This window comes from Methanosphaera sp. BMS, from assembly GCF_003268005.1.
In the GTDB taxonomy this organism is placed as follows: Archaea; Methanobacteriota; Methanobacteria; order Methanobacteriales; family Methanobacteriaceae; genus Methanosphaera.
On record NZ_CP014213.1, the window covers coordinates 576,712 to 634,382 of the forward strand.

56 protein-coding genes (2 of these 56 only partly in view) are annotated in these 57,671 nt (G+C 31.1%); 26 read left to right on the forward strand and 30 right to left on the reverse strand.

Annotated features, from left to right (window positions below):
• On the forward strand, positions 1–232 hold the 3' portion of the coding sequence (gene idsA, locus AW729_RS01850; RefSeq protein WP_112123486.1) for a short chain isoprenyl diphosphate synthase IdsA. 755 nt of this gene lie to the left of the window's left edge; only the last 232 of its 987 coding nucleotides appear in the window; its start codon lies beyond the left edge, outside the window; its stop codon occupies positions 230–232.
• Positions 233–376: 144 nt separating this feature from the next.
• On the opposite strand, the gene AW729_RS01855 is transcribed toward idsA, so the two are convergent.
• Complete coding sequence (locus AW729_RS01855; protein ID WP_112123487.1) at positions 377–898, reverse strand: transposase; 522 nt, start codon at positions 896–898, stop codon at positions 377–379.
• Entirely contained in the window at positions 876–1,457 is a 582-nt protein-coding gene (locus tag AW729_RS01860) for a transposase (protein WP_162685730.1), read from the reverse strand. The genes AW729_RS01855 and AW729_RS01860 overlap by 23 nt, the downstream gene beginning before the upstream one ends.
• A 997-nt stretch (positions 1,458–2,454) precedes the next feature.
• On the opposite strand from AW729_RS01860, the gene AW729_RS01865 reads away from it, so the two are divergent.
• The 6 genes from AW729_RS01865 to AW729_RS01890 all read left to right on the forward strand — a co-directional run bounded on the left by AW729_RS01865 (position 2,455) and on the right by AW729_RS01890 (position 10,080).
• Positions 2,455–3,774, forward strand: a complete 1,320-nt coding sequence (locus AW729_RS01865) for an RNA-guided endonuclease TnpB family protein (protein WP_112123489.1) — start codon at positions 2,455–2,457, stop codon at positions 3,772–3,774.
• Positions 3,775–4,172: 398 nt separating this feature from the next.
• Entirely contained in the window at positions 4,173–4,679 is a 507-nt protein-coding gene (locus AW729_RS01870; RefSeq protein WP_112123490.1) for a ferritin, read from the forward strand.
• 146 nt (positions 4,680–4,825) lie between these two features.
• Positions 4,826–8,230 (forward strand): Ig-like domain-containing protein, encoded by a 3,405-nt coding sequence (locus tag AW729_RS01875; RefSeq protein ID WP_112123491.1) that lies wholly within the window; start codon positions 4,826–4,828, stop codon positions 8,228–8,230.
• 163 nt (positions 8,231–8,393) lie between these two features.
• Entirely contained in the window at positions 8,394–9,155 is a 762-nt protein-coding gene (locus tag AW729_RS01880; RefSeq protein WP_112123492.1) for a carboxymuconolactone decarboxylase family protein, read from the forward strand.
• Positions 9,152–9,667 carry a flavodoxin gene (locus tag AW729_RS01885; protein WP_112123493.1) on the forward strand — a complete coding sequence of 172 codons (516 nt, stop codon included), beginning with the start codon at positions 9,152–9,154 and terminating at the stop codon, positions 9,665–9,667. The genes AW729_RS01880 and AW729_RS01885 overlap by 4 nt, the downstream gene beginning before the upstream one ends.
• Positions 9,668–9,675: 8 nt before the next feature.
• Positions 9,676–10,080 carry a cupin domain-containing protein gene (locus AW729_RS01890; protein WP_236951247.1) on the forward strand — a complete coding sequence of 135 codons (405 nt, stop codon included), beginning with the start codon at positions 9,676–9,678 and terminating at the stop codon, positions 10,078–10,080.
• A gap of 285 nt (positions 10,081–10,365) precedes the next feature.
• On the opposite strand, the gene AW729_RS01895 is transcribed toward AW729_RS01890, so the two are convergent.
• Both AW729_RS01895 and AW729_RS01900 read right to left on the reverse strand, forming a co-directional pair.
• A complete protein-coding gene (locus tag AW729_RS01895) occupies positions 10,366–10,635 on the reverse strand; it encodes a hypothetical protein (RefSeq protein WP_112123494.1) in 270 nt (89 codons plus the stop codon).
• 151 nt (positions 10,636–10,786) lie between these two features.
• Positions 10,787–12,079, reverse strand: coding sequence for a nucleotide sugar dehydrogenase (locus AW729_RS01900; protein WP_112123495.1), 1,293 nt, complete (start codon positions 12,077–12,079; stop codon positions 10,787–10,789).
• Between the two features lie 258 nt (positions 12,080–12,337).
• Here AW729_RS01900 and AW729_RS01905 point away from each other — a divergent pair, with 258 nt between their 5' ends.
• Entirely contained in the window at positions 12,338–12,730 is a 393-nt protein-coding gene (locus AW729_RS01905; RefSeq protein ID WP_112123496.1) for a CrcB family protein, read from the forward strand.
• An 81-nt stretch (positions 12,731–12,811) separates the two neighbouring features.
• On the opposite strand, the gene AW729_RS01910 is transcribed toward AW729_RS01905, so the two are convergent.
• Together AW729_RS01910 and AW729_RS01915 are read right to left on the reverse strand one after the other, a co-directional pair.
• The gene (locus AW729_RS01910) at positions 12,812–13,066 is read right to left on the reverse strand and encodes a hypothetical protein (protein ID WP_112123497.1); all 255 of its coding nucleotides are present in this window, start codon (positions 13,064–13,066) and stop codon (positions 12,812–12,814) included.
• Entirely contained in the window at positions 13,059–13,592 is a 534-nt protein-coding gene (locus tag AW729_RS01915) for a hypothetical protein (protein WP_112123498.1), read from the reverse strand. The genes AW729_RS01910 and AW729_RS01915 overlap by 8 nt, the downstream gene beginning before the upstream one ends.
• A 99-nt stretch (positions 13,593–13,691) precedes the next feature.
• Between AW729_RS01915 and AW729_RS01920 the strand changes: the two genes are divergently transcribed.
• The 3 genes from AW729_RS01920 to AW729_RS01930 all read left to right on the forward strand — a co-directional run bounded on the left by AW729_RS01920 (position 13,692) and on the right by AW729_RS01930 (position 14,992).
• Positions 13,692–13,949 (forward strand): hypothetical protein, encoded by a 258-nt coding sequence (locus AW729_RS01920; protein WP_112123499.1) that lies wholly within the window; start codon positions 13,692–13,694, stop codon positions 13,947–13,949.
• Between the two features lie 492 nt (positions 13,950–14,441).
• Complete coding sequence (locus AW729_RS01925; protein WP_112123500.1) at positions 14,442–14,711, forward strand: hypothetical protein; 270 nt, start codon at positions 14,442–14,444, stop codon at positions 14,709–14,711.
• An 11-nt stretch (positions 14,712–14,722) separates the two neighbouring features.
• Positions 14,723–14,992: a hypothetical protein gene (locus AW729_RS01930; RefSeq protein ID WP_112123501.1), complete on the forward strand. Its 270-nt coding sequence runs from the start codon at positions 14,723–14,725 to the stop codon at positions 14,990–14,992.
• 79 nt (positions 14,993–15,071) lie between these two features.
• Here the strand turns inward: AW729_RS01930 and AW729_RS01935 are convergent, their stop codons facing one another.
• From AW729_RS01935 to AW729_RS01960, 6 genes are all read right to left on the reverse strand, one after another.
• Complete coding sequence (locus AW729_RS01935; protein WP_112123502.1) at positions 15,072–15,593, reverse strand: hypothetical protein; 522 nt, start codon at positions 15,591–15,593, stop codon at positions 15,072–15,074.
• Between the two features lie 720 nt (positions 15,594–16,313).
• Entirely contained in the window at positions 16,314–17,915 is a 1,602-nt protein-coding gene (locus tag AW729_RS01940) for a helicase HerA-like domain-containing protein (RefSeq protein WP_112123503.1), read from the reverse strand.
• Positions 17,916–17,990: 75 nt separating this feature from the next.
• On the reverse strand, positions 17,991–18,599 hold the full coding sequence (locus AW729_RS01945) for a flavodoxin family protein (protein WP_112123504.1): 609 nt from the start codon (positions 18,597–18,599) through the stop codon (positions 17,991–17,993).
• Between the two features lie 58 nt (positions 18,600–18,657).
• On the reverse strand, positions 18,658–19,815 hold the full coding sequence (locus AW729_RS01950; RefSeq protein WP_112123505.1) for a MalY/PatB family protein: 1,158 nt from the start codon (positions 19,813–19,815) through the stop codon (positions 18,658–18,660).
• 192 nt (positions 19,816–20,007) lie between these two features.
• Entirely contained in the window at positions 20,008–20,229 is a 222-nt protein-coding gene (locus AW729_RS01955) for a hypothetical protein (RefSeq protein ID WP_112123506.1), read from the reverse strand.
• A 12-nt stretch (positions 20,230–20,241) separates the two neighbouring features.
• The gene (locus AW729_RS01960; RefSeq protein WP_112123507.1) at positions 20,242–20,889 is read right to left on the reverse strand and encodes an energy-coupling factor ABC transporter permease; all 648 of its coding nucleotides are present in this window, start codon (positions 20,887–20,889) and stop codon (positions 20,242–20,244) included.
• Positions 20,890–21,131: 242 nt separating this feature from the next.
• On the opposite strand from AW729_RS01960, the gene AW729_RS01965 reads away from it, so the two are divergent.
• Both AW729_RS01965 and AW729_RS01970 read left to right on the forward strand, forming a co-directional pair.
• Positions 21,132–21,740, forward strand: coding sequence for a stage II sporulation protein M (locus AW729_RS01965; RefSeq protein WP_162685731.1), 609 nt, complete (start codon positions 21,132–21,134; stop codon positions 21,738–21,740).
• Positions 21,741–21,804: 64 nt separating this feature from the next.
• Complete coding sequence (locus tag AW729_RS01970; protein WP_112123509.1) at positions 21,805–22,020, forward strand: hypothetical protein; 216 nt, start codon at positions 21,805–21,807, stop codon at positions 22,018–22,020.
• A 14-nt stretch (positions 22,021–22,034) separates the two neighbouring features.
• Here the strand turns inward: AW729_RS01970 and AW729_RS01975 are convergent, their stop codons facing one another.
• From AW729_RS01975 to AW729_RS01990, 4 genes are all read right to left on the reverse strand, one after another.
• Positions 22,035–22,607 (reverse strand): DUF2284 domain-containing protein, encoded by a 573-nt coding sequence (locus tag AW729_RS01975; RefSeq protein WP_112123510.1) that lies wholly within the window; start codon positions 22,605–22,607, stop codon positions 22,035–22,037.
• Positions 22,608–22,814: 207 nt separating this feature from the next.
• On the reverse strand, positions 22,815–23,498 hold the full coding sequence (locus AW729_RS01980; RefSeq protein WP_112123511.1) for an amino acid ABC transporter ATP-binding protein: 684 nt from the start codon (positions 23,496–23,498) through the stop codon (positions 22,815–22,817).
• A gap of 10 nt (positions 23,499–23,508) precedes the next feature.
• Positions 23,509–24,159: an amino acid ABC transporter permease gene (locus tag AW729_RS01985; protein ID WP_112123512.1), complete on the reverse strand. Its 651-nt coding sequence runs from the start codon at positions 24,157–24,159 to the stop codon at positions 23,509–23,511.
• Positions 24,160–24,189: 30 nt separating this feature from the next.
• Entirely contained in the window at positions 24,190–24,990 is an 801-nt protein-coding gene (locus tag AW729_RS01990; RefSeq protein WP_112123513.1) for an amino acid ABC transporter substrate-binding protein, read from the reverse strand.
• Positions 24,991–25,253: 263 nt separating this feature from the next.
• Here AW729_RS01990 and AW729_RS01995 point away from each other — a divergent pair, with 263 nt between their 5' ends.
• The 3 genes from AW729_RS01995 (at position 25,254) to AW729_RS02005 (ending at position 29,388) form a co-directional block, all read left to right on the forward strand.
• Entirely contained in the window at positions 25,254–25,898 is a 645-nt protein-coding gene (locus AW729_RS01995) for an HAD family hydrolase (RefSeq protein ID WP_162685732.1), read from the forward strand.
• A gap of 16 nt (positions 25,899–25,914) precedes the next feature.
• Positions 25,915–28,374 (forward strand): excinuclease ABC subunit UvrA, encoded by a 2,460-nt coding sequence (locus AW729_RS02000; RefSeq protein ID WP_112123515.1) that lies wholly within the window; start codon positions 25,915–25,917, stop codon positions 28,372–28,374.
• 186 nt (positions 28,375–28,560) lie between these two features.
• The gene (locus AW729_RS02005) at positions 28,561–29,388 is read left to right on the forward strand and encodes a TDT family transporter (RefSeq protein ID WP_162685733.1); all 828 of its coding nucleotides are present in this window, start codon (positions 28,561–28,563) and stop codon (positions 29,386–29,388) included.
• Positions 29,389–29,420: 32 nt separating this feature from the next.
• On the opposite strand, the gene ung is transcribed toward AW729_RS02005, so the two are convergent.
• Both ung and AW729_RS02015 read right to left on the reverse strand, forming a co-directional pair.
• Positions 29,421–30,092, reverse strand: coding sequence for a uracil-DNA glycosylase (gene ung, locus AW729_RS02010; protein ID WP_112123517.1), 672 nt, complete (start codon positions 30,090–30,092; stop codon positions 29,421–29,423).
• Between the two features lie 34 nt (positions 30,093–30,126).
• Positions 30,127–30,804: a flavodoxin family protein gene (locus AW729_RS02015; protein WP_112123518.1), complete on the reverse strand. Its 678-nt coding sequence runs from the start codon at positions 30,802–30,804 to the stop codon at positions 30,127–30,129.
• Between the two features lie 311 nt (positions 30,805–31,115).
• Between AW729_RS02015 and AW729_RS02020 the strand changes: the two genes are divergently transcribed.
• Positions 31,116–32,528 carry a hypothetical protein gene (locus tag AW729_RS02020; RefSeq protein ID WP_112123519.1) on the forward strand — a complete coding sequence of 471 codons (1,413 nt, stop codon included), beginning with the start codon at positions 31,116–31,118 and terminating at the stop codon, positions 32,526–32,528.
• Between the two features lie 54 nt (positions 32,529–32,582).
• On the opposite strand, the gene AW729_RS02025 is transcribed toward AW729_RS02020, so the two are convergent.
• The 6 genes from AW729_RS02025 to AW729_RS02050 form a co-directional block, all read right to left on the reverse strand.
• The gene (locus AW729_RS02025) at positions 32,583–33,287 is read right to left on the reverse strand and encodes a (Fe-S)-binding protein (protein WP_112123520.1); all 705 of its coding nucleotides are present in this window, start codon (positions 33,285–33,287) and stop codon (positions 32,583–32,585) included.
• 3 nt (positions 33,288–33,290) lie between these two features.
• A complete protein-coding gene (locus AW729_RS02030) occupies positions 33,291–33,854 on the reverse strand; it encodes a DNA-3-methyladenine glycosylase I (RefSeq protein ID WP_112123521.1) in 564 nt (187 codons plus the stop codon).
• 118 nt (positions 33,855–33,972) lie between these two features.
• A complete protein-coding gene (locus AW729_RS02035; RefSeq protein ID WP_112123522.1) occupies positions 33,973–34,440 on the reverse strand; it encodes a flavodoxin in 468 nt (155 codons plus the stop codon).
• A 176-nt stretch (positions 34,441–34,616) separates the two neighbouring features.
• On the reverse strand, positions 34,617–35,330 hold the full coding sequence (locus AW729_RS02040; protein ID WP_112123523.1) for a DUF4013 domain-containing protein: 714 nt from the start codon (positions 35,328–35,330) through the stop codon (positions 34,617–34,619).
• Positions 35,331–35,445: 115 nt separating this feature from the next.
• Entirely contained in the window at positions 35,446–35,760 is a 315-nt protein-coding gene (locus AW729_RS02045) for an AzlD domain-containing protein (RefSeq protein WP_112123524.1), read from the reverse strand.
• Complete coding sequence (locus AW729_RS02050) at positions 35,760–36,410, reverse strand: AzlC family ABC transporter permease (RefSeq protein WP_112123525.1); 651 nt, start codon at positions 36,408–36,410, stop codon at positions 35,760–35,762. Before AW729_RS02050 ends, AW729_RS02045 begins: the two co-directional genes overlap by 1 nt.
• A gap of 326 nt (positions 36,411–36,736) precedes the next feature.
• On the opposite strand from AW729_RS02050, the gene AW729_RS02055 reads away from it, so the two are divergent.
• Positions 36,737–40,360, forward strand: a complete 3,624-nt coding sequence (locus AW729_RS02055; RefSeq protein ID WP_112123526.1) for a DEAD/DEAH box helicase — start codon at positions 36,737–36,739, stop codon at positions 40,358–40,360.
• 107 nt (positions 40,361–40,467) lie between these two features.
• Here AW729_RS02055 and AW729_RS02060 read toward each other — a convergent pair whose 3' ends face one another.
• The gene (locus tag AW729_RS02060; protein ID WP_112123527.1) at positions 40,468–40,641 is read right to left on the reverse strand and encodes a 4Fe-4S binding protein; all 174 of its coding nucleotides are present in this window, start codon (positions 40,639–40,641) and stop codon (positions 40,468–40,470) included.
• 830 nt (positions 40,642–41,471) lie between these two features.
• On the opposite strand from AW729_RS02060, the gene AW729_RS02065 reads away from it, so the two are divergent.
• The 3 genes from AW729_RS02065 to AW729_RS02075 all read left to right on the forward strand — a co-directional run bounded on the left by AW729_RS02065 (position 41,472) and on the right by AW729_RS02075 (position 46,756).
• Positions 41,472–43,409, forward strand: a complete 1,938-nt coding sequence (locus tag AW729_RS02065) for a hypothetical protein (RefSeq protein ID WP_162685734.1) — start codon at positions 41,472–41,474, stop codon at positions 43,407–43,409.
• 458 nt (positions 43,410–43,867) lie between these two features.
• Positions 43,868–44,842 carry a hypothetical protein gene (locus AW729_RS02070; RefSeq protein WP_112123529.1) on the forward strand — a complete coding sequence of 325 codons (975 nt, stop codon included), beginning with the start codon at positions 43,868–43,870 and terminating at the stop codon, positions 44,840–44,842.
• A 723-nt stretch (positions 44,843–45,565) separates the two neighbouring features.
• Positions 45,566–46,756 (forward strand): ATP-binding protein, encoded by a 1,191-nt coding sequence (locus tag AW729_RS02075; RefSeq protein ID WP_112123530.1) that lies wholly within the window; start codon positions 45,566–45,568, stop codon positions 46,754–46,756.
• A 431-nt stretch (positions 46,757–47,187) separates the two neighbouring features.
• On the opposite strand, the gene AW729_RS02080 is transcribed toward AW729_RS02075, so the two are convergent.
• The 4 genes from AW729_RS02080 to AW729_RS02090 form a co-directional block, all read right to left on the reverse strand.
• The gene (locus AW729_RS02080; RefSeq protein WP_204355189.1) at positions 47,188–47,688 is read right to left on the reverse strand and encodes an MBL fold metallo-hydrolase; all 501 of its coding nucleotides are present in this window, start codon (positions 47,686–47,688) and stop codon (positions 47,188–47,190) included.
• On the reverse strand, positions 47,678–47,905 hold the full coding sequence (locus tag AW729_RS11390) for a hypothetical protein (protein ID WP_204355190.1): 228 nt from the start codon (positions 47,903–47,905) through the stop codon (positions 47,678–47,680). Before AW729_RS11390 ends, AW729_RS02080 begins: the two co-directional genes overlap by 11 nt.
• Positions 47,906–47,961: 56 nt before the next feature.
• The gene (locus AW729_RS02085) at positions 47,962–48,420 is read right to left on the reverse strand and encodes a bacterioferritin (RefSeq protein ID WP_112123531.1); all 459 of its coding nucleotides are present in this window, start codon (positions 48,418–48,420) and stop codon (positions 47,962–47,964) included.
• Between the two features lie 80 nt (positions 48,421–48,500).
• Entirely contained in the window at positions 48,501–48,950 is a 450-nt protein-coding gene (locus tag AW729_RS02090; protein ID WP_112123532.1) for a MarR family winged helix-turn-helix transcriptional regulator, read from the reverse strand.
• Between the two features lie 1,021 nt (positions 48,951–49,971).
• Between AW729_RS02090 and AW729_RS02095 the strand changes: the two genes are divergently transcribed.
• Genes AW729_RS02095 through AW729_RS02110 form a run of 4 tightly spaced genes read left to right on the forward strand, consistent with a single transcriptional unit; the run spans position 49,972 to position 54,151 of the window.
• On the forward strand, positions 49,972–50,889 hold the full coding sequence (locus tag AW729_RS02095; RefSeq protein WP_112123533.1) for a glutamine amidotransferase: 918 nt from the start codon (positions 49,972–49,974) through the stop codon (positions 50,887–50,889).
• 17 nt (positions 50,890–50,906) lie between these two features.
• Positions 50,907–51,578 carry a tributyrin esterase gene (locus AW729_RS02100; protein WP_112123534.1) on the forward strand — a complete coding sequence of 224 codons (672 nt, stop codon included), beginning with the start codon at positions 50,907–50,909 and terminating at the stop codon, positions 51,576–51,578.
• Between the two features lie 5 nt (positions 51,579–51,583).
• Positions 51,584–52,660: a Coenzyme F420 hydrogenase/dehydrogenase, beta subunit C-terminal domain gene (locus tag AW729_RS02105; protein WP_112123535.1), complete on the forward strand. Its 1,077-nt coding sequence runs from the start codon at positions 51,584–51,586 to the stop codon at positions 52,658–52,660.
• Positions 52,661–54,151: a glutamate synthase-related protein gene (locus AW729_RS02110; RefSeq protein WP_112123536.1), complete on the forward strand. Its 1,491-nt coding sequence runs from the start codon at positions 52,661–52,663 to the stop codon at positions 54,149–54,151.
• A gap of 313 nt (positions 54,152–54,464) precedes the next feature.
• On the opposite strand, the gene glnA is transcribed toward AW729_RS02110, so the two are convergent.
• Positions 54,465–55,802: a type I glutamate--ammonia ligase gene (gene glnA, locus AW729_RS02115; RefSeq protein ID WP_112123537.1), complete on the reverse strand. Its 1,338-nt coding sequence runs from the start codon at positions 55,800–55,802 to the stop codon at positions 54,465–54,467.
• Between the two features lie 939 nt (positions 55,803–56,741).
• Between glnA and AW729_RS02120 the strand changes: the two genes are divergently transcribed.
• A protein-coding gene (locus AW729_RS02120; RefSeq protein ID WP_112123538.1) for a tocopherol cyclase family protein crosses the window boundary here: on the forward strand, positions 56,742–57,671 show its 5' portion. 186 nt of this gene lie beyond the right edge of the window; only the first 930 of its 1,116 coding nucleotides appear in the window; its start codon is at positions 56,742–56,744; its stop codon lies off the right edge, out of view.

Consider the following 57,671-nt stretch of genomic DNA (forward strand, 5'->3'; position numbering starts at 1 on the left):
AGCAAATCAGGAAGACCATGACAGATTAATTGAATTACTTGAAGCTAACGATGAAAGCATTATCCCGGAAGCTATGTCAATACTTGAAAAATATGATGCAATCAACTATGCTCGTAGCGTAGCATATGATTGTGTAATTGAAGCTAAGGAAGCATTAATGTTCTTACCTGACACTGATGCCAAGGATGCACTCAACAAGTTAGCAGACTTTGTATTTACAAGAAATGCATAAACTTCTATTATCCCCTCCTCTTCTTTTAAATATTTTTTTATGAAATTTCTCACAATATTGCAATTACTACAATATTTTATCTATTTATTTATTGACAGAGTACTTGACATAATTATATTTTTTTATGGTTTGTTAATACTTTTTTTATTTTATTGTAGCTATGAGTTCTGTTTCGAATAATGTTGATAGTTTTTCTAGGAAGTTGTCTATTTCTGTTATTTCGTTGAGTATGTTGTGTTTTATGTTGTATAATCTTTTTATGTTGTGTGATAGTGCACATAAGTTCATTATGTTTTCTGTTTGTTGTATTCCATGTGTTCTTAGGTTGTTGTAGTTGTAGAATATTTTTAATATTCCAAATGGTGCTTCGACTGTGTTTCCTCTTTTTTTGTATTCGTTTTGTGCTTCTTTTGTGTCCATGTATTGTTTTATTTTTAGTGTATTTTCGTTTGTGAATTCGGATATTATTTTGTGGCTGCTTTTGGTGCATTTTTGTAGTGATGGGCAGTTTTTACATGCTTTGTAGTTTATGTATTTGTGTTCTATTCTGTTGGGTTTGCCTTCTTTTTGGGTTGGTCGTTCATATTGGTATTTGAAGTATAATGTTTGTTTTTCTGGGTAGGTGTATGTGTCTTCTTTGTAATTATATTGGAAAAGGGTCTTTATGGTAAGGGTTGGTGCTTATTTTGCCTTGTTCTTTTCGTGTTTGTTTTTTATCTGGTATTATTGGTGTTATTCCTTTTTTATGTAAATATTCAATTGATGTGGCGTTATGGTATCCTGTATCTGCACTTATCATATTGGGGTCTTGTTTTATGTTTTTTATTGTTTTTTTTACTATTTCTGGTAGTTTATCATGGTTTGTGGGGTTTTGTGTGATGTTAACAGTGCATATTAGCTTTGTGGTGGTGTCTACGGTTGATTGTATGTTGTATGATATTTGACTTTGTCCATCCTTATTTTGCATCCAATGGGCTTCTATATCATTAACAGGTATTGTATCTTGTCCAGACATTGTTAATTGTGTATTCATTTCATATAATAATTCTATTTTTTCTTCGCATCCTATATCTTCTTTTTCAATGAATCTTTTTGCTGGTTTTCTAAGTTTATTTAACTCTTCAGCCGATAAAAAGTCTCCTTCATAATATTTAATTAATATTTCTATATTATCTTTATGTATAACATTGAAACGATTGTTATCTGCTTTTTTTAATACTTCCATTAACTGATACATGATTAAAATCTGTTAAATTAATCTTATTAGCAAAAATAAGCGAACATCCTAATAATATTTTAAAATAGGCTCCATATTTTTGAATTAATCTTCGAATGGTTCTACTAGGTGGTTTAATATCTCTTGAAACATAACGATAGATTTGATGAAACTTGGCCATTTCAGTTAACATTTCAATACTAGTTACGCCCCTATAAAAACCATAATATTACTAATTTAAATATTTCACGAGGAGGATATGAAGGACAATCAGGCAATCCTTCCACTTCATCAAGATTCAAAACATGATAAAACATATCAACAAACTGTACAAGAAAACGAGAATAATCCTCCTCTGGAATTCTTTCATCTAATCTAGTATAGACAAAACGAGTCTGAATATTATCAATAACTTTCTTAACTATAAATAAACACTAAAATATTTTTAAAACTCTATATAAATTTATATAATAACTAGTTTTTAAATATTACGGATAATAGAAGAATAATAAAGCCTATAAAAAATAAATAATGAATTTTAATAAAAATAAAGTTAAATGAATGAAAAAATAAAATAGAAAATCAAAAAGAAATTAAAAAGGATCTTAAAAAAAAGTAATACTAAAAAATTCAAAAAAAAATAGTTTTGTCAAATTCTCGTTTTATAAAAAAAGAAAATTATAACTGGAGTGTTGGCATAAATTATGTTTTTTCACTTTTGAGTAATACTTTTATACACTTACTAATTTATTAGCATCTGTTTTAGTTAAAATTTAAAATAATTATATTATTATTACTTATCATGACTCCCCTTTGAATACTTATCAGATGCTCGCATTTTATTTATATAGTATCTATGAATAATATAATAATATAATCATGTAATATGTTATGTCTTTATAATGGGGGACTGTTATGAATGTTTATCATTAAACATTTAATTGTTAGATATTATGTGATTATGTTTATTCAGTGATTATAGGGGAGGTGAACTAAGATAGGTATTATGTCAGATGAAAATGTTTTATTAACTCAAAGTATTCTTATTCGTGGTCTTACCATGAAACAATATAATGTTTTGGTGGATATTTCCTTGAAACTTAACTTTTTGAGAAATTGTGCGGTGGAAAAGACGCCATTTGTTAAATCTACTGATAAAAAGCATTTTAAGAAAATAAATTTTAAATCAATAATTAGCAAGGTCAAAGAGGAATTTAAGATGGATTATTCTTTTGTTCAGGCTCATTTAGCTAATGCTGCTGTAAAGAAGCATGTTGAATCATTCAATGGTTATGTTGAGTTGAAAAATAAAAAAATTGATGGTGAATATGATCGAAAGGTTAATCCGCCTAAAAAACATGAGAATTATCGATTACATAACATTATAATTCCGAAAGAATCTATTACTTCTTCTAAAAAGAAGCTAAGGGAGGGTTTTATAGAATTACCCTTAAGTAGGGAGTATAAGAAACTTTTGGAATCAAAGAATTGTAGACCTAGAATAAAAATTCCTGAGAATATACGAGATAAAAAGATTATTCAAGTGGAAATTATTCCTATAAATAATGGAAAGATGTTTAAGGCAAATTTCACTTATGAAGCTGAAAAAGAGCCATTGGATTTGGATAAGGATAAGATTATGGGTATTGATCCTGGTGTAAATAATTTTGCAACAATTGTTACAACCGAAGGGCCTCCATGTATCGTGGACGGGAGAAAATTAAAAAATCAAATATACTTCAAATGTAAGAAAACAGCACACTACCAATCAATACTTAATAAACAAGGACGTAAAACATCCAATAGAATCCAAAAAATAAACCAAAAATTCAAAAACATACAAGACAACTTCCTCAACCAAACAGTAAACTTCATCATAAAAAAATGCAAAGAACAAGATGTAGGTACAATTGTGCTTGGATACAACAATAATTTCCAGCACAAGACCAATATGGGAAAAAAACAAAACCAAATATTTTCACACATAGCATTCAAACAATTCAAACAAAAACTAGAAACACGATGCCAAATACACGAAATAGACCTTATAATACAGGAAGAATCATACACAAGCCAAAGCAGCTTCCTAGATGAAGATATACTACCAGAATACCAAGAAAAAGATGATGAAAAAGAGGAGGATAAAGTTAAATATGAATTTAAGGGCAATAGAACAAAACGTGGATTATACGAAACACAAAAAGGAAAAATTATTAACGCAGATGTAAACGCTGCAGCCAATATTATAAGAAAATGTAAGCATAGGTTCAATTTTGAGCTATTGTGTAAGTGGGTCCAGACTACTCCAAGTAAAATCAAATTATAACCAAGACATCCAGATATATAATAGATGCGGTATAAAAAAAATGTTTATCCCTTATTGTCATTATTGTTATTATCATATGTTTGTCGTTATTTGATTTGAACAAAGGCAAAAGAGAGTTCTCCATGCAGTATGATTATTTCTGGGTTTTAAATCTTTTATAATAAAAGAAAGAAAGGTTGTACTGTTTATTGTTTACTTGCTTTAAGGTGAAAAAATGGTTGTATTATAAAATATATGTTTATGGAAGTTTTTTTTTTCTTCTTGACTTATATGAGTAATACTTTTTTTTGTTTTAAAATACTTTTGGCCAAGTCTCTGACATTATAAATAACATAAAAGTATTTTACCAACTTACACTATACTTATATTAACAATAAAATATAGGAGAAAAGATAAATATGTTAGATGCAAAAATGGAACAAGCATTAAATGATCAATTAAACGCTGAAATGGCTTCAGGATACTTATACCTATCCATGGCAACTTACTTTGAAGATAAAGACTTACCTGGTTTTGGACATTCTCTAAGACTCCACGCCGAAGAAGAATTGGAACATGCAATGAGATTCTATGATTACATTTTAAGAAAAGGTGGAAGTGTAAAATTACAGGCAATCGAACAACCACAATATGAATGGGACTCTGTAGTAGCTGTATATGAACATATCCAGGAACATGAAGAACTCGTTACATCATTAATCCACAACCTTGTAGATTTAAGTTATGAACTTAAGGATCATGCAACCAACCAATTCCTCTTATGGTTTGTAGAAGAACAGGTTGAAGAAGAAGAACTGGCTGCCGAAGATTTAAGAAAAGTCAGAATGTCTGCTAATTCAACAGAATTACTATACTTACTAGATAAGGAATATGGTGAAGAAACTGATGAGGAAGAAGAAGAATAACTCTTCATCAATACCTTTTTATTAATCTCCAAATTACTTTACTTTTACAAAATTTTATTAACGATAAACGCCAATGTATTAGTGTTATGTATTTTATTTTTAAATTGATTTTTTTTAAATATTAAATATTATACTTATTTATTTTGATGATTAAATTAAATGGAGGAAAGAGCATTAATAATAAGTCAATCTTCGTTATAACATCTGTCGTATTATTACTGCTATTAGTTGTAGGTGCAGTATCCGCCCAGTCGGATAACGCTACAGATAGCTATGATACTAGTGATGTTATGACATCAGATTCAAATGCACAATCAACCGACTCGACAGATAGTGTAGTTGAAAAAGCTAAATCAAATGATATCAAAAAAGATACGGGCAAAGTAACACCCGAGGTAATAGTTAAAAATAAAACAGCCAAGACCAATACATCAGTAACATTGGAGGCACAACTGCCTGAGGATGCAAGCGGACAGGTTTTATTTAAAATAAATGGATTAACCATAGGGGATGCATTCAGGACAAATGGTGGACTGGTAAAATATGATTACAATATACCAATCTATTCGAGCAAAAATTATACCATAAACTTTGTATATGGTGGAAACAGCAAATATGAAGCAACAAGAAGTGAGGGTATATTGTCATTGACAAAACTGAACACACACGCCACAATCAAACTAAACAGGACAAGCCTTGCTCAAGGTGAAAGTGTACTCTTTAGTGTAAACATTAAAAATGAGTTAAAAAATGGCATTCAGGATGCATTTGTTATTAAGATAAACGGTCAAAGTATCGGCTCAAACAAGACGGGAAGCGATGGAAACGGATATCTGTACTATACTATTCCAAGTACGTATAAGATAAATAACTATACCGTCCAACTTGTCTACGGCGATACGAATACTGCCCTGGGAAAGAGAGTTAACACTACATTAAGAGTAAACAATCCGACGAGAATTACCTTAAACGGCATAGCAAAAACCCAGACATCTGGAGTGTTAAAGCTTAAATCTAAGGTAGTCGACAAGTTAAGAAACAACGTCACATCAGGTGAGGTGGTATATAAAATCAATGGAATAACCATGGGTGGTTCAAACGTTACAAACGGTATAAGCGAATTTGAATATCAGCTACCATTATACAGTCCAAGAAACTATACTATAACTGCATTATATGGTGGAAACAGGTACTATAAGCCAAGCAGTACAAATAAGACACTGAATTTGATAAAGATGGATAGCAGATTATCAGCCAAGAACAATACAATTGTTATTTCAGCAGACAACAAATTAAACATCAGCCTAAACGATAAGTTCAACAAATCCATAGACAACGTAAACGTAAGCTTAGTGGTAAATGGAGAGGAAGTTGCCAAATATCCCGTGATAAATGGAGTGGCAATAATAAACAACACCCTAAGGGATGTCAATTCAACCCAGAAAGTAAATGCTTCAGTGGTATTTGAGGCCAACAGGTTCTATGAAAAATCAACGTTGACCTTAAAGGTTGTAAATCCTACAAAGATTACCGTAAACGCTCAAGATACAAAGACGACAAAACTATTATACATAAATGCCACGGTTCTTGACTCATTAAATAGCAACGTAACAAACGGAAAGGTCTACTTCTATCTGGACAATAAATTAATCGCAAACACAACAGTTAATAATGGTGCTGCATCAACAACATACAGGCTTGGTTTAATAAGCGGCAAAAACCATAACCTCACGGCTAAATATATTGGAGATACATATTATCAGTCATCTAACAGTACAAAAAGTGTGAATATTCTTAAATTAAACACTAGAATCACACCAGTAAACGTTAACATTACAGCAGGATCATATAATAAGACAGCCGTCAAGGTATTGGATGAATTGAACAATCCTGTCTTAACGGGTATTCTAAGTTTATCTGTTAACAATAAGCATATAGGAAATTTCTCCGTCAGAAACGGTACTTCCAATGTAACGTTCATATCATCAAACAATGATTCAAACTGTGTGCAAAACTATAGCCTGCAATACGTTGAAAATAATTACTACAATGCATCAACGGCTACGGGCATATTGAACATTGCACCATTGGCCACTGTATATGTAAGTCCTAACGGTAATGACAACAGCTTAGGTACCAGTAAAAACCCATACAGGACGATAGCATATGCAACCAGGCACGTAAAGGAGGCTGGTATTGTATACGTTAATCCCGGCCAGTATAGTGAGTCAAACATTAACATCAATAAATCCATAAACATCTTTGGAGTAAATTCATCTAATGTAATCATAACCCCAAGCCAAAGTGGATTTGTATTTAACAATAGCAATTCAACCGCCAATATGACAATAGTAAACATGACTATCACAAATGCCAGAATCAATACAGCAAACACTTCGGCAATTGTATCCAGGGGTCCACTGATAGTTCTAAACTGTAACTTTGAAAATAACCAGGCAAACGTTAACTCTTCATCAAGTTCAATATATGCAACCGGTTATCTTGCAGTCTCATCCAGTACATTCAATAAGAATACCGCCAAATCCAATGGTGGTGCAATAACAGCACTGGGTCATAGGGTTATTATAATAAACTCCAAATTTACAAACAACACGGTAAATGCCAATGATGTTGGTGGAGGTGCAATATACTTAAACAGTGCAAACACGACCATTGAATCAACGATATTTACAAATAACAATGTACATGGTATCAATGTCACGGGTGGAGCTATCAAGAAGGTATCAGGTAACCTGACATTGAATCGCGTGAATCTTGCTTACAACACTCTGACAGGTTCAGGTTATAATGTCGGTGGTGCTTTAATAAATCTCAACGGATATTTGTATATCGTTAACTCAACTGTCAATGCCAATAACGTTTCAAGTAGTGATAACTGTGGAGCCGGAGCATTATACTCTCAAAACAGTGCAACAACCATAGCATCATCAACCATTACAAACAATTACGCTGTAGGAAAAAACGTATTCGGTGGAGCTTTACAGAACTTCAATTCATATCTGTCTGTATCAAACACTAACTTTACCTATAACAATGCATTAGCAACCAGGGGCCAAGCGGTTGGTGGGGTGATAAACCAGAACAATGGAAGCATTAAAATCATAAACAGCAGATTCCATAAGAATAGCATTAAGGGTAATGAGTCATACGCGGCAGCCATATACTTTATCGGTTCAAACATTACGGTTAACCATACACAGTTTAATCAGAACGTTGCCAATGCAACGGCTATCGGTGGTGCAGGAGCGTTGTTTGTCAATGCCAACTCAAGCATTACAGGATGTAACTTTACTTCAAACCAGGCACTCGGTAAAAGCAATGGTGGAGGAGCTATAATCAATGCAGCTAACATGACTGCCAATGAAAATAACTTCATATCCAATGTTGCAACTGCCAGTGCTAGTGCCATATCAAATACTGGCAAAACTGTTAACATAAACAACAACTATTGGGGAAGTAGTAGTCCTACATGGACTAAGTTAATAAGGGGTGTGACAAAGCCTTCAAAATATTATACCAAGGCATTATGAGTAATAATTTAACTTATTATTCATATATTTCTCTTTTTTTTAAGCTTTTTTATAAATTTTTCAAAAAATCAATTTTCAAAGACTCATTAATTTAACACCTAATAATTTTTAAATAATTTGATAAACATAAATCTAATCATAACATATTAAATGGTGTAAATTTATGAAGTATAACCCCGAGGCACAAAAGAATATTGAAGATTTGCTTGTTAACTACAAATCCATTTTCACGGATACAGACTGTGAGTTTGATGAGATATTCCATAACTTCACGTTTGATGAATGTATCAACAGCTCAGGCTTAACTAAAGAAAGAATATATTTGGTAATTCTTTCCTCATTAATCTCAAACCAGTCATTAAGTCAGTTCAAGGTATACCTGGAGTGTGCCATCAGTTATGGCATCAGTCCGGTCAAGATTAAGGAACTGATTTATCAATCGGTACCATATATCGGTATGGCCAAAGCCTATGACTTCATCGAAGAATCAAATTATGTCTTTGATGAAATGGGTATAAGCCTACCACTTGCCGGTCAATCAACCACAACCAGTAAAAACAGGCATGATGAGGGACTAAGTAAGCAGATTGAATATTTTGGCAGTGACATGATTAATCAGATGCATGAATCAACACCTGATAATCAGAAGCATTTCAATGATTTTCTGGCAGGCTATTGTTTTGGAGACTTCTATACGCGTGGCGGACTAAACGATCAGGATAGGGAACTTATCACATTTTGTTTTATTGCATCCCTTCGTGGTTGTGAAAATCAGTTGCGTGGTCATATCATTGGTAACGTGAATGTCGGTAACACATTTGATGACTTGATTAGTGCTTTGACTATACTTCTACCATTCAATGGTTTTCCAAGAACATTAAATGCATTAAATATTATAAATGAAGTAAGTGAGATGATGGAATGAGTGATGAAAAAAGTTTAATCATATATTATTCAAGACGTGGACAAAACTATGTAAACGGAGAGATAGTGGATTTGAAAGTTGGAAATACAGAGGTAATAGTGGATTATATCAGGGAATTTACAGGTGCAGATACATTTAAGGTCGAAACTGTCAATGATTATCCTGTAGATTACATGGAAACAACGGAAGTGGCACAGAAGGAATTGGATGATAATTATAGGCCTGAATTAAAAGAAGAGTTGGATAATATCGATGACTATGATACTGTTTATATAGCAAGTCCTAATTGGTGGGGTACACTGCCGATGGCAATGTTTACACAACTTGAAAAGCTTGACTTTAGCCAAAAAACAGTCAAGGTTGTAATTACTCATGAAGGCTCCGGATTGGGCGATACCATGAGGGATGTTAAGAAGTTATGTAAAAATGCCAATATCAAGCAGGGCTTGGCCATTCATGGTGCCGAGGTCAAGGATAAAAAATCCAATGTTGAAAGATGGGTTAATCAGTAGGTGTTAATGTGAGCGTTGATGAGGTATTATTCGGAAAGGGTGTTGAAAACCCATATGGTGAATTCTTTATTGGTAAAAGTTATTTGAATATGCTTACAACCGAAAGCATTGTTGTTGCTAACGTTACCTTTGAGCCTGGCTGCAGAAATAATTGGCACGTTCATCATGCCGATAATGGTGGTGGCCAGATATTGCTTGCCACTAGTGGTACGGGTTGGTATCAGGAAGAGGGAAAGAAAGCCGTTAAGCTGACACCGGGTAGTGTTGTTGAAATACCTGCGGGTGTTAAGCATTGGCATGGCGCAAGTAGGGACAGTGAGTTTACACATATTGCTATTGAAGTGCCCGGTGAGAATACGTCTAACGAATGGCTTGAACCTGTCAGTGATGAAGAATATGATAAGCTTGAATAATTTTCTTCATAATTTTTCTCTTTTTTTATTTACATATATGCTTAATTAAATAAAAGAATTGACATATATGTTAAAAATTATGTTATCTAATTTTCTTTAAAATACTTATTGTTATAAATTTTTATTTTTATCAACACATCATGTATATTCGCAGGGTAATATTTGATTAGTTTGATAAAAATTATTGTCATAATTATTAAATGAATTTATTAATGGGAATAAAAAATAGCATAAAAAAATGTGGAATAAAAAGAGTATAATATCCTGAAAATAAAAAGGATATGGTTACATGCGTTTTGAATGTATTTCTACCTGATTAGTTTTTTCATCATAAGCTTCTTTAATAAATGTCCAATCATCATATTCTTCTATTGTTTCTTTTACTTTTTCGCATGCATATTTAACGTTATCGTCATATTCTTCAAAATCTTTAATTATAATATCAAAGAAGTCTTCTTTCCATCCACCTGGATATATCAGTAAATTGTTTTCTTTAATTTTTTCATCTGTGTTAACTTTATCACAAATGTCAAATGCTGTTTCATAACCTTTCATATATTATTATTTATCCGATATATTTTAAATAATTTTTATTTGGCAGAATAATTTAATGAAAAACCATCACAAAAAACAAAGTAAAAAAAGAGGTTAATAAGGGTAGGGTAAGTATAATCTAGTTCAAATTAACTAACAAGTAAAGCGATTGCTATAGGGACCAGTAACAAACGTCATCCTTGTCAATGACTTTGTTCTTGAATTTTTCCTTCAAATCAACCAATATTACTTTATCTTTAGAAAGTTCTTTGAAGAATTCATAATCCCAGCTTTCATATTCGCTATGACAGGAGGATATGATTATGGCGTCAAACTTATCATGAAGGTCATTATTGATGTCAAGGTCATAGACAGCCTTAACCTCATTTTCCATGGCACATGGATCATTTGTTGTAATCTTGACTCCTGAATCCTTTAATTTATTTATTACCTCGATGATTTTGCTGTTTCTAATGTCATTGCAGTTTTCCTTAAATGTTATTCCACATACCAATATTTCAGCATTCTTAACTGGAATGTCATTTGATTCAAGCAATCCGATTACGTTTTCATATATGTAATCAACCATTGACTCATTAACTGTCCTTGCAGTACTAATCAGTTGTGTAGGATATTCCAAATCCTGTGACCTGTGGATTAGATAGTATGGATCAACTCCTATGCAGTGTCCGCCGACAAGGCCCGGCTCATATTTTACGAAGTTCCACTTGGTACTGGCCGCATCAAGAACATCCTGAACATTTATGCCCATCTGATTATATATCTTGGATAATTCATTGACAAGTGCAATGTTAACGTCCCTTTGAATGTTTTCAGTTATTTTAGCTGCCTCAGCTACCTTAATAGTCTGGGCCTTGTATATTCCCTTGTCAATTATGCTGTCATATACCCTGCTTACAATATCCAATGATTCATCATCTATTGCCGAGACTATCTTGGTAATGTCTGATATCTTCTTGTTGTTTTTTCCCGAGCTAACTCTTTCAGGTGAATATCCTACCTTGAAGTCAGTGTATAGCTTTAGGCCGGAATATTCTTCAAGTATGGGTACGCAGACATCCTCGGTTACACCGGGATATACCGTGGATTCATATACGACTATTGAATCCTTTGGCATGTTTTTTGCAACTATTTGTGTTGATGATTTGATATATGTTAAATCAGGCGTGTTATCTTCTTTAATAGGTGTTGGAACTGTTATGATGATGAAATTTGCCTCTTTCAGTAACTTTTCATCTTCTGTAAATACAATGTCGTATTCGTTTAAATTATCTTCTTGGTCGATTAAATCAATACCCTTATTGTACATGTCAATTTTATATGAATTTACATCAAAGCCTATTACATCATACTTGCAGGACAATAATTTGGCAAGCGGTAAACCCACATAGCCCAATCCAACTACAGCTATTTTCTTTTTTCTATTTATCAAATCATCAAACATTATTAATCTAACCTATAATTGAGTTCTCTAAAAAAAATTATCAGAGTATATTTAAATAATTATATAACTATTTATAGTTAATATTTTATTTAAATTTATTTATATGAAATCAATCGGGGGACAATGCTTTAATTTAATATCGAATAATAGATTTATCATATGTTCTAATGTTGAATTCTTTCCATAATTTTCTGGCTGTGGTAATGAAAATATATTTAAAACCGTATTAATAAACACATATATAAAGAGGCTATAGAAATGTTATTTGAATGTTTGATGGTAGGTTTGGGTGGATTTGTAGGTAGCGTGTTGCGTTATCTGATGGGTTTTATAAAGGTTCATGAGTCAACTACATTTCCCGTTAACACCTTTTTTATTAATATGCTTGGTGTACTGTTAATCTCATTTATAGCTTATTATATCACCAATTCCACCAGTGCAAATGTCGATTCGTCTACTTTGAAATACATAATACTGTTTTTAAAGGTGGGAGTGTGTGGCGGTTTTACAACATTTTCCACATTTGCTCTTGAAACCGGTGATCTCTTGAAGACGGGTAACGTGGAAGTTGCATTTGTCTATGTTTTATTGAGTGTAGTAGTTGGGGTAAGTTTAATTTTCCTGCCTGATTTGCTCATCAAGTCAGTATAATCATTAAAATCACCATTTTAAAAAAAAAGTGGATAAAAAAGAGTAGTTTAAATGTAGTAGTTTGAAAATAGTTTGAATTATTTAATAATTGTTTTGAGCAAGGTTATCCTGCATTACCTGAATGATGTTTCTGGCAATCTCAGGAGTCATGACTATTTGTGTTGAAACTTCCTGAATTATTTCCACATCCCCAAATTCATTGTTTGCAAGTTTTTCTTCTATAAATGCTACTCGTATCTGGTTGTTTGAGCCTACACATACGGCTCCGGATACAGGTTGCGTTTTACTTTCTTTTATTACAATTTTTGGCATTTGGTTGTTGTTTAATTCATCCATAATTGATCATCCTTTTATTTGATTTTACCGGATAACATCCATTTATTATAAAATCTGTACATAGATTCTGTGAAGAGTTTATTGATTGTTGTTTATTTTTTAAGATTTCATATTCTTCTTTTGTAATAGTAATATGTTCATTATTCTCCAGTTTATCCAATTCTTCCTCTAGATTTACATCATATTCTATGCTGTTCATGAATTCTTCAAATTCATCATCGCTTAATGCTTCACCATAGACAATCTCGGACTTTTCAATTTGATTTGTCATTATTAATTCTGCTATGTTGACCTGTGCGTCAATTAATATTTTTACTATTTTAGAGTTCAAATTAAGTTTATATTTTGAATTTTCTTTTTCAAGAATATCCAATTTAATCAAATCTGTTATAAATGAATCTAAGGTTACTCTAGATATTTTTGCTCCAACCGCTATCTGTTTTTTTGTATAATAACGTTTTGGATTAATTAGTATATAATTTATTACTTTTACTTGAGGATAATTTCCAAATATTTTTTCATACATACTATCACCACAAATATGTTTAAAAAATATACTTACACAAATTATGATGTACATTTTTTATACATATAATTATATATGAGGGAGGTTATATTTATATATATGCAAAGTACAGAAGAAATTGAAAAGGACATATTGGCTACACTATTTAAACATGGATGTATTGGAAAGCACCATACTCCCATAATTAACCTATGCAGAAATTTAAACCAATATTCATGCAAGGAAATTAAAAAGGGAATAAAAGCACTGAGAAAACAGAAATACATAAATTTATACAAGACATACCATGGAATGGATGTAAGGATAGTCCCATCAAAATTACAGGAAATAAAGAAAATAATAGCATTAGACCAATAACAGTCATTTCAATAACCAATAATGATATAAGTAGTTAAATATTATCTGTTAATCGTTTATCAAATACAATAGAATTTATTGTCATTAAGCAACTAAAAATCAATCATTGATGCTTGATATATTCTATCATATACTATTGTAATTTATTAATACTCACTTAATAATCATTCAATTAATTGAATCGATAGCGATACACAACTCTTTTAAATTATGAATTGTTACTATTTTTCTTTTATTCAATTAAGAAGTCATGACATTTAATAGGCCTCATACTCCATTATCAATAATTAATATTTTTTCTATAAATAATATTAGGTTTATATAATAGATTGAATAATATAATAATGTAAACATGAAATATAGCCTAATAAAGACTACTATGTTTACATAATTAGTTATTTTTTATATAATTATGTACGTTTATTTTATAAAAATACTTAAATTTAATCATTTATTTAAAAAAAATAGGTAATAAAATAATTAGGTGATAAAATGTTTTTAGATCCATATATACCCTTTATAGGTTTAATAGTATTTGGTAATATAGAAAACTTAATCCTATCTTCACATGGGGTAGTTAAAGGTGCAAATCCTATAATATTAGGTATACTGAGTATTATATGTGTTGTATTCTGGTTATTCATTGGTACTGCTGGAACGAATATATTGATTGACTATGCGGATATTATAGAATTAATTGGTGCTATTGCAATAATAATCTTGGGATTACAGTCAATGATTCAATCCATTAAATATGAATAGCTGGTGAAACGATGTCATTAAGTGATTATAAAGAATTTTTAGGGTTACTGATATTCGGTAACATAGAAAACTTAGTATTGGCTTGTCAAGGAGCGGTTGCATGTGTTGATCCAATTATGTTGGGTATTTTAAGTTTAACTGCCGTGATATTATGGTTTATCATAGGTACATATGGAACAAAGGTAGCTATCAAATATTCCAGGGTTATTGAATTTATAGGTGGATTTGTAATATTTGTATTAGGTGTACAATCAGTACTTACTGTATTTCATATAATTTAAAGGGGATTCATAATTAGATTTAATTATGGATATTTACTATTTTTTTTTAAAATAAAAAAAGATGAAGAAGAAAAATTATCTACTCGAATTTTTCTTTAAATATTTGTTTGTTTTCTTCTAGTTTACTTTTAAATTCAGCATAAGCGTCATTGTATTCTTCTTCACTCATGTTTCCGGTAGCATATGCTATTGTGCTGACAACTATGTAGAAGAGGTTGTTTATTAACACTCCTATAAATTCCAGGTAATTTTTAAGCATTCCCGTGTCTATTTTTCCATCTTTTGTTAGGTGAGCTTCAGCATCTATTATTGACTTTTCGATGTTGTCGATGAGTTGGCCTAACATTACCTTTATGTCGTTAATCTCCAGGCTTGTTTTTTCTTCAAATTCTTGGTTGTTTTTTGAGAAAGTGGTCAAGAATGGGAATACGATTCTTCTGATAAATCCTATTAGCTCATATATTCTTTTTGTTGCCCTACTAAAGTCTTCTGGGGTTAAATCTCCTTTTGCAATTGCGTTTATTATTTTATCTAGGATCATGTTGAATTTTTCTATTATTATTTCTGTTGATTTAAAACTGTTTTTGTTATTTAGAGCCATTTTTATTTCTCCTTTTTATATTGTATTTACTTTTTTGAACTATAATAATATTTAATTTTTATTCTTTACGATAATCATCAGATAAGCTTAAATTCTTGGAAAGCTTCAAACTTCATGCTTTCCAAAGATACTATTATAACAAGTTACTTAAATACTTATCTGATGCATAAGCATACTTCATAAAAATAAGTTATTTACCGTTTACTTACATAAAACTAATTATTTATTCATTTTTTGCTCTGTAAAATTTTTAAAAAAATAATTGAATCAAATAATAATCTAAATTATTCCAAATTGTCAATTTTCAAGCCTTTTTTTAACAGGATAACTCCAATGGAAATATCATTATAGGCCGGTTATATTCTTGTATCCTCTTTTATGAATATTTAATAATTCTATATGTAATATGGATAATGAAAAATAAGTCTTTAAGCTATGATAAATTATAATTAATTTTTTTATTGATTTTAAAACTCTTAAAAATGTCATCCATTAAATAGTTCTCCGTTTGGCTTTTATAGTTATAAGGCTGACAATAAAAACTAACAGGACACTTAAAAAATTACTAATGTCCATTGATACAAAAACAGTAATCATAAAAAAATTTAAAGGTGGATATTAACCCCAATATGTGCTTGGGTCATAAATCTACCCTTATTACATTCGCTTAATAATGGGAAGTATGTGGAAAATACTATCTAATATCGTCAAAAATCCTGATTATTTTCCAAACTTCATGTTTCCGAATATTCCTCTAACAATCTGCTTGGATACTTCTCTTGCAATGGTGCTGGTGGCTGTGGTTACGACCTTATCCAATGGACTGCTGGCATTAGACCTTCTTTTAGTACCTGTTTGGGTAGGTATGTTATTTAGTATATCACCCATTGATGGTAATTTCATACCCGCCTGATTATTGCCGTTATCTGTTGGCTGATTGTTCTGTGGGATGTTTTGCTGGTTAGCCTGAGGATTGTTTTGCGGATTATAATCCATACCTGATTGCTGCTGGATTACCTCTGTTGCATTAATGTTCATCTTATCCAATAATGATTCATATGCAGATACCCTGTCAAAGCTTTCAGCATATTTTTGCTTATACACGGAATACATTATTATCTGACTTCTATATTCATCGTCAATTGAACCCAAATAGCTCTGTGGAGGTAGAATGTAAACCTTCTGAACTATTTCCGGCACTCCCTTTTCATCAAGTAATGATACTAATGCTTCCCCTATTTCCAGATTGGATATGGCATCTATAGTGGAAAATTCGGGATTTTCCCTGAATGATTCTGCGGCCACTTTTACTCCTTTCTGATCTTTAGGTGTGTATGCCCTCAGGGAATGCTGTATTCTATTACCCAGCTGTGAGAGAATGGAATCCGGTATATCTGATGGATTTTGTGATATGAAGTATATTCCCACTCCCTTAGAACGAATCAAACGAATAATCTGGTCTATTTTCTGTAGGAATACTGGTGATAAATTATTGAATAACAGGTGTGCCTCATCAAAGAAGAATACCAATTTAGGTTTTTCCAAGTCTCCCACTTCTGGCAGTGACTCATACAGCTCTGACATTAACCATAAAAGGAATGTTGAATATAAGTCGGGATACAATGACAGTTTAACAGCATCCAATATGTTTATCATTCCCTTTCCCTGATCGTCACATTGGATTAAGTCATTTAAATCCAATGCAGGTTCTCCGAAGAATTGATTACCTCCCTGATCTTCAAGGTTAAGCAATGCCCTTATAATGGTATTGGCACTTCTTGTATCAATGTTACCATATTGGGATTGGTACTTGTCCTTGTTTTCGGTTACATAGTTTATCATTGACTTCAAGTCCTTGATGTCTATTATCAGTAATCCCTCTTCATCGGCTACCCTAAATACTACATTCAATACTCCTTGTTGAGCTTCGGTTAAGTTAAGTATTCTTGAGAGTAACATTGGGCCTATTTCGGATATGCTTACCCTTATCGGCAATCCTTTTTCTCCCAGTAAATCCCAGAATTCCACTGGATATGATTTATATGTAAATCCTTTCTCTTGCAGGGAGTATTTTTCCACTCTTTCCTGTACTTTACCGCTTGCTTCACCCATCTTTGCTAAGCCTGCCACATCACCTTTCATATCTGCCAAGAATACGGGTACGCCCATATCACTAAATGCTTCACTTAATGTTTTAACGGTTACCGTCTTACCGGTACCTGTTGCCCCGGCTATTACGCCATGTCTATTTGCTAGTTTCGGTAGCAGGTATACTTCCGTATCGTCGTTACATCCAACTAATATTTTTCCATCCGTGTACATTTTCATACTTCCTTAATTATTTCTACTGATTAGAGATTTATTATATTATAGTTTTATATTTTATTATACTAAATTCTAATGGATAAAATTCATAAACGTTTTATCTTCACGTATAGGTTTTTTTGTATCCGTTAGATTATTCAGCATCCATATGATTGATTTGGCTAAGTCTCTCATCTGTTGCATTCCTTCAATGTCCTGTTTTACTTCTTCAGGGGATGTTCCATGTACGCCATTCCAGTACTGGCCAGATGCTATAGGCATTCGTGTAATTGTAAAATACTTATTTAATCTATCGAATGCACTTCCTGCTCCTCCTCTTCTGCAACTGACGACGCTTGCACCTATTTTATTTTCAAATAGACTTGAGTTTTGATAGAATGCCTTGTCCAGGGCTGCTCCAAATGAGCCGTTAATGTTTGCATAGTATACGGGACTTCCCAGTACTATTGCATCTGCGTCTTTCATTTTCTGTGCCAGTACATTTGACACGTCATCATATATGCATCTGCCTAGCTTTGCACATGCGTGGCATGCCTTACAGCCGTATACTGCATCATCTCCTATCCAGAAGATTTCGCTTTCAATATTTTCTTCATCATCCAGTACTTTTTTTATTTCACCTAGTGCAGTGTAGGTACATCCTTTTTCTCTTGTACTTCCATTTACCAGTAACACTTTCATTTTAATCACTACTCCTACTGTTTGAATAATTTATTATTTTTTTTCAAAAAATTTTCACTTACTTTAATGACAAGATAGCCTTATTTAAAATAGATAATCCTTCAAGTAGTGTACTTTTAGGACAAGCTATATTCACTCTAATAAAGTCACTTCCATTTTTACCAAATTTTATACCGGGTGATACATATAATCCATAAGAATTTTTTAAATATTCATATAATTCATATGCATCGATTGATAATCTTGAACAGTCAATCCACAACAAATATGTTGCCTCACAATCAATTACATCAACATCCAATTCATTTTCATCAATAAATTCTCTTGCAATCCCTTTGTTTTCATACACATACCTATTCAATGAATCAAGCCATTCATCACCATAATTAAATGCCGCCTTCGTGGCACTTATTGCAAATACGTTAGGCATTGAATTAAAGTCAATTGACAATTGCTTTTCAATCTGTTCATATAGTTTCCTGTTTTCACAATAAACAGCTGATGTTTGAAGTCCAGCTATGTTAAATGTCTTTGAAGGGGCCATACACATGATAAGATTATCCTTATTTGAACAATCCACAGAATATACAGGAGTATATTTTTTATCCGGATTTACCAAGTCACAGTGAATGTCATCTGATACCAATATCACATCATACCTGTTGCATAACTCTATAATTCTTTCTATTTCATCAGGATACCAAATCTTTCCGACAGGATTATGTGGATTGCACAGCAGCATCAGTTTAACATCCTCATCGGATAACTGCTGTTCCAGTTTTTCAAAATCAATATAATACCGGGAATCCTCATATGTCAATTCATTTTCCACCAGCTGTCTGTTGTTATTCACGACAACATCAAAAAATACGTTGTAAACCGGTGTCTGAATCAATACCTTATCGGACGGATTTGTCAGACATCTGATTATGCTGCTAATTGATGGCATTACACCAGTAGAAAACAGCAGACAATCCCTTTTCAATGTAAGATCGTGCCGTCTTTTCCACCATGAGATGTATGAGTTAAAGTATTCGTCATCAACTACAGAATATGCGTATACTTGATGATTAGCACGTTTTATAATATTTTCTTTAATTTCATCTACAACCTTAAAATCCATGTCGGCTACCCACATGGGAATTTTGACATCTGTAGAATCCCATTTTAACGAATTTGTATTATGTCTATCTATCACTTCATCAAAATCATACATGTTATTACCAAATATCTTTTGTTATATTGATATATTTATAAAAACTTAAAATTATAATTTATGATTAAAATTATTTGATATAATAGAAATAATCAGATAAAATAAAAATAATTGATAAAAAGAGTTTAAAAAAATAAATGAATGATTTGATGTACTCTATTAGAAAATAGATTAATCAAATCGAATCGACATTTAGGTTGAATTCTGACTTTCATGTTCATGACTTTCATGTTCATGACTTTCTTCGTGTTGTTCTTGTCCTTCGTGTGTATGGTTATGTTCTTCTGAACCATGATCATGGTCATGTTCTTCTAAGGTATAGTTACTATGTTCATATTCATGAAGAGCATTATTTGCAACTATTGCTGTTAGGACAATAACTACAATTATTACGATTAGTGCCTTGTAATTCATTGTTTCACCATTTTATGTGGTCAGTTCAGGTACCAATTCGGGTTTTACTTTAAGTAATGCATTCATTACAAATACAGTTACAATACCTTCAAGTACTCCAACAACTGCTTCAATAGGAGTTATAACAGTTAAACCAAATGTTATTGGATAAACACCAGCTAATGCATATTCAATACTTACAATAACACCGAGTAATGTAATGGTTAAAAAACCGGATAAAAATAAAGCTAGATTTTTATCAAAGGATTTTAAGATATGATATACATGATAAGCTATTAATGGTGCTAATATTCCTAGATTCAATACATTGATACCCATTGTACTTATTCCACCTTCACCAAGGAATGCTTGTATAATAGTTACAAACGTATATACTATCATGGATGATTCAAGATCATATAGTGCAAGTATGGTTATTAGTGATATATGTACACATGCTGGAACAGGTAAAGGCAGTTCAATCATTTGAACAATGACACATGCTACGATAAATAATGCTATTCTAGGTATGTCCTTTTCATTATGGTTTTTTCTAAATTTATTAAATACTAATACTATCAGGATTATACTAATTATTGCATAGATAATTAATTGATATTCTGGACTGATTAATCCACCGGTAATGTTGGATTTACCAATCAATCCATCAGGGATGTGCATATTTATACCTCCGATGCCTATTATATTCTTTTATTTAAAATATATTCACCTATTTATTTAATATATCTCAAGTTATATATAAGCTAATACCCTATAGAGGTATAAGGTAGCTTAAAATTAAATTATAAACGCTAAATTAACTTTAAATGAAAAAGTACTCATATGTTAATATGAAATATTATTCCAACATATAAAGATATTATTTATATACTACAATGCAAATAATAGATATAGTGAAAAAGATGAAAAAGTTAACATACTTCTATTATAATGAATTTATAAATTATTTGAATCGGAACAAGATATTTTATTTGATATCAGTACTCTTATTTGTCCTATCGATGGCTGTAGGTTATAGTTTGGTATCGGTTGAGGATATAGAAAGTATCAATGACCAGACTTTTACTCCAATAGAAGACTGGGATAAACCAACACAATTCGTAGACCTGTTTAAGCATAACTTTATCATAGACTTGGGATGTATAATAGGCGGATTGACATTTTCCATATATTCAGCAATTGTAAATTTAATCAATGGAATGATGGTGGGTTATGTTCTGCGATTAGCACCAACAGGGATATTCATGCTGGGAATAGTACCTCATGGTATATTTGAGATACCCTCCAGTATAGTTGCATTTGTAGGAAGCCTCTCTGTAACAAAAATTGAAATAAACCTAATTAAAGGCGTACTTCAAAACGGAAAGACATTTAAAGGTGAGTTATTCAACTCAAGGGACTTATTTAAGGATGTTCTGATATCCCTTTTACTGGTGATGATACTATTGCTAATAGCCGGATTTATAGAGGCATTCATCACACCTGACTTACTTAACTGGTATATAGGATAATCCCCATAAACCAACTTTTTTTTTTAATTAAAATATTTATTGATAGTTTTACAAAACTATAATCATGAATCAGACAAATCAATTACTAAATAAAATTAAAGATAACGAAATCAAAAATGAAAAATTGGATGAAAGTATCTCCTTTGATGATGAAGAAGAAACTAATGAAGAGTTAAATAATTTAACAGAAGATAACCTTGCTGAATACCTGAAAAATGTTGAATGTGATGCCCACTCCAAAGAACTCTTAGACAGGTATCTTAAAAATAAGGAAAAATAAGATCATTATTAAAATCAATACAATATGGCATTTAATATGGATAAATATTCCGGTACTTTACCATTATCGTCGATCCATTTTACTTCAGTATCGAATATTTCCCGTGTTATTTTAACAACCAATCCGCCTATTGATTCAACACTATTTCTTCTCAAATCGGGAAATAAACATTTTTCATTTCTTATTTTTGAACATTTTCTGCAAAGGTTACAATAACCAGATGATAGATAAACGCCATTCTTATTTTTTTCAAGCATTTTAAGTTCTTCTGTAAGTTTATTTTTCTCTTTAAATAATGTATCATGTAGAAATTTATTCAACTGGGTGCTATCAAGCCTTTGATTTGTAATACTGTCATCAAATAATAATCTTACATAGATTAAATCTATCTTCTCATATGGCTTATAGAAACTGCTGATGTCACAATTAAAATCTGGACATGCCCAGTTTTTGTTATAGGATGGACACTTCTTACAGGCATTCAATGTCCTGTTAAAATCAACGTAATTATCCAGGTAATCATATATACTTAATGTTTTTTGATTTTTTGTTAGATGGTAACAATCATTAAAATTATAAACAGTCATAATAATCGGCCTTCTTTAAACCTATAATAGTATATGTCATTAATGATAATTAAATGGTGTCAATAAGCCTTAAATGAATGTTGTAAAGTATTTATTAAGAATTTTCTAAATAATTATTTATTAGTAAAATGAGTAGTAATCAAATAGTTTAATGTGAAAATTGATTAAATTAAAAAAAATATAAAAAAGGATTATAAAAATGATTTTTTAATCATAGAATTTACCTAAGAAAGATTTCATTCTTTCATTGTCTGAAGAAAATACTTCTTCTGGTGTTCCTTGTTCAATAATGTATCCATTATCCATAAATATGATGTTATCTGCAACATTACGTGCAAATGTCATCTCGTGGGTTACGATAACCATAGTCATATGTTCAGCTGCCAAATCCTTGATAACCTTTAAAATCTCCCCAGTTAATTCAGGATCCAACGCTGATGTAGGTTCATCAAAGAATAATATATCCGGATTCATTGCCAGTGCTCTTGCAATGGAAACCCTCTGCTGTTGTCCACCGGATAATTCACATGGATAGGCATCTTCCTTATCGGCCAAATCCATTTTTTTAAGTAATTCACGGGCTTCCTTGTAGACTTCCGTTTTTTCTCTTTTTTGAACCTTTAAAGGTGCATTTGTAATATTTTTCATCACAGAATGATGTGGGAACAAATTGAAATTCTGAAATACCAATCCGAAGGTACCGTCAAAATTTATTTCTCCACTATCAAATGTTTCAAGCTCTGTAATACATCTAAGAAGTGTGGATTTACCAGAACCTGACGGTCCAATGATACATAAAACTTCACCCTTATTAACATCAAGAGAAATATCTTTCAAAACCTCGTTATCGCCGAAACTTTTCTTAAGATTCTTAATTTCCAATAAAGCCATGATATCTCTCCTAATCATAATAACTTAAACGTTTTTCGAAACGTTCCATAATAAATGCAACCAATACATTGAATACATAATAGAATACACCTGCAACTAATAATGCACTGATTGATGCATCAGCTGCTGCAATCTGTTTTGCAACCGTAAACATTTCCGGTATTGCTAATACGAATGATAATGATGTATCTTTAACAAGAGTAATTACTTCATTTGTAATTGAAGGTAATACAATTTTTATAACTTGAGGTAAAACTATTATAAAAAAAGTTTCAATCTTATTATATCCTAATACTTGAGCTGCTTCGTACTGTCCCTTAGGAATTGATTCAATTCCGCCTCTGAATATTTCGGCAAAGTATGCTGCATAGTTAATTGAAAATGCTATGATAACTGCTATCATCCTATATTCAGGTGATAGTGTCATTCCAAAAATATAGTAAGGTCCAAAGAATACTACGATTAACTGTAGCATTAAAGGTGTACCTCTCATGATTGAAATATATATTTTCATTAACCATTGAAGAGGCTTAAATTTACTCATTCTTCCTGCGGCAATAGCCAAACCTAGCGGAATAGAGAATAATAGGGTAAGTAAGAATATCTCTATGGAAGTAACCATTCCTTCACATAATTGGGATATAACTGTACTTAATATCATATATTATTCGCCTATTATTTTTTTTGAAGTTTATTCAGAAATTAATGATTCAGGAACTCCATAATCAGCATATTTTTCAGCTAATTTAGCGGTTGTTCCGTCTTTTTGCATTTCATCTAAAGTGGTCTGTACTTTGTCTTTCAATGCATCATTACCTAATTTGAAACCGATTCCATATTCTTCAGATGTAATCTGTTCATCTAAGATTTTGTATTGGTCAGCACCATGTTCTTTTACTTGGAATTTAGCAGTGTTATAGTCCATAGCTACTGCATCACAAGCTCCTGATTGTAAATCATTGAATGCTGTGTTATAATCTGCAATTTGTACTAAATCTGTGAAGGTATCAGCGATTGTTTTGTTGTCACCTTGAAGAGCACTTAATGCAGATGAATCTTTTTGAGTTTCAACATGTTTAGCTTTTAAATCTGCTAATTTGTTAATTCCGGAATCTGATTTTACTACAATGACTTGTTTGTTGTCAATGTAAGGTTTTGACCAGGTGTATTTGTCTTTTCTTTCATCAGTTATACTGAATCCGTTCCAAATACAGTCAATTGTTCCAGAACTTAATTCACTGTCCTTTGCATCCCAATCAATTGGTTGAGCTTTGAAAGTCCAGTTGTTTCTTTTACAAACTTCTTGAGCTAAATCTAAATCAAATCCTGTGTAGGATCCGTTGTCAGCTTTATATCCATAAGGAGGGAATTCTGCATCAAATCCAACGATTAATGTATTATCATCGTTAGCAGAATTTTCTGCACTTACCATTGAAACTGCTACAATTGCAAGTACTAAAACTCCTAATAAAATTCCTACTTTTTTAATCATAAAAACACCGAATTTTTATTTTTATTTTTTATGTTTTTTTTTATTTAATAATAGAATAAAGATTATTCTATAATATTATATTTATTTATCTGAATATTTATGTATTACATTATAGATAGTGATTAATTATTATAAATATCCTATGTCAAATCATTATAAATGATATTTGATGTAAAATATAACTATATTAATCAATCAAGATAAGCAATAAATTAAATAATTACTTTCAATATATCTAATAATAAAGACAAAAGGTTTAAATGATGAAAAAATTATTTATTTTTGATTTTGATGGTACATTATTCAATACAATAGAACAGTTGGTTTATAATATGAATCAGGCATTACATCTTCATGGTTATCCCGTATTGACACTGGATGAATATAAGCTGGCCGTTGGAGGAAATGTCAACCAGGTCATATCCAACGTATTGGGTTCAAATTCCAGTCCGGAAAATATTGAAAAGGTAAAGAAAACATATCTTGAAATAGTTGAAGATTATGAAGATACACTGACACAACCATTCGAGGACATTGAAGAGATATTAACATATCTACAGGAAAATAACATCCAATTGGCCATTAACTCCAACAGATATACATATTCCATTAAGTCATATGTGGATAAATTCCTGAATAATATTAATTTTATAGACATACAGGGACATGAACCACCGAATCCATCAAAACCCGATGCATATGGGCTAAATCAAATATTGCAAAAAAGCAGTATCAATAAAGAGGACGTGGTCTACGTGGGAGATTCACCAACCGATGTACAAACGGCAAAAAATGCCGGTATTGACTGTGTAATCGTTACATGGGGCTACGCTGATTATGACTTATTGGATGATGACTACATATTGAAAGTAATCTCCAAACCACACGAATTAAAGGAATTAATATAGAATCATAGTTGATAATATGGTAGACAATATAAAAGTAAGGGGTGCCAGGGTACATAACCTGAAAAGCATAGATGTGGATATTCCCCTTGGAAAAATAGTTTCAATAGCCGGAGTATCCGGTAGCGGTAAATCCTCACTGGCATTGGGTGTATTGTATGCCGAGGGCTCACGCAGATACCTGGAGGCACTCTCCACTTATACCCGACGACGGATAACACAACATTCAAAGGCCAAAGTTGATTCAATTGAACATGTACCTGCCAGTCTTGCACTCAACCAGCGACCCAGCATACCTGGTATAAGAAGTACCTTCGGTACCGGCAGTGAATTATTAAACTCCATACGACTGCTTTTTTCACGCTGCAGCAGACAAGTATGTCCCAATGGACATCACGTTAACGAATCCATTAATATAGCAAGGGAATTACCCATTAAATGTCCTGAATGTGGAGTGGAATTCTATGGATTGTCAGCCGAGGAGTATTCATTTAACAGTGACGGAGCCTGCTCAAAGTGTTCCGGTACAGGCATTATAAGGGATGTGGATATATCCACATTAGTACCTGATGAAAATTTGACACTAAAGCAGGGGGCAGTTAAGCCATGGACAATGTTTGGATTATCCTCCATGTACCTGGTAGCCAAAGAATTGGGTGTCAGGGTTGACGTAGCATTCAAGGATTTAACCGACAAGGAAAAGGAGATAATCTACCATGGGGACGCCGTAACAAAAAAGGTAATTATACCGACAAACGGCAAGGCATTTGATGTTAACTTCACCTATAGAAATGCCATAGAAGCCGTACGGATAGCACTTGACAAGGCACAATCAGAAAAGGGATTGACACGCATCAACAAATACCTAAAAACACAGGTATGTGATGAATGTCATGGTACAAGACTAAATAAAAGGGCCGATTCAACACTTTTAAATGGATTGACCCTCAGTCAGGTATGTAAGATGAGCCTGGATGAAGCCTTCAAATGGATTGATAATAGCATAAAGTCATTGCCGGATAATATCAAGAAGATGGCTTGTCCCATCTATGAGGAATTTACAGATAATGCCAATATCCTGCTGGAATTAGGATTGGGTTATCTGACCCTGGACAGGCCTAGTTCAACATTATCCACCGGAGAGTTACAAAGAGTTCAGCTGGCACGTACGGTTAGAAATCAGACCACCGGCATATTATATGTACTTGATGAGCCATCAATAGGACTGCATCCGGCAAACATTGACGGATTAATCAAATTGGTACATAGATTAAATGATGATGGAAATTCAGTAATCATCGTAGATCATGATACCAGAATACTTAAGATAGCAGATTATCTAATTGAAATCGGACCGGAATCCGGATATAATGGTGGTAATATAATATCCCAGGGACCGATTGATTCAGTTATCAAGGATGAAAACTCAATCATTGCTCCATATATAACAGGTGATGAAGAAATTATTATTCGAGACAAAACAGCTTCCGAAGAGATATTTGATGAAGGTACCATAAAATTATCAACTGATATGATACATACGGTCAAAGAATTGGACTTGAAAATTGCAAAATGTAGATTGAATGTTGTAACAGGTGTCAGTGGCAGCGGTAAAACAACACTAATACTTGAAAGCCTATATCCTGCTATATTAAATACCATAAACAATGAAAAACTTCCAAGCCATATAAAAAGCATAGATACAAGCGGCATCAATAAGATTTATCTGATAGACTCCGCACCTATAGGTAAGAATGTCAGAAGTACACTAGCCACATACAGCGGAGTTTTAAGTCATATTAGAAAACTATATTCACAACTGGACAAATCCATTGAAAAAGGATATACCCTGAAGGATTTCTCCTATAATACCGGTAGTTTAAGATGTCCCACATGTAACGGTACAGGTCAGATAAATCTTGACGTGCAGTTTTTACCTGATGTGGAGATAACATGTCCTGACTGTGAAGGTCTTAGATTTTCAGACAAAGCCGATGATATAATATATAATGACTATTCCATCAAGCAATTGATGGCACTGACTGTTGATGAAGCTATCGAAGTATTTGATGAGGAAAAGAAAATACTCAATAAGCTAGAGACATTATCTGATATGGGATTAGGATACTTAACATTAGGAGAAGCTACTCCTGCATTAAGTGGTGGTGAAGCACAAAGACTCAAACTGTCATCACAGATGAATAAAAAACAGGACTCCTCACTTTTTATATTTGACGAGCCAACCATCGGATTACATCCAAGGGATGTTAAGAAGTTAATATGCATATTTGATAAGCTCATTGAAAATAATGCCACAATAGTTGTGATTGAACATGACCTGGACTTAATAAGAAATGCCGATTATATCATTGATATGGGTCCTAAAGGTGGAGTTCTAGGTGGACGTATAGTAGCCGAAGGAACACTTGATGAGATAATAGCTAACAAAAACAGTATAACGGCCAAGTACTTGAAGTAATATTATTTATCTTTTTCTTTAGATTAAATATGCTGCAATCACAAATCATAATTAAAATCAGTCACATATACTTACATAACAATAATCAAAAAGAAGATTGACTATGAATATTATAAAAATACTCCGATAGCCATTAGTGGATTGATGCTGGCCTTGTTTTCTCTGGGTTCACATTTTAACAATTACATGAATAACAGCAATATAATACTGGGATCTATAGGTGTTATCATTCTATTTTTGCTTGTGTTAAAGATTATACTCTATTCACAAGATTTCTTGATGGAATTTGACAATATAATCGTAGCCAGTACTTCAGGTACATTCTCCATGGCATTGATGATGTTTAGCACATATATCCTACCATATAACAGCAGGATATCATTTATAATTTGGGCCGTGGCAGTTTTCCTGCATATATTGTTGATAATATACTTCACATACAGATACATTCTACATGATTACTCATTGGAAAATGTCTATCCAAGCTACTGGATAGTATATATAGGAATATCAATGGCCAGTATAACAGGCGGTGTCTATATGGGCAGTTATAATTATATCTTCTTTTTGTTTGGATTTATTATGATGTTTCCAACATTAATATTGGTAAGCTATAGATACATTAAAAAGACCGTAACAAATGATGCATTCAAACCACTGATTTGTATATATGCGGCAATACTTAGCATACTTATAGTAGCATATGTGAATTCATTTACTGAGGTGTCATACACCTTTCTGATTATCATATATACAATTGCATGTCTTTTTTACCTGCTGGCATTGTATAAGTTTATCCAATACAGACATATTGCATTCTATCCAAGCTATTCGGCCTATTCATTTCCATTTGTAATCAGCCTGGTTGCCACGTATAAAATGTACAATATATTTGATAATGTAATTTTAGGATATATACTCATAATAGAAACAGTTATAGCAATAATCTGTGTAGGCTACGTATTAATTGAATATATAGAAAACATTTACTTAAACAATTGTTTGAAAAAATAGAAATTAAAAATGGGGGTTGAGATTAAACTGTATTATAAAGACCAGTCAATCTCCTCTACACCATTTTCTTTTAGGAATTCATTGGCCAATTTAAAGTGATTGGAGCCTAAAAATCCACGTCTTGCCGAAAAGGGGCTGGGATGAGATGTGACAAGTACCAAATGATTAGGATTGTTTAACAGTTCCTTCTTTTTTTCTGCCTGTTTTCCCCATAACATGAATACTATCGGCTGATTTTGCTTATTTATTTTTGTTATCACATTATCAGTAAATCTTTGCCAGCCACACTTGCTATGACTGTTGGCATTAGCTTCCTCAACAGTCAATACCGTATTCAATAGAAATACTCCCTGTTTTGCCCATTTATCAAGACAACCACTACGTGGTATTTTATATCCATACTCCATGCGTATTTCCTTGAATATGTTACTTAATGATCTTGGTATTGGATTACCGTCGGGTGTTGAAAATGCCAGTCCATGTGCCTGATTTTTTTCATGATATGGATCCTGACCCAATATTACAACCTTAATGTCTGATAATGGTGTGTACTTGAATGCATTGAATATGTCCTCTTCGGGTGGATAAATTGTTTTATTGGCATATTCATTCTCTATAAAGACATCCATCTTCTGATAGTACAACTTTGTATATTCCTTCTGGAGAAAATCATCCCAGCTATTACCTACTTCTACATCCAACATTATCCTCAAACCTTAATTTAATTGTTTTAGCTATCTAAATTTCATTATCCAATATTTCACTTATTAATGTTCTTCCAAGCATATAAGCTTCTTTTAAATCCTTTGGAAATTGTTCGTCACGTGTCTTTCTTTTTTTCTCTTCATCAAACATATAATTTTCATATAACGAATAATCCTTAAATTGATACGTGTCATAGACCTTGAATGAATGTGTTTTACCAAATGAGTATTCTATGAATCTTTCTATTAGATTAAATACTGATTCGCCATATAATTTTTCGCCCATATCCTTATCGACATTCATTGTATAGATGCATGCTGTTGTTTTCTTTTCTGCCAGTGAATCTGCTCCATAAACGTATTTCGGAAATATCAGTCTTTCAAGAAAACTTCTCATCTGACCGGTCACGTTACCGAAATAGATTGGACTTGCCATTATAATTGCATCAGATGCCCATAGTTTTGGAAGAAGTTCCAGTAGATCATCCTTTATTGGACATTGACCATAGAATTTTCCATCAATCTTTTTACAATGGAAACAGGATTTACATCCCTTATAGTCAAGGTCATATAAATCTATAATTTCAATGTTTATTTCATCATCATATTGTCTATCTTCCAGTTGGTCATATGCTCCCTCCACCAGAGCATCCAACACTTTTGACGTATTATACTTTTTTCTAGGACTGCCATTTATCACATAAAAATCCATATTCAATCACCTTTTATAAGTATATTTTTCTATGAATATCCTATTATAGTTATTTAAACTACGATTTTATTATTGTGGGTAAAATAATTATAAGTAGAAATCGTTTAGAATAAATAAATTGGAGCACTACTAATTATGTCATATCTACGTTTTATTAAAAATGTTATAATAATAGTTTAAGATAGGTGATAATTGATTAAAATGATTTAAATAGTTAAATAAATATATGTGTGATTATATAATAAATATTGTTAATATTTAATTAGCAATAATATAGTTATTTGAATTAAATTAATAACTGAGGTGTGTAAATGAATAAAAACATCATTTTATTATTAATGTTATTCATCATTTCCATAGGAGTAACCGCTGTATCTGCAGGTGAGGATATCTCTGATGCAAGTACTTTAACAAGTGACATTGATGATTATGACACTATAAATACATATGATGATTATGAAGAAATGGACGACAACGATGACATTGACAATTACGATGACTATGATGATTCTGAAGATGAAAACTTGGATGATATGGATGATTCTGAGGATTATGATGATTCTGAAGATGATTACATAGATGATATGGACGATTACGAAGACTATGAGGAAATGGATGATTCTGAGGATTATGATGATTCTGAAGATGATTACATAGATGATATGGACGATTACGAAGACTATGAGGAAATGGATGATTACGAAGATTATGATGATTCTGAAGATGATTACATAGATGATATGGATGATTCTGAGGACTATGATGATTCTGAAGATGATTACATAGATGATATGGATGATTCTGAAGACTATGAGGACATGGATGATTCTGAGGATTATGATGATTCTGAAGATGAAAACTTGGATGATATGGATGATTCTGAGGACTATGATGATTCTGAAGATGATTACATAGAGGATATGGACGATTACGAAGACTACGATGATTCTGAAGATGATTACATAGATGATATGGATGGTTCTGAAGACTATGGTGACATGGATGATTCTGAGGACTATGATGATTCTGAAGATGATTATATAGATGATATGGATGAATATGATGACAGTGAAAACCAGCAAACATATTATGAAGCTATAGAATTAGATTATAATGCTACTAATCTAGGTGGTAATTACAGTATTGCTTCAAAAAATTATACGCAATACTACTCTAAAGATATAGCTACCAGTAGTTATATGCCTATGCTAAAAGTTTACTCTAATAATGTAGCTACCCCTAACATTGCATCTATATCAAATAACGTTCCATCTCCTACTGAAAATATAGTTCCTGAGGTATATTCAACTGGTGTAATAATCAATAAAACAGATAATGTAAAAATAGTTAATTCAACAAGTAAATCCAAATCAACTAAAAACACGACAACAAAAAACAATAAGAAAAGTTCAGATAAAAAACCTGTTAAAATAAAATTAACAACAAAAAAGGCTAAGAATAATCCTATTGTAAAAACTACTCAGAAAAATGGTATCATTAAAAGTACTCAAAAAAATAGTATCATAAAGCAATATAATCCATATCTATATGAGTTATGGTTAAAACTATTAAATGAGGGTAATATCACCAATATAACATACTCAGATTTTATCAAACTCTTAAAAGAAAATGGAATAAACATTAATGCAAAAACATTTGATGTTGAAAAAATCATAGAAATATGCGATAAAAAATTAGAAGATAGTAAAAATAAAACTATCTGATTAATGGAATATAGTTAATAAGTTAACTATATTCACCCTATTTTTTTTTAAAAATTATAAGTGTTGGTTAAGCAATGTGAAAAAGTCCACAGTTTTATCTGAATTAACCCGGTTTAATGTATGATAACATGATGGACAGTATGTTATTACCTTATTTCCACTCAATGTCTTAAGCGATACCTTCTTAGCTAATTCTTTATCACCGGTATTAATTCCCACGCCAAATCCACAACATGAATTTGCCCTTTCAAGGGGTACATTTTTTATAATCTTTCTTGCCTGTGATGCCCTTTCGAGTGCATGACATGGATCATGAATTATATATCCGCTACCATCTACTTCCACATCATTAAATAGGTCCATTGCAAATATTATTTCAATATCAAAGTCAGGATGTGTGGAATAATAATCCCTGAAGGATTCATAGCAGCCAGGACATATTGTTATTATTTTCTTGACACCATGCCTTTTGAATTTTTTAATGTTATCCTCAACTACCTTATCGCCTTCCTTTTTAAGACCTAACAGGAAGAGCATAATACCACAGCAGGATTCATCACTTAGGATTGAAAAATCAACGTCAATCTTCTTTAATGATTCGCTTACTGACTCGATTAATTCATTTTCTCGAAACCTGCTTGTACAACCACGATGAAGTATAACTTCATGTATCTTACCATCATCAACAAGTTCAACTTCTTCACCATAGGAGTTATTCTTAACCATTATATTGTTCTTTATTCTTTCTTCATAGCTCATTTGTCAATCTCCCTTATCATATAAAAAACAGTTTTCCATATGGGAATTGATTATTCCTATTGCCTGTAAATATGAATATATTATGGTAGGACCTACAAATTTCATGCCCCTTTTCTTTAAATCCTTTGATATACTGTCACCCAGGGGGGATGTTGTTTTATCATTTTCATATATTATCTTCTCACCAGTAAATGTCATTAGATATTCATGAAAACTTCCATATTCTTCCTGGATTTTTTTATATATACGGGCGTTATTAATGGCGGCATGTATCTTTAATTTGTTTCTTATTATTCCCTTGTTATTTTTTAGTTCTTCTATCTTCTCATCATCATATTCACTTATCTTATCAAGATCAAATCCATCAAATGCCTTTCTGAAATTATCCCGTTTATTTAATATTGTCTCCCATGATAATCCTGCCTGGAATGATTCTAATATGAGCATTTCAAATAGGTAATCATCATCCAGGTTAAGTATCCCCCATTCTTCGTCATGATATTTAATATATAACTCATTTTCTGGGTTGCACCAGAAGCATCGATTCTTTCGGTCATCATATTTCATAGTATCAACATTTTCTATTATACAATAATTTATGTTTATCTTAATATTTAATGATGAAATATGCTTTGAATAGACTATGAATGATTTAAAAAAAAATTAGATAAAGGTGATGATTTCTTTATTTGATAATCCATTCTTTTATATTGTCCGGATTTTCATTTACCGTTAATCTTTTGGCATCAATCCAGTTGTTGTCTGGATATGCAGTTTTAAGATCATTGAATGAACCTTGAGATCCTGTGGATCCTGATGTTGCAAAGATGTAAATGTTTTTATTTTTCACATTGTTTTCTTCAATGAATGTGTTGATTATTGTCGGTGCAGTGTACCACCATATGGGAAATCCTATTATCAACGTATCGTATTCAGTCAAATCTACTATAGAAGATATTTCGGGTCTTGATGATTTGTCTTTCATTTCTATGCTTGAGCGGCTATTTTCATCATGCCAGTTCAAATCGGCACTTGTATATTTTTCTTTGGGTGTTATTTCATGTATGTCGGCAGATATGGTGTGGCTTATGAGTTCTGCGACTTTTTTTGTCTGTCCACTTGCTGAAAAATAAGCTACTAGTCTGTTTGTCATATTATCACATTTATTGTATTGTATTACTTTATATATTATTTGGATGATATATAATTTTTGATAAGCTGAATAAAAATATAATTTATAATAAAAATTAGTAAATCGTCTATGCAATAAATTTAAAGTGAATGAATAAAACGATAAAAAATCTAAAAAAAGAGAAAATGGTTTGATTATTATATTTCAGAATATAATAATCCCATTGCTCTATTACTAAAGAATAGTAAATAAGCATCTATAATTCCCATAATGACTGATGCAATAGTTTTATTGAAAATTGCACCAGTTATTGCACCGAATATTCCTGTAATAATTAATATAACAAGTAAAACTGCTATAAGGGTTAATATTACTTTGACAAATCCAATATTAAATATGTCATCGATAGCTGCTTTTATATCTAGAGCAACAGATAAATCCTCTGTTTTTGCCAGTCTACATATACCCATTGTATATGCAAGGGAAAATATTAGAATTAAAATAAATCCAACGATGTATACAATCCAATTTTTAAATACCATTGATAATAATAAGATTATAATTACTGGTACTATGAAGTAAACTATTGATACAATAACTGATTTAACACCATTTATTGATTGTCTTTGAAAATCTACTTCTGGTGATGCTGTACTTCGTCTGATTCCTGATTTAATAATATCTAATCCATAACCTTCTAATAAAAATGAAATTAGTATAGAAATTATAACACCTATAATTGCTAGTAAGAAAGCAAAAAATGAGCCTTCTCCGGTCATAAGTGCTGTTTCAACACCAGTTACACCTATAACGAGTCCTAATATTAGTCCTAAAATAAGGTATATAAATAATGATTTTAAATTATCAGCAGGATATGAAATAGAATCTACTATGATATCCATAATTTCCATTGTTTATGTCTCCATTTAATTAAAACTCAAAATGAGTCTATAATTAATTATGTATATGAAATTATTTAAATATTACTTTTAAATTATATTAAAAAGAGTAAAAAGTAGATGAGGATTAAATCAGTGGTACAATGGAATATACGCTGATTAACACTATTACAGTTAAAATTACAATAGCACCCAATGGTACTTTTTTCCATGAAAGTGCCGCTGCAACAACAGCACCTATTAAACCTATATACCATAGCTGATTATCCACTGTCAATACACCTGGTACAATCAATGCGGCTAAGGCCGTGTAGGGTATTAAATCCAAGAACTTCTCAATTTTTCTGTCAAAGTTTATCTTACCCATAAATACTGCGGGTAATAGTCGTGGAATAAAGGTTACGATGGCACACCCCAATATCATCAAATAAATGGCATCCATCAGCAATCAGCCCCCTGATTATCATTTACTAAGTAGACATCATCTATGATTCTCATTCCTATTAAGGCACCAAGTAGTGTAGAAACTATCAGTGACCAGTTACCTATAACAAATTGCAGTAATGTATTGATAATGGCGGTTATAGCTACGAGTAATCCTATTTTATGATTTTTCTTGATTGATGGAACCAGTATTGCCACAAACAATGCATACAATGATATGTTAAAGCTGTTTGTAACTATTAATGGGAGCAGATCCAGGACAAAAACTCCTATCATTGCACCGAAAATCCATGACAGCCAGGAAGTTAATGCTATGCCAATATATACCCATATTGATGATTTTTCCATTAATGAAAATAATGCGAATGATTCATCGGTAACCAGATGTGCAGATAAAGCGTTTAATGCAATGGAAGTCTTGGTAGCCTTATTATATACACATGTATTCATTACCATATATCTCAAGTTTACAACAAAATTAGTCAGAATAATGGCTATGATGGTTGCCTGATTTGCCAACATCGTCACGGCAATTATCTCACCGGCACCCGCATATACCAATACGGAAAATGACACGGTTTGAATCGGATCAAGACCTGCTTTAATGGCAAGTGCCGCATAACCGATACCCATTGGAATATATCCCATGGTTATTGGTATTGCCTTTTTAAAACCATAGATAAATTCATCTTTCTTTGATGTGATAATAACGACTCCTTCTTTAAAAATAAAGATATGTTTGAATTATTATTTATATTTATAGTATTTATCCCATTATTAATCATTTGCACCTAAACTATGGATAATAATCAATTTATTTAATATTTAGATGATATGATATTATTATATTCTATATTAACTATATATAATTTAATTATTGTAATTTATTCAATTGTAAATAAATTATTTTTTATAAAGTTAATCAATTTTTTAATTTAGAAGATTATTATTAATGAGATGACATATATAAGTATATGAAAGAAAAAACCTCCTGGCAACAAAGATATTGGTTAAACTGCTTAAAGAATATCGTTCCCACTAAACGATTGAATAAGGCAATTGATTATGCAGATACCCATGAAATCATCGATATGAAAGTGGAGGACAATCACTTTACGGCTAAGATTATACATGATGAGAATAATGTTTTTGGTTGTGAAATTATTTTAAAAAAGTTTACGGACACTGAAAAAAGCGTTATTAATACCATTAAATCTCAGAGTAAATATATGAAGGATATAGAGGAGAATATATTTACCGAAGAATTTCATAAAGAATTATATAAAAATAGGATAAACATATTTCCATCATCCATAATTAGCATAGATATGAATTGTGATTGCAACAAGAACAAAACATTATGTAATCATATCTTATCATTAATGTATAAACTAACATTTGAATTGGAGGATAATCCCTTTTTATTATTTGAATTAAAAGGTTATCAGTTATCATCATCTTCATATAAGCAAGGCAGTCAAAACAAATATGATGACAAACAGGAAGAACACGATGATACATATAAAAATAATTCAGAAGAAAGTGAAGACACAAAAAATACCATGGATTCACAAGAAACCATTTCTAATGATAACACTATGGGAATTAAAGATATTGAACACCTATTCTATAACAACTATCTAATCAACAATAACAGTACCAGTCATATATCCTTAGACAACATACCCGATTTATACACCCAAACAGTAAATATGTTGAATAATCAGGAGTTCATAGATGAAGATATGGAGTTATTCCTGGAAAAATTATTCAATAACTTAGATAAATACATAAATAATGATATAAAATATCATAAATTAAACAAGAATTACTATAATGATTTTATCTACACGCCACATCAAAACAGGAATCAGAAACATACCTCAATCTTCTTTGACTATAAATGGGGTCATGTAGATAAATGGACAAATTTTTCCATCAACATAAACAGTAACTACAGTATTTCAACAATTGATGTCGGAATAAAAAGTAATTTCAACAAATACAAATCATCAAAACTGCTGTTTGGATTTCTCGTAGAATACAATAAGGCTATTGACAAACCATTAGGTAATCTGTTTAACTTTTTAGATAAATTATACTTAACAACACTGGAACTGATTAAAAAACATGCCATAATGCCGGAGATATTTAAGTTCAACGACAAATATAAAATCAGGTGGATTCCGGCAGTATACAATCGATTGATATCCAATCTGATGGGACAATTAGCCATGTCATGTCCGGAGTATCTGTTGACATTCAACCGTATGAGAGTAAACAGTGAAAATCAAATCATTACATTCATCAGCATAATAATCGATGGACTTATTAAGTCATACATTGACACTCTAAATAAAAAAGAACAAAACAGATTATTATCAAAGCATATTTATGCATTGTTTTTAGGTGAAAGTAAGAAAATAAACGTGATACAAAATATCAAAGGTATAAATAATCTTCTTGCATTTAAGGAAGATAAGAAATATAACTATGAACTGTTCATATACATCAGACAACTTGAAGACTCATTCAAATTGGATGTTAAAGTAAGCATTGAAGATGATAAGAAAGTAAATATCAATAGGCTATTGAAGGATACAGTTGATGATAAATTAAAAAGGCAACTTGAAAATGATCTTAACGTTATAAATCAAATTATCCCATCTGATAATAGAATAAAAAACAATAAAGAGGATATGCTTCTTACAACCAATCAGTTTACAGAATTCTTTAATAAAAGCATACCCCTACTTGAAAATATGGGCGTGAAAATAATACTTCCAAAGAGTCTTAAACGCTTATGGCATCCAAAACTGGTATTGAATATCAATGAAAACAGGAGCGATAATTCTTATCTATCACTGGAGAATATAATGGACTTTGACTGGAAAGTAGCTATCGGGGATGAAAATTATTCATTAAATGAATTTAAAAGACTTTCAGAAGAAAATAAAAGCTTGATTAAAGTATCCAATGACTATGTTATCATGGACTATAATGATGTATTGAACATTTTAAAACAGATGAACAATCTTCCTGATAAACTTGACAATATGGAGTTAATCAAATCCATGCTTACCGGTCAATTTGATGAGATAACGGTAAACGTTGATAGTCAGTTTAAAAATAGGTTATTTAACAACCAAATAATACAGGATGATAAGCTTCCAAAACATCTTAATGCCGACCTTAGGGATTATCAGATAACAGGATATAATTGGCTAAAACAGAATTATATGCTGGGATTTGGTTCAATCCTTGCCGATGATATGGGTCTTGGAAAAACACTACAGGTATTGACATTAATAGAATACTTAAAAGAAGAGGATGTGCTCAATGATAGTAAAGTATTGGTGGTTGCACCTACAGGTTTACTAATTAACTGGCAGATGGAAATAGAGAAGTTCACGCCAAAATTAAAGTCACACATCTATCATGGTAGCGATAGAATTATAGGGGATGATGAATTTGATATTCTCATTACATCATATGGTATCATAAGACAGGACTTGAAAATATTGAATAACATTGACTGGAACTTAATAGTCATAGACGAGGCCCAGAAGATTAAAAATCCATCAACTCAACAAACCAGGGCGGTCAAATCACTTAAATCCAAGAATAAAATCGCTTTAACAGGTACGCCTATTGAAAATAATCTATCGGAATACTGGAGTATATTCGACTTTGTTAACTATGGTTATCTGGGTAAGTTAAATGATTTTAAGAAATCATATCTAAACCCTATTGAAAAAGATGAAAATCCAGATTCATTAAACAGTCTTAAAACCATTACACAGCCATTTATACTTAGAAGATTAAAGACTGATGATGATATCATACAAGATCTTCCTGATAAGATTACTAATGATTTGTATTGTAATTTATCCGCTAAACAGGCGGTTTTATATAATGAAACATTAAATGCATATATGGATAATATTGAAAAACTTGAAAGCATCAATAGAAGAGGTAAAATATTTGAATTGATCAATTCGTTAAAGCAGATTTGTAATCATCCGGCACAACTTACAAAATCACGTAATGTAAATATTAATGACTCTGGTAAGATGCAGTTGCTGATAAATACACTTGAATCAATCTTGGATAATGATGAGAAGGTATTGATATTTACCCAATATGTTCAGATGGGTAAGATAATCAAGAAAGTCCTGGAGGATAAGTTTGATGAGGATGTTCTATTCCTGCATGGATCATTATCCCGCTATAAGAGGGATAAGCTAGTTAGAAAATTCCAGTCTGATGATGACTCCAGGATATTTATTTTATCCCTGAAGGCTGGAGGTACCGGCTTAAACCTTACCGCTGCATGTAACGTTATTCATTATGACCTTTGGTGGAATCCTGCAGTTGAAAACCAGGCTACCGATAGGGCATATCGTATTGGACAGGATGTTAATGTAATGGTGTATAGATTCATTACCACGGGTACATTTGAAGAACGCATCAATGATATGCTTGAAGATAAACAGGAGTTGGCTGATATTACAATAGGCAGTGGAGGTAAATTCATTACTGAAATGGATGATGATACGTTAAGACAATTGCTTAGATTAAGAAATAGGATAGACTAAATTATCTTGAAACGGAATAAAATTGATAGTAATATATGTATTGAATTTATTTGAAAATCAGTTTCTTAGAAAGGGGGTTAGGTTAAAGTTATAAATTAACTTTGTACTTATGTTTGTGAGATAGCATCTACAGGACATGCTTCAGCACATAATCCACAGCCTACACATGCTGCTTCATCGATTACGTGTGGGTTTCCTTCTGCGATACAGTTTGTTGGACATGCTTGCATACATAATCCACAAGCTACACAATTATCTCCTATTTTGTATGGGTTTGCCATTATAAATCACCTATTAAATTTTATTTTTTAATATATACGAATTTATTGCGCAATATTAAAAGTATACTTTTATTGTTATTTAACTATCTAATTTTCATAATATATAAATATCTTTCTTTTTAGGTTTAACTAACTTTTTTAATACTTCTTTAAATAACTTGATTTGAATATACAACAGGTTCTAAAATTAAATAAGTAAATTAAAGGGTTTAGCAGATAGTGGATTATCGAAATACGCTCAGATAAAAAAATTAAAAAAAATATGTTTTTTATTTAAGGTATGTAGACATTATAAGAAATATGATTGATAAAATGATAATCCTCAAGTAAATAAAAATATTAACCAGATGATAATATTCATCTTATAATGAATGTAAAGCGGATCATGTATGTTGACATTTTACAATTATGTTAAATTATTAATCTTACAGTAATTAACAATGAAAATAAGTTGTTATTGATAGGTCCATCAACAATATACTATGATTATTATTGTAATTTCGGTGAATAAAATAATAGATAGGGGAATTAAATATTTAATTTATCTATTATATAGAAAACTATATTATAATACCAAATAGTAGTATTTTGTATATTTAATATTGATTATAATATTCATATCAATTTTTATTTGAAATATAAAATCAATAATTAATTTATTGGTAATTGAAAACAATCACTATATTTATTAAGAGTTAATTATAAATATTTAAATGATATTATAAAAGTAATATTTGAACAAAATACTTATTTCATAAGGATATTTCAATATTAGACATGTTTATAATATCATTTCTAAAAAAAAAAATTAAATATCAAAGGTATATATGATGAATAGAAAAACTAAAGGATGTTTGGTTTTTTTAATGCTATTGTTTTTAACAATAGGTGCCGTTAGTGCAGCTGACGTATCTGATGATTCATCAGCCGATACAGTAACCGCTACAGAACCATCATCCTCAGACAATGTTGTTTCTACAGCATCAGCCAATGATAACTCCAACAGTAAAGTTAGTTCAACGGGTTCACAGAAAAATTTGAAAACTGCAAATGACGTTACAGATAACATCATTAGTACTTATGATAAGAACATAAATACTACCGGTGTTGATTTAAAAATCACACCAAGTGCAGACTCTAATTCCGTGAACATCTCAGTTAATGTAGAAAATTTAAACTACTCAGACTATGAAACAACAGCTTTTGAGTTCTCTGACTTGGATTTAAACATTATCCCTAGTAAAGAACCACAAACTATTAACTTAACAATAGATATGTCTAGTTTAAATATCACTGACTTTGAGAAGTATAAATTAAATTTAACCGGTCTTGATTTTTCATTACTACCTAGTGAGGATTCATCAAGTCTTAATTTATCACTTCTACTGTCAACATTAAACTATACTCAGTTCGACACTAGATATTTTGATTTTTCAGACTTGAATTTATCAATTATACCTAGTTTGGATTCATCAAGTCTTTACGTATCAGTTTTATTACCTAGCTTAAGGATTATAAACTATGGAGTAGATGCATTGAATCTATCTGATCTTGATTTAAAAATCAATATTCCAGATACAAAATCAACAGATCTTACCATAGACATAGTCATGTCTGGTTTAAACTATACCGACTTTAAAGACAAATTTTTGAATATAACTGATGTTAATGTATCATTAACTCCGATTACAGGTTCATCAAACCTTAATTCATCTGCGTCAATAGCTAATATTAACTACAGTGGATTAGAATCTGATAAGTTTGACATACCAGCATTTAATATTAGTGGTATAAACTTTACTAACTTTAACGTTACAGGATTAGATTTATCAGATATGAAATTACCTGATTTCACATCAAGTTTTGATTTATCAAGTCTTAACTTATCCAGCCTTGTAGACCTTTTAGGTTCTGGATATGATGCAAGCAGTTATAGAATACCTATTAATTCCAGTGGTTTAGATTTGGAAAATGTAGACTTTTCTGCTATGAATGTTTCTGGTTTGGACTTTTCAAACTTCAACATAACAGAAATGTTATCTGGTTTAAATTTAAATTCCAGTACTTTTAACTTAAGCGGAATGAACTTATCTGACATGGATTTATCTAGTTTAAATTTAACAGGTCTTAACTTGTCAAATATTAACTTATCAAGTTTATTAGATAATCTTAATATGTCAGCTTTAAATTCAAGCTTATTTAACTCAACTGGTATGGATTTATCAAACTTGAATTTATCCGATCTAAATATGTCTAATTTATTTAATGAATTAGACCTAGGAAACTTTGATTTAGGTAGTTTAATGGGTGGATTTAACCTTTCAAGCCTTAATTTAACAGATCTTCTCAAGAACTTTAACTTGACAGATTTATTAAATGGCTTATTCAACAAGGAAAATCAGACAACTCAAGAAAAAATAATAAATCATAAATTAATACCTAAAGCTACACCAAAACAAATCAATAAAGTAGCAAAATCAGGCAAAACATTTACTGTAAAAAGAGCTTCAGACAATAAGGTTATCTGTCAATCCAATGTGTTTACTTTAGGTGACTTGAATACATTATTTGATCTTGATTTCACAAATGGACATTTAAAAGTCTTAATTGATGGTGAAGTAGTATTTGATGGTGATGTAAAAGGAGACTTATCACAAGTAATATTTGAAATTATTGAAAAGTTCCTGGGAGAACATGAAATAAAAGTAGAATTTACTGGTGCTGATGGACAATTAAACACTTATAAAGAAACAATAATAATTGAATAAATATTTCAATTATTTTTTTTATATTTTTTTTTAAACTATATTCATAACTAATTATTTCTTCTATTGATTTATACTAATATAAAACCAATTTTATTTTAATATTAAGATATTGATAACTAATTTTATACTTATTATATATTTTTCAATAATTTAAATTTGTTAATATATTTCTGATTTAAATGGAATACTCTCTTTTTGTATAATTATAAAATTGAAAAAGGTGATTTTGACTATGTTTATTAAAAATTACTAGTTTTATCTAAAATTTTACATAAAAACATAACGATTAAAATCAAATCTTTATTATATACAACTAAAAATAACACATCTTAATTTTCGTATTTTTATATTTTATACTTTTTTCTAAGTCCTTTTTTATATATGAATGCCTATTTTTATTAAATAAAAGTTATAACTTTATATAGTTTTTTAAAGAATATAATAAATGGAGGTATATAATGTCAAAAAAATTGTTAATAAGTGTATTATTATTAATATGTTTCGTAACTCTAGCTAGTGTTAGTGCTGCAGATAACAGTTCAGAAGATTCTGTGGCAACTGATAGCAGTACAGCTGATTCTAATGCACCTAGTACAGGAAACATTTTTAATACAAATGGAAATGAAAACTCCCAGTCAACTGGTGGTTTTTCAATGGGTAACATGAGTGGTATGAACATGTCAGATATGATGTCTGGAATGAATATGTCAGATATGATGTCCGGTATGAACATGAGTGGTATGAACTTCTCTGGAATGAATATGTCAGATATGATGTCTGGTATGAACATGTCTGGAATGAACTTCTCTGGAATGAACATGTCCGGTATGAATATGTCAGATATGATGTCTGGTATGAACATGAGTGGTATGAACTTCTCTGGTATGAATATGTCAGATATGATGTCTGGTATGAACATGAGTGGTATGAACTTCTCTGGAATGAACATGTCCGATATGATACCAGGTATGAATATGTCTGATTTAATACCAGGTATGAACACAACCACAAATGATACAACACCAGAAGCTAGTCCAAGTAACGCTGATCAAAGTCAGGGAAATTCCCAACCAGCACCAACTGCTCAAAAACAGAAAGTTGTTAAACAAAATCCAACAAAAACAACTAACAACCAACAGAAAGTATATAAAACACATACTATCAAAAAAGCTAGTGACAATAGTGTAGTATATCAAGGAAACTCATTGACACTAGATGCAATAAACAAAATATTCGGTCAAAATATAGCTAATGGACATTTAGTAGTCTTCATGGATGGTCAGGTAGTATTCAATGGTACTGTAACTGATGATTTATCATTTACCATACTACAGTTCATTGAACAATATCTTGGTAATCATAACATTAAAATAGAATTTACTGATGCCAACAACAATACCAACACCTATGATGAAAATGTTATAATCGAATAATTTCATCTCCATTTTTCATTTTTTTTAAATATTTTTTTTATTCAATATTAAATTTAATAAATATGACTCTTGTTATTTTTCATCATATAAATTATTATTCTCTTTTTTATCATTAATACTTTTGTCCATCTTAATTTAGTATTACTTTTTTTATTTTAATTAATATTTATGATATTTATTTATATCATGTTGATGATATAATTTTTTGATGTTTCTTAAAAAAGTATTTTGTCAAATTGTCAAAAAGTGTTCACTTTTATAACACTATTTGTTCTCATACTACGAACAAACCATATGTTTTTACTTCGTTATACGGTAGTATAACGAACTAAAATTGCAACATCTAACAATCCAAAAAAGTACCAAAAACAAAACCTTACAAAAACACCAAAAATCAACCACGACATATAGATGTAACATACCCAAAAATGAAAAGTAAAGAAAAATGCAAATTAGGAAAAATTTTGCCAAAAAAAATACAGACATAATAAAAAAATTAGTACATACTAAAAAATATAATACAAAGCAAACATACTAAAAAACATAGTATATACTAAAAAACATAATATAATCCAAATATAATAAAAAAGAAATATATACTAAATAATATAGTATGTACTAAAATATATAATATATAAAAAATATAATAAAAAATATAGTACATATTAAAAAACATAATATATATTAAAATAATAATAATTAGATTAAATAGGAGAACTATATATGTCTAACCTACCTTGGGGTAACAATCAAAATTTAACAGATGAAGAATTCTACAATAGAGACTATGAATTAAATAATCTAAAAAGCTTACTAGAAACGACAAGTCAAGGACATGCACCTGATATATTATTAACCGGTATAAGAGGTGTTGGAAAAACAGTATTTTTACAAAAAATAAAAAGAACACTAGAAAAAGATTATCTAACAATATACTTAGATTTATCTCACTCTGAATGTTTCCAAAAAAATAATATGAGTATAAATGGATTAATGAACTATTTTTTTACAGAGATTATGAAGGAATGTCATAAACAAAACATAACCACCTTGGATAAAAAACTCGAAAAATACTTCAAATCGAACGATATAAAAATCAGAGAATTCATAACAATAGACAAAATTCAATTACCCATTTTTTCATTAGAAGAAAATACTGAAAAAACTATGAATTTCGTTTTTAATTTACCAGAAAAAATATATGAAGAAAATCAAGACAAAATTAAAGGTATAATAATATTCATTGACGAATTTCAAATTATCAAAGAACTAGGAAAATATAAAGAATCGTTCTTATGGAAAATGAGAAGTTATATTCAGAATCAAAGAAATGTAGCTTACCTATTTTCAGGATCAACGAGTTTACAAGATAAATTTATATCAGAAATAGCAGGACAAAACGGTGTATTTGGAGGACGAATGATTACATTACAAATCAATCCATTCGATAAAGAAACAACAAGAAATTACCTAAATGAAAAGGCACCAGAGATAATATTTTCAGAAGAAGGATTTGAAAGATTTTACAAATGTACAAAAGGAATACCATCATACGTGAATATTTTTGCATCATTACTACCAACTAATGAAGAATTGGATGAAAAAGAAATAAATAATCAATTTAATAAAAAAATAACAGCAATAAGTTCACATTTAATAAATATATGGACAAGATTATCCTATAGAGAACAAACAATAATAATATTATTACTAAATGAACCATTAAAACGTATAGATATAGCAAATAAATTAAATATTTCATCAGGTTCACTAAGCAATTACTTAATTAACCTTCAAAATCAAGATATAATACATATAAATAATAAAAAATATGAAATAAGCGAAAAAATACTGAAAAAATGGCTAAAAATTGAATATGAAGAAAAAGGAGTATATCCATATAGACAGATATAATATCCATAATTAAATAGTATAAATTCTAAAATCTATTCATTGTCTTTCTTTTTTAATGAGAATTCTACGGGCTTCCTTCACTTCCAGAATTATGTTCAAATCTAAGTCCTCTAGTTCATATCCAAGTAATCTTCCTAGAATTATATCTTTGAAGTTTATGTAGTTTTGTTTCTATTTTTCTAGTGTATTATTGTTTAATCTGTTTATCCAGTCATTTACTGGATTCATGTCGGTTGATTTATTTTTAGTTTATGAAACATTCTCAAAAATGTCATAAATTCATTTTTTAAAATCACATTTGAAAAAAACAAAAATAATATAAAAAGTGCACATGCTAATATTTAATATATGGTATTTTTACGTGGAAATTAATATTTATACCCTAAAAATAGAAAAATTAGAAGTTTAAACCATTAGATAGGTTTAACACTTTATGGTTGATTATCCAAATCGATTATATAAACGTTTTCAAGATTTTCAGGCCCTAATGGTGTATGGGTAGAAAGGTATACTGTTGGATTATTGGAAACAAATTCACGTACATTATCCAAAGTTTCACGTGCTAATTCTAAATCTTCAAATACTACGGATAACTTATTTGCATATAACGCCTCGTCAGTGTATGTTACATCTCCATGAAACATGTAATATTTATCCTCTTTTTCTGCTATCACAATACTGTTTCCGGTAGTATGGCCCTTTGCTTCTATTAGGTATATATTATCAGTAATTTTTTCTGAATTTGTAAAGTTATAATATGAACCATTGTTAAATTCTACGGGAATTATATTATCTCCTTCAAGTTTCATTTCCTCAGCTTCTATTTTGGAGATGTATACTTTGGCATTTGGAAAGCTTCTTATTTCACCTGTATGGTCTGGATGTTTATGTGTTATGAGAATTTTTGTTACATCTTCTTTCTTATATCCCAAATTTTCCAGTGCCGTTACATAATCTGTAATCGCTCATATATAGTGGTGCATCTTCCTCTCTTGGCATATTAGGGGTTTCTTTTGGCATTCCTGTGTCTGCCAAGATTACTTCATCACCGGTATCTATCACATAGTTTTGTAGGCTGGATATGTACTTGATTGAAGAATCAAATTTGTTTACTCCTTCTTTTCCACCAAAGGCAAACGCCTGGGTCATAAATCCATTTTATATAACTTAACTGCCTTTATTTCCATTAGAAAACCTCAACTTGATTATAAGAATTTGAATAAAAAGTTTTGTAATCCAATTTTTTCGGCTAATTCTATCTGTTCTTCACTCCAATACATGTCTTCTTCTTCATCTTTAAGATATTCTTTCATTAAGTCATATGTTGTTATATCAAAGATGCCTGATTCCATAAGCTCAGTTATTGTATTTATTCCATCTACTGATACCTGATAGTCTGCCTTGATAAATTCAAGTACATCTTCATATACCGGTTTTTCAGGTTGTTGTTGTTGTACTAGTGTTCCACCTAAGTCTAATATTCTGTCCATGAATTGTTCTACAAAGTCTAGTTCTTCTGCGGCATGTTCTGCATATTTTTCTCCAAGTTTTGTGAATCCCTGTGAGTTGAATATTTTTGATTGGATTCTGTGTTGGAATGAATTTGCGGATAATTCTGTTACGATCATTTGTAATGTTTTAATAGTTTCTTCTTTATTTGCCATTTTTTTTAACCTCAATAACTTTAAGACTTAACTAAGTTAAGACTATACATTAGTATATAATTAATAATATATAAAGTTGATTATAACTCCATGGAATTTATAGTTATTTTATGCAGATTCTCTTTAAATTTATCCTTATCGGCATCACTTAAAGTTTGTGTGAACAATGTTTCCCATTCATAAGTCAACTTCAGTATTTGATGAACCAATAATTCCCCCTTTTGGCTTAAGGATACAATTTTTTTAGATGAATTCTTTTCATCAATTTTTCGCACAATATATCCCTTTTTCTCTAATTTTTTCAACATTTTTGTCACATACGCTTCAGAAACAAACAACAAATTAGCTAATTCGCGTTGTGAGAATGATTTATAATAAAATATATTATATATGAATGTTATTTCACCCTGAGTAATATCAAAATTTGTTAACTTATTTTTTAGGTAATTATTGTATCGTAAGAGTATATATTCCATATAAAATGTTAATGGAGTAAAAGGCATTCTTTCATCCAAATTATATTTATCCATAATTTCACCTTGTATATTATTATATCCAACAAAATATTAATAATAATCATCAATATAAAAAAGAGGGGATTAAAGATAGTTCTATTATTATTTTATAATATCCATTAAAAATATGTTTATCATCTGATTAAATATCTTATACTGATGTTGAATTATCCAAAATTTTATTATCATTTCAAAATATGAATCTTTAATAATAAATCTTATTAAAATACTAAAAATGATACAAGACATATACATGTAATTACTTACAAATAATAGTAAGTCATTTTATGGAATTGTAATTTAGGTTATCAAAATTTTTCCAAAATTTAATGTAAAATGTATATGTACTAATATTATTAATATTTTCCAAATATACTAAAAAATTTAGTATATGTTATTATTTACATAAATAAACTATGCTATAAAAATTAATACATACAAAAAAATTAATGTATAGAAGATTATAATTACGATAATATATGTCTGATTTAGCATGGAAAACAATCCGACTTAGAGATGATGAATTTTATAATAATGAAGGCGAATTAAGTACGTTGCAGATTTAATCTGTTAATATTTTTTTCAATTTTTTTTTCATTCAAAGGATTTCGTGTTTAATTATTGTTTAATGTAGTATTCATTTATTCTATTTTTTTAATATTATTTCTATTTTATTTATATAGTAAATTAAACAATATAATTAATTATATATATTAAAGTAACTAATATATTATTAGAGATAGTTTTATGTTCTATAATTGAATTTACTGTATTTGATGTAAATTTTAAATAAAGTAATGAAATTTCTTGGAATTTCAAATTAACGTGTACATTAATGTGAAATTTCATTTAAATAGATAATAATGTTTTTATAATCAATTAAACCTTTTTGTGGTTTTTTATAAAAATGCATCGGAAGAGCATTTCCTTTATGGTATTAAAAATATTTATAAATAACTTAACAATCATAAATGTATCTTCATAAAATACTATCGGAAGATACCTTCCTATCAAAAAAATTAAGAGGTATAAAAAAATGTGTGGAATAGCAGGAGTAATATATAAAGATAAAAAAACACACAACGTTGGAAAATCATTAACATCAATGCTGGAATCCCTACAACACAGAGGACCGGATTCAGCAGGATTTGCCATATATGGCGGATTAAATCTACCAAAAAACAACTACCAATTAAACGTAGAAGTAAAAAACGAACAAGAAATATTAGACAAACTAAAAACAACAATCAAAGAAACAAGTTCAATATATAACGAAGAACTAATCAAATCAGACCAAAAACATAACGTATACCGTTGTGAAATAAAACTCAAAGAATATTCCATGTTAAAGCCATTAATCCAAAACCTGGATGAAATAGAAGACATCCAAGTAATAAACGGATCACACTCCTTTGAAATGATAAAAGACATTGGAAAAGTAAAGGACATAGCCAAAAGATACAACGTACCCAAAAGAAAAGGAACACATGGAATAGGTCATACACGATTTGCAACAGAAAGCGGAATAGACCGATACCATGCACACCCATATCAAAGCTACATAACACCCGACATAACCGTTGTACATAACGGACAAATCACAAACTACTGGAAAATAAGAGACCCACTCGAAAGAAAAGGACATGAATTCAAAACATTAAATGACACAGAATGCATAGTACACTACATAGCAGAAAAACTATCCCACGGATACAAACTGGAAGAAACTCTTGAAGAAGCAGTAAAGGATTTGGACGGTCCATTTTCAATACTTGTAGGAACACCAAATGGAATAGGAATAGCAAAAGACAAACTAGGACTAAGACCGGGAGTAATGGCAGAAAATGATGACGTATTTGCAATAGCATCAGAGGAAATGTCACTGCAGGACGTACTGGATACAAATCAGGTAGAACAAATAGCACCCGGAGAAACCAGGTCATACACCATATAAAAAAAGAAGTGAATAATATGAGTAAATATATAATTGATGCTGAAGATATGGACGAAAAAGAATTGAATCGTTCAATAAAGGAACATGCAGTAAATTATGATAAACTAATAATTAAAAATCCACAATCAAGACATAACATTGCTGCAGGTGTAACCGAAGAAGTGGAAATAGAAATAGATGGATCAGCCGGATATTTTGTTGGAACAATGATAGACGGTCCAAAAATACATATCAAAAGAAACGCCGGATGGTTTGCCGGAGACAACATGACCCGTGGCGAATTAATCATCGAAGGTGGAGTAGGTGATGGAGCAGGCCAAGGAATATATGGAGGAACAGTAGTCATAAAAGGTGATGCAGGTTCACGTACCGGAGAAATCATGAAAGGAGGAACAGTAATAATCGGTGGAAACAGCGGTTTCATGACAGGACTATTAATGATGGGTGGTCGACTGATAGTACTGGGAAACGTAACAGATGATGCCGGTGAATCCATCATGCGTGGAACAATATACGTACTGGGAGATGTAAAAAGCCTTGGAAAAAATGCAAAAATGGAACAATCCACATTAGAGGATCAAAAAGAGTTGAAAACATTACTTACAAAATATGGATTTGAAATAACTGATATAGATTATACAAACTTCAAAAAGATTACAAACGAATCCAATAACCACTTAATGGAGTGAGAACGATGTCAAAAGAAAAAATAGCTATGGTAGGAACACCCTGTGGAATAATGGCTGCCTCAAAAATACAGCATTATACCGACAGTCCAATATACTTTAAAATAGGTTTATTCTGTATGGAAAACTTCTCCTATCTATACTTCACAAAACTGTTGAAAGAATTAGATTTGACTATGGATGATATTGAAAAATTCAGAATAGAAAAAGGTTATGCATTCTTTAACCTGAAAAACGGGGACCAGGTAAAAATTTCATTATCAAAGGCAAAAACCGTTGTAAGAAAAAACTGCAATATCTGTGTAGAGCTGACATCGGAAACATCAGACATATCAGTAGGTTCCATAGGATCAGAAAACGGATGGTCAACTGTAATAGTCAGAACAGATAAGGGAGAAAAAATAATTAAAGATGCTATAAAACACAAATACATTAAGGCCAAGGAATTAACACCATCCCAACTTAAACTATTGGAACGCATAGCATCAAATAAGAAGAAAGCCAATCATGAAAATATAGAAGAACGAGAAGCAAAGGCACGCCCTGTATTATATCAAAGAGACAAGACTGACGAGAATATCATGGAGGAAATATCAGAATCAAACTTTGACGACCTGAGAGCAAACGTGATAAATGTAGGAGCATGTGTACTATGCGGAGCATGCGAATATGTATGTCCGGAAGAATTGATACTCATAAAAAATACAAAGCCACGAAAGAAACGAAAAGAATGTCCTCCTGATTGTCATAACTGCTTTGCAGTATGTCCAAGGACATTTGCACCTGTTAATTTAAGAAATGACCTGAATAAATCAATAGGTGATTATAAGAAAATTCTAACTGTAAAATCATTAAAACACAACAAAGGTCAGGATGGAGTAGTGGTAACTACAATACTTGACTATCTGATAACAAAAGGCATAGTTAATCAAGCCCTGATTGTTGATAAAAAAGAGGACCTGTCATGGAAACCTTATGCTAAACTAACCAAGGATATAGATGAAATAGTTAAAGCTTCAGGAACAAAGTACTCAGTATGTCCAGTATTCAAACCATTAAAACAATTAAAGGAGGATGTGATCTAAATGCCATTTGACGTTAACCGAAGATCAGAAATATGTAAACGAAACAACAACCGGCCTGGATGTTGTTGGTATTTATGTGACAATCCTAAACAGTCATTATGTAAAAATTGCTATAGCTGTTACAGCAACTGTCCACATGGCGTATATGAGATAATAAATGATGAGCCACAGCCTGTCCACCAGGAAAAATGTGTTGGATGTAAGATATGTGAAGAGATGTGTCCAAACAATGCCATATATGTAACGCCACTGCCGGATGAACATAGAGGAATATGGTCCAATTACACGATGCTTGAAATTAAACGTAAATCCATCGAAGGATCATACAAGGTAAGAGGATGTGGAGCAATAAGGCATGTGCCATCATTTGATGATTTAACCATACTTCCTGCTCAGGTATCAAGGCCTCCAATAGATAAATACAGGGAGCCATGTAACTCAGAGGTTGTATTGGGTGACAGATTTGCCGAAAATCCTATAAAGATATCTACACCTATAATGATAGGAGCTATGTCATTTGGTGCTATCAGTAAGGAAGCAAAAATAGCATTGGCACGGGGTTCCAAGCTTGCCGGTACAATTACTAATACCGGTGAGGGGGGAATGCTTCCTGAGGAAAGACATTATGCAGATAAGCTTATTGCCCAATATGCATCAGGTAGATTTGGAGTATCAGCCAATTACTTGAATAACGCCGATGCAATTGAAATCAAGATTGGTCAAGGTTCAAAAGCTGGTATGGGTGGTCATTTACTGGCTGAAAAGGTCACTGCCGAGGTTGCTAAGATTAGAAACATTCCTAAAGGTACCAATGCATTAAGTCCTGCCAGACATATGGATATTGTTGGTCCGGAGGATTTAAGATTAAAAATCAATCAGCTGCGTGACATTACAGATTGGAAAATACCTATTATGGTTAAATTTACGTCTGGTCGTGTAGAGCAGGACGTTAAAATAGCTGCAAAGGCTGGAGCCGACATTATAGTAGTTGACGGTATGCAGGGTGGAACCGGTGCAGGACCTGAAGTTGTAACCGAACATTCAGGTATTCCTACTATACAGGCTATTCTTGAAGCTGATGAAACCCTTAGAGAAATAAATCTAAGAGAAGAGGTAAGTCTTGTTGCAGCGGGTGGTATTCGTTCAGGAGCTGATGTGGCTAAGGCCATAGCATTAGGTGCGGATGCTGCTTATATTGGAACTGCTGCCTTGATATCACTGGGTTGTAAGGTGTGTCAGGGATGTAGTAAAGGAACATGTCCTAAGGGTATTGCAACACAGAATAGATTATTCAGACGTAGATTGGATCCCGTCAGGGGAGGAGAACATGTTGCAAATTACATTAAAGTAATGACCGAAGAGGCAAAGATGTTAACTCAACAAGCGGGTAATACCGACATACAAAAATTGGAGAAAGAGGACTTGGTTTCATTAACCATGGAAGCATCTCACATTACTGGTGTTCCACTGGTAAGAAAAGGATTCAGATAATTAAATATATATTTTGGTTGTCAGAAATCATTTTTTATCATATTGGAAGTATATTTGCTTCCACAATACTTTTTTTTTGAAAATATTTATTAGTTTTTATCCCATTTAATCTACTAGTTTGGGCAGTTTTGAAAAGTATTTTTAAATGAGTTTTAATAGCAGTATTCTTGTAATAAGACTTAAAAAAAAATAAATAGAGGATTATTTGAAATCATTTTTTAAAGGGTGGTGATGAGGAGATTTAATACTATTGTCATATTGGAAACGCTTCAGTTTACATTTCTATCACCTTCAATCTAAATTAATATTTTTTTTATATGTTCAGGTATCTTTCACGTTCATAGTCAAATACCTGTATTCTATAGTCATCCCATTCCTGACGTTTGATTTGATAGAACTGGTTGTATACAAACTCACCCAGTGCATTTTTAACTATATTGTCCTCTTCCAATGCATGGTATGCTTCCCATAAGCTAGTAGGTAGCGTATTTATTCCTTTATCTGCCAGTTCTTCTGGAGTATATTCGAATGCGTTGAATTCTGTAGGTTCTCCAGGATCCATTTTATTGTCCATACCATCAAGACCAGCTTCAAGCAATGCAGCAAATGCCAAGTAAGGGTTACATGATGGGTCTGCAGATCTGCATTCGATTCTTGTTCCGATTCCACGTGATGCTGGAATTCTTAGTAATGTTGATCTGTTTTTAAGTCCATATGCTATGTAGCATGGTGCTTCATATCCTGGTACTAATCTTTTATATGAGTTTACTGTTGGACTAAGTATAGCTGATAATGCTGGTGCATGTTCTAGTAATCCACCGATGAAATACATTGCTTCCTGTGATAATTGTGTTTCTGTATCCGGGTCATAGAAGATGTTTTTACCGTCTTTAAATAGACTCTGGTTACAGTGCATTCCACTACCGTTTACACCGAAGAATGGTTTTGGCATGAATGTTACGTGATAACCTAGTTTATCTACCAATGCTTTGATTGCCTGTTTGAATGTGATTACTGCATCTGCTGTTTTTAATGCGTCAGCAAATCTGAAGTCTATTTCATGTTGACCTGGTGCTACTTCGTGGTGGCTTACCTCTATGTTGAAGTCCAGTTTTTCAAGTCCTAGTACGATTTCCCTTCTTATATCTGTTCCTTTGTCTAGTGGTTCTACGTCAAAATAGTCAGCTTTGTCTGCCGGTTTGTATTGTCCATTTTCATCTTTTTCGATGATGAAGAATTCTGGTTCTGGACCCATATTGAACTGATATCCTCTTTCTTCTGCTTTTTTTAATGATTTTTTAAGTACTCCCCTTGGATCTCCTTCAAAATGTGTTCCATCCGTATTGTAGACATCACAGATAAATCTGCATGTTCCTTTGTCTTCCGGTCTCCATGGTAGTGCTGAGAATGTATCTAGATCTGGTTTTAATGCTAGGTCACTGTTGTTGATATCTGTAAATCCTGGTACTGATGAACCGTCGAATAACAATCCATCGTTTATGACATCTTCTGCGTCATCAGCTTTTTTTAGTGATACTGCCATGCTTTTTGGGGTACCATGAATATCTGAAAATTGTAGTCTTAAGAATTTTGAACCATGTTCATCTATCTCTTTAATTATACTATCTATTTTATCATCTTGTACTGACATATTTTACACCTTATTTGATTGAATGTTGAAATATTCTTTATATTTAGAAGTTTTTATTTAAATTTATAAATTATCGGAAGTGTGCTTCCTATTTCCTATTATCATTTTCATCATATATAAATGTTTTTATATAAAAAAGAAAAAATCATCAGAAAAAAAATCGAATAAATTAATTAATGCTATATTTAATAGAAATACTTTAATAATATATGATAATATATATCCATAATAATTAATTTGATGAATAAATTAATAATTTAAAGAAATTAACTATTTAACTCATAATGAATAAAAAAAATATTTAAATAAATTAAAATTTTTAAAAGAATAATATAATTAAAAAAGGATATCAAATTTAAAAAAACATAAAAAGGGAGATATGGTTAAGAAAGAAAGGGATATTTACAATCTATTTATTATACTTAAAATTCTACAGTAAATAGTTATATTAATATTTAGAAGTCATCATTTTTTAAAAATTCAATAATATTTTTATGTTTTATTCCTTTTTTAGATTAATAATTCTACTTATAATTATATTTTGTTAAGTATAAATATATCATGATAAATTTTTTATAATATGTTACGTAAATTATCTATTTAAAAAATAATTTATTATTTTGTTGAGTTAAGGCAACAAATTAATAAAAATCTATAATTCTATTAAGTTAATATAATATATTGATAAATAATTTATTTTTAGTTAAATATAGACACAAATTTAACTATATTCCCTTACTAATCAAAATTAAATTTAAGACTTAACTTAATAATCAAAAAAAATAATCATTTTACACATATACAATGCATAAAAAATTAATTCACTTTGGGTTGTTTTATAAAAAATCATAAAATATAATAAAAATAATGAGTAGAAATTTATATATAAATGATAAAGATACAACTATCGGTTTAATTAAAATATAAAGGTGATTTTTTTTGAATAAAAGTGACATAGAACGTGATTATTATATGTTACATGGCTCACTGGCTAAAAAAGGCTATGATTGGTGGTGGCATTCATTAACGGCATATAATAAAGAAACGAAAGAAGCAAAAGCATTCTTTATTGAGTATTTTGTATGTAATCCTGCATTGGCTGAAGATAAACCAACATTAGGTCAACATCCTGAAAATCAAAGATTAGGTAAAAAACCATCATACTGCATGATAAAAGTCGGAAGTTGGGGAAAGGATGCAAAACAGATACACAACTTCTATTCAATGAAAGAATTCTCATGTCCAAGCGATAAACTTGACATAAAAGTAGGAAACTGTAGTCTAACTGAAAAACATATGGAAGGATCATGTATTGTAACAGAACAAGAAGCAAAAGAACATCCTGAGTATATGTGTGATGCGGGTAACATGAGCTGGAACTTGGATATAGATAAACAGATTACATTCAATGTAGGCTATGGAGCAAATAAACTCTTCAGAAAACTAAATTCCTTCGAGATGTTCTGGCATGCAGAAGGAATAAAAACACAATACTCAGGTACAATAATACTTGATGGAGTGGAATATGAAGTAATCCCGGAAAAATCATATGGGTATGCGGATAAAAACTGGGGAGGAGACTTTACCAGCCCGTGGCTATGGATATCCTCATGTAACATTACCAGCCTGATAAGTGGTAAAAAATTGAACAACTCAGCATTTGAAGCCGGTGGAGGACGACCAAAAGCATTTGGAATAGAAATACCAAGAAAGCTTCTAATCGGTTTCTACTATGAGGGAAAAATGTATGAATATAACTTTGCAAGATTCTGGAATATGGTAAAGATAGACTTTGACTTCAAGGAAGGAGAAGATATTCATACCTGGACTGTCAAAGCATCAAACAAGGATTCATTCATGGAATTGACA

Bases quoted from the DNA above. Each gene is read 5' to 3' on its own strand.
- AW729_RS02030 (WP_112123521.1), bottom strand. From the start codon at position 33,854: ATGAAATATGATGACCGAAAGAATCGATGCTTCTGGTGCAACCCAGAA.
- glnA (WP_112123537.1), bottom strand. From the start codon at position 55,802: ATGTCAGTACAAGATGATAAAATAGATAGTATAATTAAAGAGATAGAT.
- AW729_RS02060 (WP_112123527.1), bottom strand. From the start codon at position 40,641: ATGGCAAACCCATACAAAATAGGAGATAATTGTGTAGCTTGTGGATTA.
- AW729_RS01905 (WP_112123496.1), top strand. From the start codon at position 12,338: ATGTTATTTGAATGTTTGATGGTAGGTTTGGGTGGATTTGTAGGTAGC.
- AW729_RS01870 (WP_112123490.1), top strand. From the start codon at position 4,173: ATGTTAGATGCAAAAATGGAACAAGCATTAAATGATCAATTAAACGCT.
- AW729_RS02105 (WP_112123535.1), top strand. From the start codon at position 51,584: ATGTCAAAAGAAAAAATAGCTATGGTAGGAACACCCTGTGGAATAATG.
- AW729_RS01980 (WP_112123511.1), bottom strand. From the start codon at position 23,498: ATGGCTTTATTGGAAATTAAGAATCTTAAGAAAAGTTTCGGCGATAAC.
- AW729_RS01895 (WP_112123494.1), bottom strand. From the start codon at position 10,635: ATGAAAGGTTATGAAACAGCATTTGACATTTGTGATAAAGTTAACACA.
- AW729_RS01970 (WP_112123509.1), top strand. From the start codon at position 21,805: ATGAATCAGACAAATCAATTACTAAATAAAATTAAAGATAACGAAATC.
- AW729_RS02095 (WP_112123533.1), top strand. From the start codon at position 49,972: ATGTGTGGAATAGCAGGAGTAATATATAAAGATAAAAAAACACACAAC.
- AW729_RS02090 (WP_112123532.1), bottom strand. From the start codon at position 48,950: ATGGATAAATATAATTTGGATGAAAGAATGCCTTTTACTCCATTAACA.
- AW729_RS02055 (WP_112123526.1), top strand. From the start codon at position 36,737: ATGAAAGAAAAAACCTCCTGGCAACAAAGATATTGGTTAAACTGCTTA.
- AW729_RS01955 (WP_112123506.1), bottom strand. From the start codon at position 20,229: ATGAATTACAAGGCACTAATCGTAATAATTGTAGTTATTGTCCTAACA.
- AW729_RS01950 (WP_112123505.1), bottom strand. From the start codon at position 19,815: ATGTATGATTTTGATGAAGTGATAGATAGACATAATACAAATTCGTTA.
- AW729_RS01995 (WP_162685732.1), top strand. From the start codon at position 25,254: ATGAAAAAATTATTTATTTTTGATTTTGATGGTACATTATTCAATACA.
- AW729_RS02100 (WP_112123534.1), top strand. From the start codon at position 50,907: ATGAGTAAATATATAATTGATGCTGAAGATATGGACGAAAAAGAATTG.
- AW729_RS01925 (WP_112123500.1), top strand. From the start codon at position 14,442: ATGTTTTTAGATCCATATATACCCTTTATAGGTTTAATAGTATTTGGT.
- AW729_RS01945 (WP_112123504.1), bottom strand. From the start codon at position 18,599: ATGAAAGTGTTACTGGTAAATGGAAGTACAAGAGAAAAAGGATGTACC.
- AW729_RS02085 (WP_112123531.1), bottom strand. From the start codon at position 48,420: ATGGCAAATAAAGAAGAAACTATTAAAACATTACAAATGATCGTAACA.
- AW729_RS02065 (WP_162685734.1), top strand. From the start codon at position 41,472: ATGAATAGAAAAACTAAAGGATGTTTGGTTTTTTTAATGCTATTGTTT.
- AW729_RS02020 (WP_112123519.1), top strand. From the start codon at position 31,116: ATGAATAAAAACATCATTTTATTATTAATGTTATTCATCATTTCCATA.
- AW729_RS02035 (WP_112123522.1), bottom strand. From the start codon at position 34,440: ATGACAAACAGACTAGTAGCTTATTTTTCAGCAAGTGGACAGACAAAA.
- AW729_RS01900 (WP_112123495.1), bottom strand. From the start codon at position 12,079: ATGTTTGATGATTTGATAAATAGAAAAAAGAAAATAGCTGTAGTTGGA.
- AW729_RS01910 (WP_112123497.1), bottom strand. From the start codon at position 13,066: ATGGATGAATTAAACAACAACCAAATGCCAAAAATTGTAATAAAAGAA.
- AW729_RS01935 (WP_112123502.1), bottom strand. From the start codon at position 15,593: ATGGCTCTAAATAACAAAAACAGTTTTAAATCAACAGAAATAATAATA.
- AW729_RS01865 (WP_112123489.1), top strand. From the start codon at position 2,455: ATGTCAGATGAAAATGTTTTATTAACTCAAAGTATTCTTATTCGTGGT.
- AW729_RS01975 (WP_112123510.1), bottom strand. From the start codon at position 22,607: ATGACTGTTTATAATTTTAATGATTGTTACCATCTAACAAAAAATCAA.
- AW729_RS01920 (WP_112123499.1), top strand. From the start codon at position 13,692: ATGCAAAGTACAGAAGAAATTGAAAAGGACATATTGGCTACACTATTT.
- AW729_RS02025 (WP_112123520.1), bottom strand. From the start codon at position 33,287: ATGAGCTATGAAGAAAGAATAAAGAACAATATAATGGTTAAGAATAAC.
- AW729_RS02005 (WP_162685733.1), top strand. From the start codon at position 28,561: ATGAATAACAGCAATATAATACTGGGATCTATAGGTGTTATCATTCTA.
- AW729_RS01960 (WP_112123507.1), bottom strand. From the start codon at position 20,889: ATGCACATCCCTGATGGATTGATTGGTAAATCCAACATTACCGGTGGA.
- AW729_RS02070 (WP_112123529.1), top strand. From the start codon at position 43,868: ATGTCAAAAAAATTGTTAATAAGTGTATTATTATTAATATGTTTCGTA.
- AW729_RS01915 (WP_112123498.1), bottom strand. From the start codon at position 13,592: ATGTATGAAAAAATATTTGGAAATTATCCTCAAGTAAAAGTAATAAAT.
- ung (WP_112123517.1), bottom strand. From the start codon at position 30,092: ATGTTGGATGTAGAAGTAGGTAATAGCTGGGATGATTTTCTCCAGAAG.
- AW729_RS11390 (WP_204355190.1), bottom strand. From the start codon at position 47,905: ATGACCCAGGCGTTTGCCTTTGGTGGAAAAGAAGGAGTAAACAAATTT.
- AW729_RS01880 (WP_112123492.1), top strand. From the start codon at position 8,394: ATGAAGTATAACCCCGAGGCACAAAAGAATATTGAAGATTTGCTTGTT.
- AW729_RS01965 (WP_162685731.1), top strand. From the start codon at position 21,132: ATGAAAAAGTTAACATACTTCTATTATAATGAATTTATAAATTATTTG.
- AW729_RS02040 (WP_112123523.1), bottom strand. From the start codon at position 35,330: ATGGAAATTATGGATATCATAGTAGATTCTATTTCATATCCTGCTGAT.
- AW729_RS01930 (WP_112123501.1), top strand. From the start codon at position 14,723: ATGTCATTAAGTGATTATAAAGAATTTTTAGGGTTACTGATATTCGGT.
- AW729_RS01875 (WP_112123491.1), top strand. From the start codon at position 4,826: ATGATTAAATTAAATGGAGGAAAGAGCATTAATAATAAGTCAATCTTC.
- AW729_RS02110 (WP_112123536.1), top strand. From the start codon at position 52,661: ATGCCATTTGACGTTAACCGAAGATCAGAAATATGTAAACGAAACAAC.
- AW729_RS01885 (WP_112123493.1), top strand. From the start codon at position 9,152: ATGAGTGATGAAAAAAGTTTAATCATATATTATTCAAGACGTGGACAA.
- AW729_RS02075 (WP_112123530.1), top strand. From the start codon at position 45,566: ATGTCTAACCTACCTTGGGGTAACAATCAAAATTTAACAGATGAAGAA.
- AW729_RS02045 (WP_112123524.1), bottom strand. From the start codon at position 35,760: ATGGATGCCATTTATTTGATGATATTGGGGTGTGCCATCGTAACCTTT.
- AW729_RS01860 (WP_162685730.1), bottom strand. From the start codon at position 1,457: ATGGAAGTATTAAAAAAAGCAGATAACAATCGTTTCAATGTTATACAT.
- AW729_RS01940 (WP_112123503.1), bottom strand. From the start codon at position 17,915: ATGTACACGGATGGAAAAATATTAGTTGGATGTAACGACGATACGGAA.
- AW729_RS01985 (WP_112123512.1), bottom strand. From the start codon at position 24,159: ATGATATTAAGTACAGTTATATCCCAATTATGTGAAGGAATGGTTACT.
- AW729_RS02015 (WP_112123518.1), bottom strand. From the start codon at position 30,804: ATGGATTTTTATGTGATAAATGGCAGTCCTAGAAAAAAGTATAATACG.
- AW729_RS02000 (WP_112123515.1), top strand. From the start codon at position 25,915: ATGGTAGACAATATAAAAGTAAGGGGTGCCAGGGTACATAACCTGAAA.
- AW729_RS01990 (WP_112123513.1), bottom strand. From the start codon at position 24,990: ATGATTAAAAAAGTAGGAATTTTATTAGGAGTTTTAGTACTTGCAATT.
- AW729_RS02050 (WP_112123525.1), bottom strand. From the start codon at position 36,410: ATGGGATATATTCCAATGGGTATCGGTTATGCGGCACTTGCCATTAAA.